Source organism: Leptospira ainazelensis (genome assembly GCF_016918785.1).
In the GTDB taxonomy this organism is placed as follows: domain Bacteria; phylum Spirochaetota; class Leptospiria; order Leptospirales; family Leptospiraceae; genus Leptospira; species Leptospira ainazelensis.
Genome location: NZ_JAFFPT010000004.1, coordinates 57,672 through 115,342, shown reverse-complemented (window position 1 = coordinate 115,342; position 57,671 = coordinate 57,672). Strand labels below are relative to the sequence as shown.

Here is a 57,671-nt window from a genome sequence, read left to right as displayed (position 1 = left end):
AGATACAAGGCCATCTGGAGTTTTGTGTCCAAAATCCGTCCTCGTTTTCTTACGGTACCGCCGGAAATTCTTCTAAGAATTCCTTCCGGCAGTCTTAATATCCATCGAAGAAGAAATCGTTCAAACTTTTGCAAGGACACGCGTTTTCTTTTTCACACCGTGTTTGTTTGAGCCGACTCCGTTTTTAGAAACTTGTTTGTGTTCGGCGATTGCATCCACGTTAACTTTGTTTCCATTCTTCTTGGCTCTCTGAGTTCCTTTTTTGAGTTCGCTTTTCATATCGTAGAGAAAATCCTCAAAGTCGACTTGCATCGTATGTCTTGTCGATGCCACATAACGTTTTTTCCTTTGTGACTCGTATTTTTCGATCGTTTGATTCATTTCTTCGGCGGTCGGAAGTTGATAATTTCCCGTCAGATATTCGGAAATCCACTTACCTTGAAATTCCGCCAAAGGCATAATGGCTCCCAAAGGTTGGTATAAACCGACAAAAAACAGATTCTTAAACTCAGGTTTGATCATACGATGAAATAAAGGCAAATGATTGTCTTTAGCGGCGATTAGGTGCTCATCGAAAAACGGAAACTTAACGTTGTATCCGGTGCAGTAGATAACCGCGTCGACTTCTTCTTCACTTCCATCCACAAAGCGAACTTTGTTCCCATTGTAAGATTCTATGTTCGGTTTTGGAGTTACGTCTCCTCTTCCTAATCTTACTAGAATATCCTGTGAAATCGTAGGATGCGCCGCACCCGGTTTGTGATCCGGTTTTTGTAAACCGAAGTCTTCTACCTTTCCAACTCCAAAACGTAGAACCAATCCCATTATAAAACTCTTAAGCCAGAACGGAGTGTGAACCGGAATCATCTCCGTTGATTTATCCAACGGTTTTCCAAAAAGATAATTTGGAATGATGTAGGCTCCTCTTCTTGCAGCGAGAAAAACTTTAGAGGCCACACCCGGTCTGCAAAGTTCGACGGTGATATCCATCGCGCTATTGCCCATTCCTAAAACTACTACTCTTTTCCCCGTGAGTTTAATCGGATTATCAGGATCTACATAAGAATGGGAATGGATAATCTTTCCCGTAAACTTGCCCGGAAATGGAGGATCGGGCCATCTCTGCGACCAGTGATGTCCGTTAGAAACTACTAATGCATCGTAGAATTTCTGTTTTCCATCTCCCGTCGTGATCAACCAAGTTCCGTCGTCTTGATAATCCGCGTTCACGACCGGGTTTTTAAAATGAATGTTTTTTCGAAGTCCGAAATGATTTACATAATCGATAAAATATTCTAAGATTTTTTGATGTCCCGGATAATCGGCGTAACTCTTGGGCATAGGATAGTCTCTATATTCCATTCTATCTCTATGAGTATTGATATGAAGAGACTTATAGATATTGCTCATCTTGTTGTCGTTGTTGAATCTCCAGTTCCCTCCGACTTCGCTTCCCGCCTCATAACAATCAAAAGGAATTCCTTTATCTTTGAGAGCTTTACAAACCGTGATTCCACTGGAACCAGCTCCTATCACACAAACACGAGGCAATGAAGACATATCCTTCTCCTATTTATTTAGACAATACGTTAGGAATTATGATACGGCTTTAAAATATGAGACAGTCAATTAAAAAAAGTTTTGAATTTATAAATCATCCGATTATTACTGAATACTTATGGAACAAAAAAAGAGAACAAATGTTCACTATGATTACGACTACGTCATAGTAGGTAGCGGCTTCGGCGGAAGTGTGTCGGCAATGAGGTTGAGCCAGAAAGGATATTCCGTCGCCGTCTTGGAATCCGGCAAAAGATGGAGATCCGAAGACTTTCCAAAATCAAATTGGTCGCTTAACAAGTATCTCTGGATGCCGAGAATCGGGTTTTATGGAATTCAAAGATTGAATCTTTTAAAAGATTTTTTTCTCGTGAGCGGCGCGGGTGTTGGCGGCGGAAGTCTTGTATATGCAAATACTCTTTATGTTCCGGGGGAAAAAGTTCTCAATTCTCCCACCTTTAAGAAGTTAGGTGGTAAGGATAAGATTCTTCCATTTTATTCGGTCGCGTCAAAAATGCTCGGTGTAACTCAGAACCCGCAATTGTATGAGTCGGATTTTATTCTTAAGGAAATTGCGGAAGAGATGGGAAGAGGAGAAACCTTTCGTCCAACGCCGGTTGGAGTTTATTTCGGAGAAAAACCCGGTAAGCCTGCGAAGGATCCTTACTTTTTAGGAGAAGGTCCGGATCGGGTTTCCTGCAATCACTGCGGCGGTTGTATGGTCGGTTGCAGATTCAATTCTAAGAATACATTGGATAAGAATTATCTTTTTTTCGCCGAGAAGATGGGGACGAAAATTTTTCCGGAGACGAAAGTTGTATCTCTAATTCCTATCAATGAACAAGGAAAAGCCGATTCTTTAGCGACCGGCGAATTCGGTTATCAAATTCAAACACGATCTACGACCGGTTTCTTCGGATTTCCAAAAAGAACATTCTATGCAAAAAACGTAATTCTTTCCGCGGCCGTAATGGGTACGGTCGGACTTCTTTTGAGAATGCAACAAAAAGGAAAGATGACGAGGCTTTCTCCGGCTCTTGGAGATAACGTTCGTACGAACAGTGAAACCGTTTTGGCGATCACAAACTTTACGAAAGAAGTCGATTATTCCCGTGGAGTAGCGATTACATCTTCCATTCATCCTGATGAACACACTCACATGGAACCGGTTCGTTATCCGAAAGGCTCCGATTTTTTTGGAACTATCGCTTCGGTTCTTACGGACGGCGGCGGTAAATTTCCGAGGCCTCTCAAATACTTTTTTACTTTATTCACAAATCCTATATATTTTTTCAAAGCCTCTTGGCCTTTTGGATTCGCTCAAAAATCCTTGATTCTTCTGGTGATGCAAACCTTGGACAATAAGATTCGTTTGGTTCGCACCAGAAGATTTGTTTGGCCTTTTGAAAAGAGTATGAGTTCCACGCTTACGGAAGGGGAAAGAACTCCGGCCTATATTCCCATCGCAAACGAAACAGCAAGAAGGATCGCGAAAAAAACCGGCGGCGTTCCGAGAAGTTCCATCAACGACGTTCTATTAAACGCGCCGATTACGGGTCATATTATGGGCGGTTGTATCATGGGAGATTCTCCCAAAGAAGGAGTGATCGACTTTGAAAATCGCGTCTTCGGTTATCAAAATCTGAGGGTTTGTGATAGTTCGATGATAACTGTGAATCTTGGAGTGAACCCGAGTCTTTCGATCACGGCGCTTACGGAAAGAGCGATGTCTCTGATTCCTTCTAAGAAGGGATTTAAACCGATACAATTTCGCTTTGAGAATAAGTTCGGAATCACACCTTTATTGAACGTCGAAGCCGTAGTTCAAAATTCTACATTGAAAAAAAAATCTAATGTGAAACCGGCTTTCACGAAAAAATCAAAGGTTCGTAAATAACGGCGGCCTGTAAGAAATTCTAAAACTCGAATTTGTTTTTCAAAAAGGATTTTATTCGGAACTCCTCTTAGGATTCGATTGAATAAAAATGGGTAAGGAAAGAGATTCTTCTTTCCTTTCTTTCTTTTGGAATCATAAAAGGGAACGAGGTTTTCCATTGAGTTTAGAACTTCTTCAAAGAAAGGAATTATTCAAACAAGAAGCGTTTTGGGGCGGCGCCTGGAAGAAAGGAAATTCCGATCTCAAAATCGAAGTCGTCAATCCGGCGACTTTAGAAGTTCTCGGCGACGTTCCTTCTTTAGGCAAAAGCGAAACGTTAGAGGCGATTCAAACTTCTCTGGACGCCTTTCAAGACTGGTCCAGAAGAACCGCAAAAGAACGTTCGAATTTAATCCGAACTTGGGCCGATCTGATGAAAAAGAATCGGGAGGACCTCGCGATTCTTATGACCTTAGAACAAGGAAAACCTCTGGTCGAATCGAGAGGAGAAATCGATTACGCGGCTTCTTTTTTGGAATGGTTTGCGGAGGAAGGTAAAAGAGTTTACGGAGATATCATCCCGAGTCATAGAAAGGATACTAAAATCGAAGTGATCAAACAACCCGTGGGAGTTTGCGGAATTTTAACTCCTTGGAATTTTCCTTCTTCCATGATCACCCGTAAAGCGGGAGCCGCGTTAGCCGCCGGTTGCACCGTTATCAGCAAACCTTCCGAACTCACTCCATTCTCAGCGTTAGCGTTAGCCGTTCTTGCGCAAGAGGCCGGAATTCCGGAAGGGGTCTTTCAGGTTCTAACGGGATATCCGGAAGAAATCGCCAATACTCTTATGGATCACTCCGAAGTAAGGAAGATCAGTTTTACAGGTTCTACTCGAGTCGGTAAGTTGATTATGGAGAGAAGCTCGAAAACCTTGAAGAAACTTTCCCTCGAACTCGGAGGAAACGCGCCGTTTTTGGTTTTCGACGACGCCGATCTGGAAGCCGCGGTCAAAGGCGCGATTCTTTCTAAATTTCGAAACGCCGGACAAACCTGCGTTTGTGCGAATCGGTTTTTAGTTCAGAAAGGAATTTATAATGATTTTGTAAGTTTATTTTCGGAATCGGCGCTAAAATTGAAAATCGGCGACGGTTTGGAAAACGATACGACCATAGGTCCGTTGATAAACGAAGCTGCGGTTCGGAAAGTGGAAGGTCACGTCCAGGACGCTCTGAATAAAGGAGGCAAACTCCAATTAGGCGGAAAAAGATTGGAATCGGGAAAATTATTTTTTTCTCCGACTATAATTTCGGAGACGCCGAAAAATTCCCTTTCGATGCAGGAGGAAGTTTTCGGCCCCGTCGCTCCCGTTTATCGATTCGATTTTATGGAAGAAGCGATAGAAGTTGCGAATTCTACACCTTCCGGTTTAGCATCATATGCGTTTACGGAAGATTATCGTAAAATGAGGTTTCTTGCCGATAATATAAGTGCGGGGATGTTGGGAATCAACGAGGGGTTGATATCGACGGAACAAGTCCCTTTTGGCGGTATCAAAGAATCCGGATTCGGAAGGGAAGGATCTAAATACGGGATTCAGGAATATCTTAACGTCAAATATGTCTGCATTGGTGGTTTTTAAGTAGCAAACAATCACGGTTAGGTTACGGCAATCCCCGGAAGACGGGCAACATTCGATTTTTATGAAACCCTTTTGTTTTTTTCGGAAATCGAATCTTGTTTCAAACTAAATAATAACAAGCGATACGAGTCGTCGAAATTCCTTTTTGCTTGACGATATAAATTTTAAGAAGTTATTAGAGTGCCTGCCATGGATCTTATCTATTTAAATTATTTCTCTTTGGCTTCGTTAATCGGAGTCCTTTTTATCGGGTTTACCGTATTCTTTTTCTTTTCGATTCAGGAAAAAGCGTCCGGCACGATTTATCTCTGTATCGGATTGTTCAGCCTCGGGATCTTTCACCTTGGTTATATGGTCGGATTTCCGTTTTACGGACCTTGGTCCGTCTTTCACAGATGGATCGTCATTCCGTCTCCGTTTTTAGGATTTCTTTTTCTCATCATGTTCTTTCTTCACTATCCGGAACCGGTCTCGAAAAAAATAGTTTGGCCGATTTTTTTCAGTGCGCTCGCGGGTGTGATCGTTATCTTCACTTGGTATTTTTACGAGTCCTTAACCGCAAAAAGAGTTTTTTATTTTTCAGGTCATTACTGGGATTTTCAGATCAACCTCTTTTATAAAATCTATTCGGTCATAGTCATTCTTTATACGGTCATTTTTATGGGGATCGGAATATGGAGAATGTTCAAACTCAAAGGAAAAGAAAGAATTATCACCGGGATCATATTGATTCCTTTAACGCTGATTACTCTTGTTCCCGGAATCCTGAACGCGATGAGTCGGGACGGAGCGGTTTCAAGAGAATTGTATCAGACCGTTTTGGATATAGCTCTCGTCATCGGATTGTTCGTAATCCTTGTAGGTTATATCAATTATACAAGCGAGAAAACCTCGATTCTATCTAGGATTTCCGGAATCACACTCGCGACTTTTTTTCTCGTATTGCAGATCGTAAGTTTATTTATCTTCAATGAATACGAAGATTCTTATGATCTGATTAAAAGAAAAGAAGTTAGACTTTCGGTTTCGGGTTTAGACGTATCGAGGGACGCGGAATACGTTTTTGAATACGACCCTGAATCGGATTCAGCGCGTCCTTACGCTTCGCACAGTTCTCTGCAACCCAATGAAACGGTCCTCAGGGAATTTAGATTTTTTAAAATTTCGCATAGTTTGTTCGAACTTCCGGAACTTCCGAACAAGGACTTCGGCGAAAGAGTAGAATCGATTTTGAAAAATTCTCCTGCGGGTTTCGAAGCGTATCGAGCCGGCATCAGAGAATATTTCGCTTCTCCCAAAGAAGCTAAATATTCCGGAAAAGACGTTGAATTCTTCTTTGATAATTTGGAAAAGAAGTTAGTCGTTCTTAGAAACAAGTATTTTCATTTACCTCCAAAGGAAAAAAACGATCCTGTCGCGCTGGAAAAACTCTTTCAATCCGATAAACCCGGAATTTCCGCTTTTTTAAAGGAATTAAGAAAGACCGTTTTGGCTGAGAACCTAACCGATCCTGTTAAAAGAGAAAAGACGATTCATAACCTTCTCACTCAAGTTCGTAAACAAGATGAAAGGACTTATAAAGGAGAAAGAATTTACGAACTCGGCGGGCCGGTTCCAAAACATTACATCGCATATTTTTACGTATCTCCTTCCAACGGAAAAATTTACGACGTAGGCTTTCGATACGAGTCTCTAAGAGAATATCTGCATCCGACGGGGCAGATCCTTTACATCTCAGCCATTTGTATCATTTTACTCGTACTTTTAGGATTCAGATTTTTCTTTCAAGGAGCTCTGCTCAATCCTCTGGAAGAAGTTGTGATCGGTTTGAGGGAGGCCAATTCCGGAAACTTAGATTATAGACTTCAAGTAAAAGTCGAAGACGAAATCGGATTTATAGCTCGTTCGTTTAATAGAATGGCGCGTTCCATCCAGGCTGCAAGAAAACGTCTTCAACAGTATGCGGAAGAATTGGAAGAAAAAGTGCAGGAGCGTACGAAAGAACTCCAACAGACTTTGGAAGAAGTACAGGAACTGAAACAACAACAGGACGGGGATTATTTCCTAACCTCCCTTTTAATCAAGCCGCTCGGATCCAATAAGGCGCGTCAGGAAAACGTCAAAGTCGATTTTCTAATCGAACAGAAAAAGAAATTCTCCTTCCGAAGATTTAACGACGAGATCGGAGGCGATATCAATATTTCCAATTTTATCGATCTGCAAGATCGTTATTATACCGTGTTTTTAAACGCTGACGCGATGGGAAAATCGATGCAAGGAGCCGGTGGAGCGTTGGTTTTAGGAGCGGTTTTCGAATCGATTATCGAAAGAACAAGAATGGCTACGACGATGAAGGAACAATCTCCGGAACGTTGGTTGAAAAACGCATTCTTGGAATTGCATAAAGTATTTGAAAGTTTCGACGGTTCCATGCTCGTTTCACTTGTGTTAGGCGTTGTAGACGACGAAGCCGGTCTTTTGTACTTTATCAATGCCGAACATCCTTGGACCGTTTTATACAGGGACGGAATCGCGAGTTTTATCGAAGACGATTTGATGTTCCGTAAACTGGGAACTACCGGAATGGAAGGAACCGTATTTATCAAGACATTCCAAATGGAGCCGGGAGATATTATCATCGCGGGTTCCGACGGAAGAGACGATATCTTGCTCGGAATGGATCGCGAGGGCGGAAGAATCATCAACGACGATGAAAAACAGTTTTTAAGAAAAGTAGAAGAAGCGCGCGGAGAATTGCAGGGAATCTACGAAGGGATTCATAATCACGGAGCTCTAACCGACGACCTTTCTTTGGTCCGAGTTTCGTTTAAAGAAAATCTGAGCGAGTCCAAGATCGCGCTCGCTCACGAGAAAGAGCAGATTCGCGAACTCTTAAAAAAAGCAAAAGAAGGCGCAAGCAATAAGGAAATTGAAGAAGCGATTTCTTTTCTAGAACAAGCGGAAACTCTGAACAATCAAATTCCCGAAGTTAAAAAATTGTTCGTAAGTCTTTTTCTCAAAAAGAAAGACTATCGAAACGCCGCGCTTTACGCTGAAGACTATCTGAATCTAAAACCGGTGGATAAAGAAATTCTCTATATTGCTTCCACTGCCGCGCGGAAATCCGGAAGTTTTCAAAAAGCGTTGGACTTCGGGGAAAGACTCAAACTTCGCGAACCGACCCACATTAAAAATTTGGTCAACCTTGCCCAAATCTATATAGCTTTGAAAAACTATAAACGCGCCATGGAAATGGTGGACATCGCTTTGACCGTGGATCCGCATCACGAGGTTATATTGAAGATTCAAGAGATCTTGAGAAAGTATTCGCACAACCTTGCGGAAAGCGAGACTTAAAAACTCCTCTCCGTTAAGAATGGATTGTTACTTCGCTTTTTACGGAATTGGAAACAAAACAATTCCTATGGGCTTTTTCATGAAGTTCGGCTAAAACTTCCTGATCCGGAATTTTCTCTCCTTCGAATGTTACCTTAGGGTGGAGGTCGATCTTTGTGACCACCATCTTACCCTCGGCGTTTTTTTCAAGAATGGCGATCGCCTTATCTTCGTAAGAGGAAACGATATAGCGACTTTTCGCGGCCACAGCAAGAAAAGTGAGAAAATGGCAACTACAAACCGCGGAGGCCAGCAACTCTTCCGGATTTGCGTGTTCCGACTTTCCGAAGGTTTCCGTTGTGGAAGAGCCGTTTAACTTTTGTCCCCCCGCATACTGAATGGTGTGAGTTCGATCGTAAGAATCATATTTGAATTCTTCCGGACCCTTTTTCCAATATAAGCCAATTGTGTGTTCAGACATGTTTAAACCTTCTTATTTATAAAAAAAAGACCAAATCTAACCTGAATTCAAGAAAAAATTTTCCCGAAGAATTTGATTCCATTCTTTGGATTCCTTATCTGCAATAGGAATAAGAATACGTTCGACCGCTTTTCACTAATCGCAGAAATTGAAATATTAGCAAAGTTAAGAATACAAAGTGAGTATTGTTTAAAATACGATTCCCTCGATTCGAAGAATATTGAACTTCGTCGTTTATAAATTATAAATAGCAGTTTTTAGAAAAACCATTGATTTTCAAAGTAAATTCTCGTCATTAGTAACATGTCCTCGAAGCAAGTACCGAAAAGAAAAACAGACGAAGAAATCATTGCCTCCGGTCCGGCTTATATCAATTGGATTCGTCTTGGTTTAATTTTACTTTATTATTCCTCGATTGCGATTGGTTGGAAGAGAACCAATGCGGTTCAGAATACGTTGTATTTGGTCGGAACAACGGCGATGCTTTTCTACTTTCTATACAGTTTTATTAAAATTAGGACAACCGGAAGTATATCCCATACCTTGAGTAAGGTTTTCGTAGTTGCGGACGTCTCGGTTTTGTTTCTCGTAATGGTTGGGGCGGCGATGGACCTTCCGGAATACACTTCCGGAATGGTGAAAAGTCCGGTGTTGTACGGGATCAGTTATCTTTATATCATCTCATCCGGTCTTCTTCTCGCACCGAATTTTATTCTATTGATCGGCGGCCTTTCGGTATTCTCCAATATATTTGTCGTTTCAACGGCGACAAGATACGGACTCATTCTGACCGAAGATACTAAACTCGCAAATTCCTTGGGATATGTTTCAGTTTCGGAACAGGTAACAAAAATTCTCTTTATCATGGCCTGCGCTTTGATCGTAAGAACCCTCGTAAAACTTTTTATGAGTTTAAGAGAGAATTCCGAATACAGACAAAAGGAACTGGAAGAATCTCACAAAATGATCGCGGAAAGAAGCAATAAGATGAGAGAATCCGCGATGTATCTCAAGGATTCCTCAAAAAATCTAAAAGAATTTATGTCCGATTTTTCTCTTCTTGTTTCCACTCACGCTTCTTCTTTTGAAGAGATCAGTTCAACGATGGAAGAATTCCAATCGCAAACGGAGAGTTCCGCGGATAACGTAAAAAATCAATTTAGCAATATTGAAACCTTGATCGATCACAGCTCTAATTTGAAATCAATCATAGAAAGAATTTCCTTATTCAACCAGACCTTGGATCAAAGTTTGGAAAAGGTTCGAAAGTCCGGCTCGATGGTGACCGGATTTGTGGAAGAACTTTCCAAGTCGCTTTCTTCCTTAGGAGATTCTTTTAGAAGCGTGGGAGAAGTGAACCGGATCATGTCCGAAGTCGCGGATCGGACCAATTTACTTTCTCTCAACGCTTCAATCGAAGCGGCAAGAGCGGGCGAGGCGGGAAAAGGTTTTGCGGTGGTGGCGCAAGAGGTTTCGAAACTTGCCGAGAGCAGCGCCGGAAATGCTGACTTGATTTCTAAGATTATTAAAGATTCCTCGAACCACGTCGTAACCGGTCAAAAATCGGCGGAAACGACCGCGGGTCACGTCAAAGAACAGGACACATTGTTTCAGGATTTATTCGCTCGATTCGATGAGTTTACAAAAATGTTCGAAGAGCAGAAAAGGATCAATTCCCAGTTTTTCTCGACCTTGGATCATCTTCGATCCTTATCTTCGGAAATCGAACTTTCCTCTTCGGAACAAAAACTAGGACTTCATGGAATTGTGGAGGCGATTTCTTCGCTTCAAACTTCGATGGAATCCTTGATGGAAAAGAGCGAGAATCTTTCCGAGATCGTAAAAGAACTCGAAGTTCAAGCCGATACACTTGCTAAATCGGAAACGCTTTGACCTTAGTCGGTCGATTCAAATTTTAAGAAGAATCCTTTGTTTGAAAACGAGTGAATTCTTCTTAAATGTCTTTGATTTTTAGCTTTCACGAAATCAATCCTGGTCGGCGAAATTCTTCTCCGCACATTCTTAAATTCTTATGATACATAATTTAAAAAATCGATTTTGAGATTTTGAAGTGAAAACGGCTTTCTTCCGTAAAATCGGAAGCGAGTACATTCCGTTTTGATTTTGTTTCCCGAAGGAAATTTATCTTTCTAAAAGAGGAAATTCGATTCTTACAAACTCTCTCTTTTGAAGAGAATACGTCTCTTTATTTCAGTTGTCATTCTACCCTTTTTCAAATGTTTAGTAAAAAGGAACACTCGAGGAAAGGGAAAATGGCAAATATTTATTACGACGCCGATTGTGATTTAAGTTCACTCAAAGGTAAAACCATTGCAGTGATCGGCTACGGAAGCCAGGGACACGCCCAGGCTCAAAACATGAAGGATTCCGGACTCAAAGTTATCATCGGTCTGAAAGAAGGATCCAAATCGGTACAAGACGCGAAAAACGCCGGTTTCGAAGTATATAGCGTCGCAGAAGCTTCCGAAAAAGCAGACATCATTCAAATTTTAGCGCCGGATACGATTCAGGCGGATCTTTACAAAAAAGATATCGAACCGAATCTGAAAAAAGGCGATGCGCTTGTTTTCTCTCACGGGTTTAACATTCATTACGATTTTATTCAACCTCCAAAAGACGTTGACGTTTATATGGTCGCTCCGAAAGGCCCGGGTCATCTTGTAAGAAGAGTTTACACCGAAGGCGGCGGGGTTCCTTGTCTGATCGCAATTTATCAAGATTCCACCGGTGAAGCTAAAAAAAGAGCGCTCGCTCATGCTGCAGGAGTCGGCGGAGGACGTGCGGGAATTTTGGAAACTTCTTTCCGTGAAGAAACGGAAACGGATCTTTTCGGAGAACAAGTAGTTCTTTGCGGCGGTCTTTCCAACCTGATCATGGCGGGTTTTGAAACTTTAACCGAGGCCGGTTACGATCCTGAGATCGCATACTTTGAATGTCTTCACGAAGTAAAACTGATCACCGATTTGATCTACGAAGGCGGCCTTGCGAGAATGAGATTCTCCATCTCCGATACTGCCGAATACGGCGACTATGTAAGCGGTCCGCGTGTAATCGACGCCGGCGTTAAACAAAGAATGAAAGAAGTTCTCAACGACATTCAAAAAGACAAAGGCGCAAAATTTGCTAACAACTGGATGGCGGAAACAAAAGCAGGTTATCCAAACTTTAAGAATATGAGAGAAAAAAATGCGGCTCATCCGATCGAATCGGTCGGTAAAAAACTGAGAAGTATGATGAAATGGTTATCTAAGTAACCGTTTCTCCTTTTACGTTTTCGCAAAAGACCCGGTAAGAGAAATCTTTCCGGGTCTTTTATTTTTATAAGAATCAAGACAGAATTCTCTGGAACAAACTGACTTGTCTTTCAAATCTGGCTACAAGATCGATCAGATAGATATTCAGAATTTCTTTTCTTTCCCGGATCAGGTCTAAGTAAGTTCTTATAAATCTTAGAATTCTCTCTGAACTCGAATCCTTTTTGAATCATCCGCTGACTTTTTAGCTTCAAAAAATACAGATCATTTATGCGTTTATGGCTTCGTTTCGTCGTTAGATGGAAAATATTTTCAGTTAAGGCAAAGTTAAAATCACAATTGTTTTAGATTATTAGCATATAATGATTATTTAATTTATTGTAAAAACTTAACAAAACGTCACCGAAAACTAATTTGTTTAAAACGTGTTTGACTTCGCTTATTAAATTAATAAGCAAAATCCGTAGTAAAATGGATTCTGTATAATATTTTTTTTGATAAAGCAATCGAGTAGGAGTATCTGAATGTTTCAAAATTTTATAAAAACCGGGATCGTATTTACTGCGATCTTCTTAACACAGAGCATAAGTGCAAAGTCATACGCCTTTGGTAGCTTTGGAATGCAGTTTGACTTGGGCCAGTTAACTGGAACGATCGAAAAGGACGGTTTAGACGCTACGAATTATTATCCCGTATCTGCGACTGAGGTACAACGGGTGTTGCGACTCGAAGAGTGGTAATCCCAGAAAATCGTCTTCAAACTCTGAAAAATACGACGGCCGGGATGATCAATGTAAAGCACTACGGAGCGATGTCCGGTCTTGTGTTTTCAGCCGGATACGGGTGTGATCTTGGAAAAGATTTCTTTATAAGAATCGCTGCAAACTATATGAGAAAAGTAATGGGTGGAGATACGGAAGCGAAGGCTCTCGGATTCAGATTCTATGATATCTTTTGGGATTACAATGCTGTTCAGATCCCCATAAATTTTGGAATCAAAGCTTCGGTTTGGAAGATACATCCGTTTATATCGGCGGCGGTTTTCATTGCTTCAAAGGTGGATGGCGTTTATCAGGTTCAAACAATTCCGGAACACTACACGATGGATTGGTGATGCTGGGAGTGCTCAAACGAGAATAACTGATAAAGGTATCGTTTTTATGGAAGCGGAAACTTTTTATTCTGAAAAACTGGGAACGGGATACACAATCCGCGGGAGGAATCGTAAGTTTTGGCCCCATCTCCTTCTTATCTGATTGTGTTAGGTGGAACTCAATATCGCGTCGGATACAAACACGAACTCTAAATCGCTTTCCTTTAATAAATCGGCCTTTTCGGGAAGGCCTTTCTTTTTTAAGAACTAATTATAGAAATGGAAATTAATAAGGAACCCTAAAAATCTTGAATGAATAATGAGAATCCTTTTTCTTCCATTTTGTCGAATTTTCTTCTTAAAATTTCCTGTTACGTCTTAGCTGTTCTAATTTCCGATGAACAAAAGTTTATTAGATTGCATTTTCGGTAATAAGATTCCACTGCCTTCGACTTTCGTTAGTCATTTTATAATCCTATAAAAACCCGTTTTTCATTGGAATGAATCCTTCCGGTTTACGTGAGATTTAATGCGTTCACATTATACCATGCTTAGCGTACGCATATAAATATAATAAAATATGATTCGAATTCGATCGGGAGAGTGTGCCGTGTAAGGTTATGATTACTCTGGATTCTACTGGACCCTATTATTCCGTTCGAAAGTAAAAAAGTAAGTTGAATTTAGCTAAGGAGAATCGAAATGTTTCGACATTTTTCAAAAATAGGAATCATGCTCAGCATGATTCTAATCGTTCAAAATTTAAGCGCGAAGTCGTATGCATTCGGAAGTTTGGGGATGCAGTTTGATTTAGGGCAGTTGGGCGGAACGATCACGAAGGACGGTTTAGAAGCGGCGAACTATTATCCCGTAACTGCAACGGATGGTACAACGGGTGTTGCGACGCGAAGGGCGGTGATCCCTGAAAATCGTCTGCAAACTTTGGAAAATACGACGGCAGGATTAATCAACGTAAAACAAAATGGGGCGATGTCCGGTCTTGTTTTTTCAGCGGGTTATGAACGCGATTTAGGGAAGAATTTATTCATTCGGGTTGCAGCAAATTATACTCGAAAGGTGATGGGAGGGGACACCGAAGCGAAAGCTCTTGGATTCAAATTTTATGATATTGTTTGGGACTACAATGCTGTTCAGATCCCGGTAAACTTTGGAATCAAAGCTTCGGTTTCGGAAGATACATCCGTTTATATCGGCGGAGGCTTTCACTACTTCAAAGGCGGATGGAGTTTATCAGGTTCTAATAATTCAGGAACATTACACGATGGTTTGGTACTTTTGGGCGCGTCTCCAACAATAACGAATTTAGTTTCCGATGGAACCTCTCCAGCAGCAATATGGGAGGATGTAAGATTCAGCGTTTCGGGATTGGCCCCAAACTGGTTGGTCGGTGCTCAAACCAGAGTAACGGATAAAGGTTTCATTTTTATGGAAGCGGAAACTCTTTATTCTGCAAAATTAGGATCGGGACATACGCAATCTTTAGGTGGTATGGCAAGCATTGCTCCCTCTCCGTCCTATCCGATCGTTTTAGGTGGAACCCAATATCGTATTGGATACAAACACGAACTCTAAAATTCACGATTTGATTTTTTGGAAAGGGTTTTTTAGAAAGGAGAACCCTTTCCTTTTTTTGATAGAGAAATCATGTAAATTCTGGATACTTCAGATCTATATGTTCTCTTTTCAAGATGATAGCGAGAAGCTACCTTCTGCGATAAAAAAGCTTTCCTAAAAGTATTCTTTTTCTTATAGAAACAGACAGAAAATTCTTCACATCTTAGAATTCTTTTCCGGTTTCTAAGAATTTAGCCTTCTTTTTTATACGGAAAATTCTTTCCTAAATTCTTTAGAACGAATTCTTTCCTTAAAAAAATAATGACAAAAGGAATTCTTTTGTTACCCTGATTCCATTCTCAATCATCCCAGGAGGCCAGGTTTGAAATCCAAGCTATCGGCAATCAGCGTCTGTTTGATTTTATTTTTTGCAACGGATGCATTTGCACAAAAAAGATACGGGCTCATTTTCGGTTCGAACTATACCGGTAATAAAGCAGGAATTCCGGAACTCAATCTTTGCGAAGCGGACGCAAAGTATTTGAATGATGAAATACGAAGAGTCGGAAATTTCGACGAAGTAAAAATTATCCTAGGAAAAGACGTTACAAAGGATAATATTGAAAAAGAGATCAAAGCCTTAGGAAAAAAAGCGGGTGATGAAGACACTGTTCTTCTTTATTTCTCCGGTCATGGCGCGTTTCAAAGAGACGCATCGGCAAAAAACGGAATGAGGAATTTGATCATCTGCTACGATCGACCGCACCTCCAAGACGACGAGTTAAACAAATACTTAGAAAAAGTAAAATCCCCTAAAACGGTGTTTATCTTCGACTGTTGTTTTTCCGGAGGAATCGCTAAGAAAGGAAAAGCAACCAGAGGTTCTGCGGACGTTCCGATTCCCGATGGAAGCGACGGGACCGTAAAACAAGATTCCGAAGACTTTTTCTTTCAAGATAAAACGATCATCTCTTCGGCAGACGATAACCAGACTGCGATCGAAGTGGGTGGAAGTATCAATCACGGAATTTTTACTTACAACTTCGGTAGAGCTCTGAGCACCGCCGACTTAAACAAAGACAACGTTGTCACAGCCTTAGAAGCTTTTTTCAAATCGAAAGACGAAACCGTTCAGATGGCGAAGAAGTTTCAGCACGAACAGGTTCCGCAAATTTCCGGAAACGCATCCGGGATTTTTCTTTCCGGTAAGAAGAATCCGGAACCTCCGAAACCGATCGATCCTCCAAAACCTCCGCCTCCATCCGTAGAACCGGATACGGATCCGGTGAAACCCGATCCAGTGCAACCAGTCGTGACTCCGGAAGAACCTCCCGTGGTTCCTACGAATGAAAGAGGGGATTTGGTTTTAAAAACAACGATCATTCAGGATCGCGCATACGGACTTTCCGATCTTCCGCCGGACGTTTTGATCTTTGCTAAAAAGAAAAGAAAGGGCAATCGGAACGTAAAAGTTTTTATCGACGATCAGGAATTTACATCTTCGGTTTCAGCGTCTCCTTCTAAATTCTGGGGAGCGGTTAAGAGACAAGGACAATTGATTCCGGGAAATATTTATACGATTTCTTTGAGCAAAGTTCCTGCCGGAGTTCACAAGATTACGATCAAGGCCGACGATTATCCTGAGATCCAAGAAACTTTTGCCGTTCTTCCGAATAAGAAGAATGAACTCGCGGTCAATGCCTCTATGAGCGGTTTTGGGGCGATTCAGGGAAAAGTTTTTTACAAGACCTTGGACAATCCTGTGATCAACCAGCCGATTTTTATGCCGACGATTTCCAGCGTTACCGGGATTCAGAAATTGAATACTGACAACGAAGGAAATTTTTGGTTCACAAATCTCAAACCGGGAGATTACGAAATCAAAGCTTCTTTTGCGGAAGATCTCAATCTTAACAATTCGATGATCAACGTAAGAGAGGGCGATGTCACAAAGGTAGATGTAATCCTCAATGTGAAGATGCCTTCTACCAAAACGAAATACTAAACAAGGATTTCGTGTCAAAAAAAGCCTGCTAATTTAGCAGGCTTTTTTGTTTTAAAATCTTTTCTAAAAAACTTCAGATTGGATCGCTAAAACCTGGATTCAAATTCGGAAATAGAATCCGATTTTAAGAATTCTTCGAAAACGGGCTTTTGTGAAAAGTTTGAAAACGGACTCAAAGTTCGAATCGGAACCGATTTCAAGGAAAGTCATGTTTCGAATCTTTCCTCAAAATCGAATTTTTTTCCCGATCTTGTTTGTCTCGGTGCTCGATATTTGGAATCGTTTCGAGCTCAAAAATCAGTCTTTTAAAAAATTCTTCCATTCGCTGGATTGAAACCTGCGTTTACGGATTTCTTTTAACTTTTCCATTTGAGCGGAATTCAGCAGGTTTCCGGCCTTTAATCCGGATTGAGGGAGAATTGTGTTGTTTACGAGATTTGCGGTGGTTTTGCTGATCGAAAGAAAGGAACTTTTCAGTTCGGGATCCATTTCCGGGTAGAACATTTTTGCGCCTCCATGCGACTTTCTGGTTTGGTTCGAGTTTTCTATATTAGGAGTTTCCTGATTCTCATCCTTGAGAAAGCAATTGACTCCCTAAACAACATATCGCTGAAAATGGAAAATACTTGAGTATTTTTTTTCTTGTACGATTTTTCGCAAAACGGTAAAATTGCAAAAAAATGCAGATTCGGCTGATCAACAACACTGGTAAAAGAACAGGAAGATTCGTCGCCTACGAATACGGCACGGATTTGTTCGGATACGTCTATGTGGATAAGATCAAAGGCAAGGACCGGGGAAAACTCGTTTCCCGCTGGGTAATGCCCGACCTCGGATCATTGGTTCGTTTGTTGGATTTTGAGATTTATAAACGCGAAAACGAACACTATGAAAATATCAATTCTCTTACAGGATGACTTCTTCCTCTAAGATCGCATTGCTCGAACGTAGAAGCGGAAAATTAAAACGACTTCACGATCGAGTTTCCAAACTTCTCGCAAAACTTTCCCTATTTCGTCTAATATTTTTCTCCACTTTTGTTCTCTGGATTTCAGTCTTTTATTATCTCAGATCGGAATCGGTTTTTTATCTTCCCTCCTTACTTCTTCTTTTTGTCTTTTTCTTTTTCGTAAGAAGATACAAGAAAACACTTTCTTCCAAAGAACGGATTCGTCTCTGGCAATCCGTTTTAGAAAGAGAAGTTGGAAGAATCAAAATCAAAGGTTTTGGAAAAAAACACGGCACTCGTGTTTCATTGGAAAATATTTCCCCTTTAGCGAGAGATTTGGATCTTTTCCGAGAAACGGGTTTGTTTCCTTGGTTGGATACTACGTTTACTACGAACGCGGAGCAAAAATTAATTTCCTTATTGGATCCGAACGAATCTGCTTCCGATTTTCAAAGGGAGAACGTTCTACAAAGACAATCGATCGTAAAATCGATATCCGAAAAAACATTAGCGATTCCTAAAATACTTAGATTGGCTTCTTATCTGAGGGAGAATCGGGATTCTTCCGAGTCGCTTCGGAAAACGAGCCCGAAGCTCATTCAATCGGATTTATCCTCGAATCTTTGGAATCGATATCCTTGGCTTTCTAAAATTTATAAGCCGGTTACGATTCTTGTTTTGGCGTTGATTCCGGCAAATATTCTCTTAGGAGTTCCTTTTCCTGCATCGGTTCTATTCCTAAATCTCATTTTGTTTGGGCTTTATCGTTCTCTTTCGTTAGAGGTATTTCAAGAATACTACTCGCTTTCGGGAAGTATCAACGGACTTCAAAAGATTCTAATTTATCTAAAGGGTTTGAGAATTCAGGATAAGAACGGAAAATTCCTTTTACAAGAAACTTCAAAAGAAGAATTAAGATCAGCTTATGAAGATCTTGATCGAATTCTAAAACGAGTCGCGTTGACGGAGGCCCCTCTTCTTCATCTGATTCTTAATAACCTACTTTTATACGATCTTTGGATCTTACAGAGAATTTTGAAGTGGAGAAAAAAACACTCGATTCTTTTGGAGAAGTCCATGGAAGATTTGATCCTTTTCGATTCCCTTGTTTCATTCGCGAATCTAAAATGGATGTTTCCCGATTATTGCTTTCCGACTATACTTCCTGATAATTCTACGACTTCGATTCAAGGACAAAATATTCACCATCCTCTGATCCCTTTCGATTTTAAAGTAGCTAACGTTCTTGACTCAGTAAAAGAAAAGGATGTAGTCTTGATCACCGGTTCCAATATGTCCGGAAAAACTACTTATCTTCGTACGATCGGTGTTGCTTCGATCCTTGCTCTTGCGGGAGGCCCGACTCCCGCTTCCGAATTCTCTCTTCCCGTTTTGAAAATTCACACGAGTATGAGGAATGAAGATAATTTAGAAGAGGGCATTTCTTTCTTTTATGCGGAAGTAAGAAGACTTTCCGAAATCGTCCGTAAAATTAAAGATCCTGCCATACCCCATCTTGTTCTGCTCGATGAAATTCTAAAAGGAACGAATACCAGAGAGCGTTCCCTTGCTTGCAAAGGAATTCTGAAAGAACTTAAGAAGAATCGAGTGATGGGTTTAGTTACAAGTCACGACTTGGAACTCGCGAGAGTGGAAGGTGTGATCTTAAAACACTTTCAGGAAGAAATTGTGAACGGAGCAATGCACTTCGATTATAAAATTCGAGACGGACTTGTGGAAACAAGCAATGCCCTGAGAATTTTGATTCAGGAAGGAATGGATCTCGATTTCACTTAGGCTTCTCTCTAAGCGTAAATGTCTTGATCTGCTTTTTAACATTCTTTTTTCAAAAGGATGATCTTCCTCAAATCTTACCTAAACGGCTCGAAGTCCGTTTTTCTTTTTCGAAAAGCTGCTTATTGGCATTGAGGTCGGAAATATTGAAGGAACGGATTCTGCAAGGATTCTTCGTCCTTGTCACTAAAAAGATATTTTTCGAAGACGAGGCTTATTCTTTTGGAAAAAGGAAAACGCTTTTCCCATTCTCCCGATTTCTGATCGAAAAAACAAAAACGATCGGTCAATCGTAAGATTCTTTTCTTAAGAGAAAGATGCAGGCTAAAATGCATAAGGCTCCTAAACAGGAGACAATAGTGGGGGCCGGAAAAAAATAAATAAAACCCGTGATCGAAAAGCAAAATACGCAGAAAAAAACCGGAATCAAAAGTTTAAAAACCACCTTTGGATTCGTACTAACAAGATTGGATAAAAACCAAAGCAAAACCGCTAAACAAAATAGAGTGATGCTCAGGTTTAAACTCATACCGGAATAGAATTGATCGTATGTTTTATCCACACCTTCCATCGGAATTTTAGTCATTTGCATCGAGGTGATCGTATGGACCGCTCGAATATCCGCCGTATTGTATCGAGTAAAATGACCGAAAGAATGACCTAAGGTAAAGATTAACATCAGGATGGAAGCGATTCGAATCAAAATTTTAGGTATCATTAGATTTCCTTAATTTATTTGTTTTTCTTTTCTTCTTTCGAAGAAAAGAGTCCTTTAAATCCTTCCCATGCGTCTCTTACGTATTCCGAAACGACGGAGCCGGCGATTCCTCCTCCATACGGACCTCCAAGAGGCGTGAAAAACGGGGCGAGGATCGTACTTCCCGCAAATACCGAACCCAACCAAATCGGATCTACATAAGGAATCGATTGTTTAAATACACCTTTATAGATAATCGGAATTTTTAATGCCCTTCCGACGATGTTCCCACCCAATCGTAAATTGATTAATACGTCCACGTTCTTTTCAAAGCTGACATTTCCCTTTCCATCGGCTTCGAGACCGGCGCCCTGTAATTTCAGATTCTGAAAATAGAATCGATTGTTCTCGATTTTAAAGTCCGATTTTAAAGAAGAGAATTCTACCTTACGTCCGTCGATCCCGCTGAAGGACATGATCTTTCCGAGCGTATTTAGAACCGGAACCATGAAGTTTGCATACCCCAAAAGTTCTCCGTTGAGAACCTGAAAATTTCCGGACCCTTCCATATTTCGAAAAAAATCCGCCGAGAAATCGGAGGTATAAGGTCCGACCTCGGTTACAAAATTAAATTTGCTGAATAAATTTCCGTTGATGATTCTTTCGCTTACGTACGGCATTAAAATCCTATCCAAAAGTACGCGGTAGGCCTCTCCTTGTATCTCAAACTTGGATTGAAACGGATTTACTTTAGCTTTTCCTAATATTTCTCCGTTGTATATATATGCGTGAAAGCTGGAAACGACGACCCAAGGATAGTTATATTTTACGTCAGCTTTCAAAGCGGGAAATCTATGTTTTAACGCGTAGACGTTCCTGAGATCGGCCGTAAAATAAAAGACTCCATCCGGTCTTTTAGGATCGTTAAACGCGGTCGTAAGTTCGAAAAGTTTTGCTAAACGGAATACACTTTGATAATCGAGGTAGTTGGTCGTGATCTGAAAAGAGGCGTTTGTTTTTTGATTCCATAGGACTGAACCTTTGGCCGTCCCTTCCGCGACTCCGGGCCAGGTCATTGATATATAAGGAAATTCTAATTTCTTATTCGGAATGTCTAATTTTAAACCGAGGTTTACTTTAATATCGCCGAACGGATTTCCTCCTTTGTAAGCGAAGTTTTTTGCCTGTGCGGTGATGTTAAAATTGATAGTTTCATAGACGGATTTTTTGATCTGGACGGTTCCATTAAAAACGGTTTTTGAAAAATCAGCTTTCGGAAAAATAAAAAATAAATCCCGAAAAATGGACAGGGAACAATTATCAAAGATGATCGTAGTCTGGAATTGTAGTTTTTCCAAAGTGGTCGGAAATTCATCCAAGTCGGCGCTTCCGTAAATTTGAAAACTTTGCCCGTCTAGTTTTCCAACCAGGCTTAGATCGAAGGTATTTCCGTAAAAAGAAACTTCGAAAGAAGACTTCCAAAGATAAATCCCGTAATTTCGGGTATGAGTATCGTTTTGGTAGTTGATATAGAAATTTTCGATGTGAACATTTTTAAGTCCGATCTTGAGTATTTCTTTCGGATTGATGGGCGCGGAATTTCCAGTCGACATCGGATCGAAGATCCGAATCGAATTTACTTTCTGGGAATCATCCGTTTCTTTTTTTCCATTCTGCAAATACTCGATCAGGTCAATCGAGCCTTCTTTCGATTTATGGAGGTTAATACTTCCTCCGGAGATATAGATATCTCGAATTTCAACTTTTTGTCCTAATAAACCGAACCAGGAGATATCAATTTTAATCTGGTCGCTGATACCTACTATCACATCGCCCTTTCTGACGAGAACCGAATTCAATTCGATACCGGGGAATGGAAACAGAGTTAGGTCCGATTGATCGACTTGGATTTCTAAACCCGTTGATTTTTCAATTTCAGTAAGAATAAAATCCTTATAAAAATCCTGACGGGAAAGAATCGGAAGAATCGTAAAAAGCGCGAGAAGCAGAATTTGAAAAAGAAGAATCGCGAGAAACTTGATTCGATTATTATAAAGGAAATGTTTAAGGCGCTGAAAGAATTTCATTTTCCCCGGTCCAAAGGAAAGTGGCACAGCACCTTTTGATCTGTTTCTTTATTTTTCCAACTCGGGAATTCGGATTTACAGATTTCTTGGGCGATCGGGCAACGAGTGTGAAAATGACAACCGGGAGGTTTGTTTACAGTACTCGGGATTTCTCCTTTGAGAGGTGTTCTTACTTTTTTACGGTCATATACGTCGAAAGTGGACTGGAAGAGCGCTTTTGTATATGGATGCGCCGGAGATAAGATGATATCCTTGGTTTTGCCGATCTCTACGATTTTTCCCAGATACATAACAGCGATCCGATCCGAAATAGATTTTACCACACCCAGATCGTGAGAGATAAACAAATATGATAATCCGAACTCGTTTTTTAATTCGACAAGGAGTTTTAGAACTTGAGTTCCCGTGGAAACATCCAGCGCGGAAACGGATTCGTCGCAGATGAGAAATTTCGGTTTTAGAATCAGCGCCCTTGCGATCGCGATTCTTTGCCTTTGTCCTCCGGAGAATTCATGAGGAAAACGAGTGAGGATGTCCGAAGACAAATTGACTCGTTCTAAGATTTCTTTGATTTTATTCTCCTCTTCTTCCTCCGTAAGTTTTTCGTGGATCTCCAATCCTTCTTTCAAAATTTCCGAAATCGTCATTCTAGGATTTAGGGAAGAATACGGATCTTGAAAGATGATCTGAATATTTTTTCTAAAAGGAAAAAATTCCGATGAGGAGAGCGAGGTGATTTCCTCATCCTCAAAATAGATTTTTCCGGATTCGGGTTGTAAGAGTTTAACGAGACCTCTTCCTAAGGTGGATTTTCCACAACCGGATTCTCCCACAAGACCTAAGATCTCATTTTTTTCGATCTCTAAGTTGATTGCGTCGACGGCCGCGATTCGATTCTTCTTAAAACCGAATCCCGACTTGGAGTAAAAGCTGATTGTTAGATCTTGGATACGAATCATAGGATGTTCTTAATTTGAATCCTGCTTTTTGGAAAGAAAACAAGCGGATTGATGCGATTCTCCCTTCGCTATTGAAAACAATTCAGGTTTGTTTTCTTTGCATAGATGAAATACCGATCCGCATCGCGTGGAATAATGACAACCGTGAGGGTATTGATCCGGCGATGGAACGATTCCTTGGATCGGAAGAAGATCATGGACCGATTTTGCGAGAGACGGTATAGACCGAAGTAAGTCGATCGTATAAGGATGATTTGGCGAATCGATCACCGAATCCGTATCTCCGACTTCCGCGATTCTTCCCGCATACATGACGGCGATTCTGTGAGCTATGGTTCCGACAAGTCCAAAGTCGTGAGAAATAAAGAGAATGGACATTTGATTCTGCTTTTGTAAATTCAAAAGTAATTCTACTAATTGCGCTTGGATGGTTACGTCGATCGCACTCGTGGGTTCGTCCGCGACGAGAAGGGAGGGATCGCACATGAGAGCCATCGCGATGCTGATCCTCTGCAAAATTCCACCGCTCATCTGATTCGGATAAGAATAAAGTCTTTGTTTGATATCGGTGATCCCCACCGAGGAAAGAAGATGTTCAGCTTTTTCGATGGCCTCTTTTCGATTGGATGAAATGTGCATTAGATAAGCTTCGATCATCTGATCTTCGATCTTCATCAACGGATTCAATGCCGCGAACGGTTCTTGAAAGACGTAAGAAATTTCCTTTCCTCGGACCTTTCTCAATTCTTCCGATGAAAGTTTTAGAAGGTCTTTTCCCTGGTATAAAATTTCTCCGGACTTCACTCTGGAAATATTGGAGGGAATGAGTCTTGTAAGCGCAAGTGCGGTCAGAGATTTCCCACAACCCGATTCTCCGATCAAGGAAAGAATTTCTCCCTGTTTTACATCGAATGTCAAATTTTGAAGAACCGGGAGCCATCGATTTTCGGAGAAAAGATCGAGCGAAAAATTCTTCACTTGTAAGAGAACCGAAGAGCTCATTCGTAGACCGCCCTTTCCCTTGAATCAAAGGAATCGCGCAAACCCTCTCCGATAAAGGAAGTCAGAAGAATCGTCAGAAAAAGAGCCGTCGATGGAAACGTGATCAACCACCAGGCGCTCAATCGTTCTCTTCCTTGTCCGATCATTTCTCCCCAGGAAGGATTTGGCGCCGGAATTCCATAACCCAAAAAGTCGAGAGCGCTCAGGATAGAAATGGATCCGATCAAAGTGAACGGTAAAAAGGTGACTAACGGGGTGATCGCGTTCGGAAGAATATGTCTTACCATGATTCGAAACGAACTCACGCCGAGAGCTTTCGCGGAATCCACATAAGTCAATTGTTTGAGTTTGTAAAATTCGCCGCGCATATAATAGGAAATTCCGATCCAACTCAAAGCGCCGTACGTGATGAGAAGGACGGTGAATCCTCTCCCGAAAAAAGCTCCTACGATGAGAATCAAATATAAGAACGGAATCGCCGAAAGGATTTCAATGATTCTTTGCATTAGAATATCCAGCTTTCCGCCGAAGTATCCTTGCATTCCACCGATCAAGGTTCCCATCGCCAGTTCTAAAAATACGAGAATGAGTCCGAAACTAAGAGCGTTGCGGTATGCGTAGAAAACTCTTGTGAAAACGTCTCTTCCCCGATCGTCGGTACCGAGCCAATGTCTTGCATTCGGCGAGGATGGCGGTGTCTCTCCTTCCTCCAAACTTTCCAAATTATCCTCGTTGTATCCGTATGGAACGGGAGCAAAAAGAATCCAGTTTGGTCCGGAATGAAAGTCCTCTCTGAGCGCGAGTTTTTTGTAGTTCGGAGGAGTTAGATTTTCCCCTCCGAACTGAGATTCGGGATAAAAAGAAAAAACGGGATAACTCCATTTTCCCTGATAACTTACGATCAGGGGCTGATTGGTTGCGATCAAAGGAGCAAACAAGGAAATCGCATAAGAAATCAATAATGTATTTAAGGCGTACCAGGCTCTTCGGTTTGCTCTAAACTTCGAAAATCTTTTTTTTAGAATCGGACTTAGGATCATTCGAATTGAATCCTCGGATCGATCAGGACATAGCAAAAATCGGAAAGAATGTTTCCGATCAGAGAAAGAAAACTCTGCACCAATAAAAGGCCCATCATCAGTTCCGTATCTCTTTCCGTAACGGCTTGAAAACTCATCAGTCCCATTCCGTCGATATTGAATACGAGTTCGATGATGATGGAACCCGCGAGTACAAGACTGAGATTGTTCCCGAAACCGGTTGCGATCGGGATCAAAGAATTTCGGAACGCGTGTTTAAAAATTGCGTCCTTAAAACTGAATCCTTTGGAAAGCGCAGTTCGAACGTATTCTTTTGAAATCTGATCCAGAAGGGAATTTTTCATCAAAAGAGTCAGCACGGCGAAAGAGCCGGAAACGTAACAGATCACCGGAAGAAACATGTGTTGGATTCTATCCTGGATCTTTTCCCAAGTTGAAAAAGATTCGTATTCGTCGGAGACTTCGTGTCCGAGCGGAAAAAGGGAAAGAAGTTCTCCCGAGGCGAACGTATAAAGAAGAAGAACTGCAAACGCAAAAGCCGGAATGGAATAGATGATTAAGATGATACCGCTCGTGGTTACATCGAACTTTTCTCCGTTCCGAAGCGCTTTAGAAATTCCCAAAGGAATACAAATCAGATACGAAAGTAAAAATCCGGAAAGACCGAACGTGAGCGATACCGGTAATTTTTCTAAAATCAGATCGGTGACTTGACGACTGTGAAGTCTCGATTCTCCCAAATTGAAAGTAAGAATTTCTTTGAGCCAATAGAGATAGGCGATTCCGACCGGTTTATCCAGATGAAGCCTTTTTTTTATGATGTCGATTTCTTCCTCTGAAATCGTTTTTGCGCTTCCGCCTTGGGCGTTTGCATAACCTCGAATTTTTGCAATCTCCGTTTCAAGCGGTCCGCCGGGCGCGAAATGAGAGATTAAAAAAACGATAAAGGTCATTCCCAATAACGTTGGAATGACGAGAAGAAATCGTTTTAGGAAATATTTTTTCATTTCATTTCCGTGTCCCGGATAAACAGTTTCGAGGAAACAGATCCCAAGACAAAGTCTTTTTCAAAAAAAGAAATTCAATTGTTGGTAATGGAAATCTTTGAATTTCCGTTTTTGTACTAATTTTGATTTCCTTTGAGTTCGAGATACCCGGTTCCTTTGACTTTTTTTCCGTTTCGAGTTCCTAAAATTTTCACCGCACCTTCCCAATAACTAAAACCGGTCGTCGGTCTTGAATCGAATTCCTGGTCCTCAAAAACGGGTTCGATTTTTAGATCGAGTAAGGCTTCTTTCTCGGAGGAACGAGTCGTCAAATTCCAAAAAAGCGGATACTCCTTTTGTGTTCCTGGACTTTTCCATTTTGAAGAATGGGGAGAAAAAGAAACTTCTCCTTCTTGATTCAAGCCGACTTTTTTTCCGGAGTTTAGTTTGACCGTCGCAAAGGATTCCGATTTTGAATTCGGCGATTCTCTAAAATTGAAAGCCATAATTTTTGTTCCGTCTTCGAGTTGAATGCAGATCCAATCCCAGGAATTGGATGGATCCGAAAGTTTTGAGTTTGGGGGAGAATCGAACGGACTACTCCATTCGTGATCCATCCAAGAATCTCCGCTTACGATTCGGATTTTTTTTTCTCCGATCGTAAGTTCTCCCGTCGTAAAAAGTCCGGGGATACTGTAATAATAAGAATAGAAATTCGGATTTTTTCGGCTTTTGATCGATTTGCCGTTGTCTCCGTGTAAAAGAAGATCGGAAATTTTCGAGTTCAATTTTAAATCCAGAGAAATGGAAGAATTTCCTCTGTCTTTTGCAATCAAACGGAAATCAGTTTTTCCGAGAATCCGCATCGTGTAATCCCCGCTAAAAATTTGCCCAACGTCGTAACCGGCCATTCCGCCTAACTTACGTTCTATGGTCTGCGTGATATGGTGTTTTTGATTTTCGAAATCGGAGATAGCGAAATGAACGGGAAAAACCTCTTGATTCTTCCCGAATATTCCTTTGAAAAAACTCAGCTCGTATCCGTATTCTTTTCCTTCAGCGGATTTTAAAACTCCGACGAAATAACACCATTCTACTTTGTATCGGGAATGAAAGGAATGATCTTTGGGAAACACAAAGGGACGATCGTCGGCGAGGAGTGGGGAAAAAAAGAAGAATAAAAGAAAGATTCCGATTCGACTTTTGACCGAGAGTGGGAAGAAGTTGTATGGATTCCTTTTCATCATGATGCGATTCTCCGAGATTCTTCGATTTCCAAAACTTCTAACCATTGGATTTTTTCTTCCACAGTGCGTCATTTTAGGAATCTATTTCCGGAAACTCTATTTTAAATTTCTTACCTTTTGTCCCAATCAAAACTTTTTGACCTGGGATCCGGATGCAAGGTTGGTCACTTCCATACGATTTGCCGAGGCCTTTCGCTCCTTCGATCTTTGGACCGTACTGAGATTGACTTTTGATTCTCCGACTTGGCCGGTGTTTCGAAATTTTCCGGAAGCCGCGCTTGTTTTCTTTTTCGGTCCCGGAGGAACTCCGGTTTCTTTGTTTACGTTTGCGGAATTGATTTTGATGTTTTTTATCGTTCCTTGGATTCTCTTTCGATTTGCTGAAAAACGATCTTGGATCGCGACTGCGTTTTTGTTTCCGTTTGTTTGGGGCGGTTTGTTGCAGAATCCCGGATGGATGCATTACACGTTTTCGGGAATGCTCGAGATCCAAGGAGGGTTGTTTTATCTTCCCGCGATCCTTGCCCTCTGGGAATTAGAAACATATTTTTCTTCGGAAGAAAACTCGAATGACAAAAAGGATCCGGAAACGAATCGAGAGAAAGCGCATAACGCGGATTCGTATTCTCCGTGGTTTTTATTTTTCAGCGCGAACGTTTTGTTTCATACAAAGTATCCTTACGGTTATATCTTTGTCTTTTTCGGGGTTTTGTATTTATCCTTTTTTAGATTTGCCGAAACAAAAGATCTTATTTTTCAAATTTTGAATTCGTATCGAAAAAATTTAAAAAATGCGATTCCAATCTTGATCGGTTTTCTTTTGATCCTTGTTTCCGTTCTTCTTTCCAAAGAAATTCTTCCCGGAAAAACGAAGGGACTTTTGCGTTATACGGGAGTTCTCATCCTTTGGATCAGCGTGAGTCATTCTCTTTGGAAAGAATTCTATCCTTCTTTCAAAAGGAAAAAAGGAGAATCGTCGCTTTTTAAAGAGTTTTCGCCGGTATGGAAATACTTTTGGACCTATTGTATTTTTCCGATTGGATGCTGGGTTTTACTCCATCCGGATCGATTTTCGAGTTCGAGCAGCACGATCGGTCACGTGCAAGGCGCCGGTTTATTGCCGGGACAAAGCGACGGTTCCGTTTTTTCCCTTACGTATTTTCAAGAGATCTTGGAGAATTCGTTTTACGCTCCTTACGGCGGTGCGCTTCTTTTATTCGGTTTGTTTTTGGGACTTTGTTTCGGAATTTTTAATTACAAAAAAGAAAAACGGATCGGCGCTTCTTTTTTTCTCATTCTTTCGATTTTGGTTTCGATTCTCGGTTTAACTTTGATGACTCCGAATCATCAACCCCGACATATCTATCACTTGTATCCCGCGATGTTCGTCTCGATCGGAATGTTCTGTTATGAAATGTTTTTTTCCGAAAAATTAAAATTCTTTTCAACCTTGATATATTCTGTTTTTTTAATGTTTACGACTGGTTATTCGATCTACAATCATTTCAACGTATGGGAAAGAACCAATCTTTGTTTTTCCGGAGTGGATCCGAGTCTGTTTTATACGGCGGCCGATGCGGAAGAGGTTTTTAAGAAGAATCTAAACAGGCCTTCCGTTTTTTGGAACCGACTTCCTCTGGAACACCACAATCGTCCGGATCTGACCCTTTCTTTTTATCGTGCGGGTTTTATCCATCGTCAAGATGTGAGAGAAAAACGCAAAAAGGAAGAATTCGACTGGGAGAAAAATCTTTTGGAAAAGCCGGATTGGTTTATCGCCGCGAAGTCCTGCGAAGAGATCGAAGGAAATCTTCGGCCTTCCGGCAGTGAACTCAAGTTTTCAAAAGAGGTGGAACAATTTCCGATTCGCGGGGCTTGTATCGTAAAAGTGAATGGAATCCGATGACTTTTAAGAATCTTATCAGGACATTTGAAAGTTGGCGCTTGTCCCAAAACCCTGAAAGAAATCGTTTACAAAAACTCGATAAGTTGTAGTAAAAATGCGGGAGTTCTCACGGATTATTCCCCGAACCGCTTATGAACTTTCTAAAGGATTTACCGAAGTTCAATTTTGATTGGAGTTCCTACAGTTTTAGTTTTTGAACGAATTCTTGGATGTTACTTGAATCAATACCGATTCGAAACGAATGAACAGTTTTTTTCTTTAGAACCGACTTCCTTTTTTCTCAAAATGGATAGGAATCTGTTTTAGAAAAATTTCGATATAAAGTCGAGTCTATCTTTTTTACGAGTTTCGCTCGCGACAGGGATCGAAATGGAAATCCTGCAATGCGCTATCGTTTATCGTAAGTTCTAATTTTTCGAAATCGTTTGGATGGCGCTTTGCAGATTGGAATGAAGAGCCCGGTCCTGCGCCAAATCGTTGTTCCGCTTCTTCTTTATAAATGAATCGCGCAGGAGTCGCCCGAAAATTTAAAGAAGTTTTTCCCAAACATAAATGCCGGTAAAAAATTCCATTCCCGCGGCAAGTGCGATGTGCGCGTAAAGTCCGCCCCGAATCGAATGGGTTCGAATGCTCAAAGCTCCCATCAACAATCCTCCGAAAAAGGAACTCAAAATTTCACCGTTCGGTTTTTGAAAGTGCACCAGACCGTAAATGAGCGCACTCATCCCGACCGCGTGATATCTTCCCGCTCCGGAAAGATATCGTATGAGAAATTTCCTAAAAAAGAATTCCGTAAAGAAAAAAGTCGCAAGATAGACGATTTCAAAAATGAAAGTCGTGATCCAAGTCGCGTGATAGAAGAATTGTTCCGAACTCAAAGGGGCTCTCGGATAAAATTCCTTAAATCCGGGTATAAAAGATCCGATCGCTGAAAGCGCAATTCCAAGAAGCAAGATCGGATAATAGGAAACGTTTTTCTTTTTTTCAAAGGGAATCGGATTCGTTCCGTTTCTATAAAAATCATAAAACAAGGGTAGTAAAAGCAGAGGAAACAATTGAACCATTTGTTTGAGAACCTTCCAAGACCAAAACATATATTCTCTCGGTAAATGGATGAGAATCTTTTCAAACGGAAGATTCAAAAGTTCGAGACCGATCAGACAGATCCAAAAGGTAAGAAGAAAACCGACGGCTCCTTTTTTTTGTAAAAGGCTTCTTCTTTTTTGCGAAAGATTCCAATAGAAAAAGAAGATTAGAATTCCGTAAACTACCACTGCGCTGATCGCCTTTGTAGGAAAGTGTTTTGAGGTGAGAAGGGGAAATCCGAATTCTTCATTCAGAAAGAGGATGAGAAAGGCCGAGCCGTAAAGTCCAAAAAGAAGAAGGTAGATCTTCGGTTTTTTTCGAAAAAAACCTCTTAGGATCGAAATTATTTCCATTTGGAACTGATTGGAGTTTGTCGAATCAAATTTTCCAATACTTTCTTTAGGAGTTCCTACAAATGGGCAGATGTCTTTTTCGTTGCAAAGGAACCTCACTTTGTGATAGGGAGAAATTTCGGAATTTTTCCCACGAGCCACCACCTCCAAACCCAATCCGCATAACCTAACCCAAAAGTGGATTGAATCTCAAGAAGAATCTGTCGGAACTCCGACGTTCCTCCGTGAAAGTCGCGCGCCCCGCCCTATTTTTGCATATCCTTACCCACAAAGTGGACTGAATCTTAAGAAAAAACTGTCGTAACAACGACAGTCCTCCGTAAAACAAAAGCCCCGCCCTGTTTTTGGGTGGCGGGGCGGGTGGTGGAAAACTCGGACGACTTTGCTCTATCAGAAAATCATTATTTTGCAAGGAATATTCTCTCTCAGAGCTTTTGTAGGAACTCCTACAAAAAATTTTGATTGGGATCGCCTGATTCAAAATCGCTTTTCCAACTTGTGGGTAAGGATATGAACCCAATCAGAGTGGCGCGCGCTATTTGACGGGAGAAATCGGAGTTCCGACAAAATTCCTATTTTTGTTTCCGAAATTTCCAGTAAGACTGAGAAAATGTCTCTTTCAAAGACTCGATATCAAATATAGTTTACAAAAAATCCAATATATAGGACTTTGGTAAATAAATAGCTCCACTTTCTCTTAAATCTGGACTATTTCTTGGATAAATAATAAAATCAAGCTGGATGCCTAAGCCTCCAATTCGAGACTTTGATTATCACGAACATGAAACCGCAAGAGTTGGAACAAAAACTTGCGCCTTTGAATCTGGAAGACGCATTAGAATGGATCAGCAATGAGTACGGTGATTCCGCAGCCTTCTCTACGAGTTTAGGCCTTGAGGATCAGGTAATTACTCACGTAATCTTTTCCCGAAACTTAAAAATCCGAGTTTTTACTTTGGACACGGGACGCCTTTTTAACGAAACCTACGATCTTCACAAACTTACAAACGCGAGTTACGGCAAAAAGATCGAAACCTTTTTTCCCGATACGGCGGCCGTTCAAAATCTGATCAATACAAAAGGCCCGGATAGCTTTTACGACTCCGTTGAAAACAGAAAAGAATGTTGTTATATTCGGAAAGTCGAACCGCTCAATCGCGCTCTGAAAGAAACAAAACTCTGGATCACCGGAATTCGTTCCGAACAATCGGACTCCAGAGGATCTCTCACAAAAGTGGAATTGGATTCTTCCCGTAATATTCTAAAATATCACCCGATCCTCGATTGGAGTTTGGAAAAAACTCAAGACTTTATCGCGACTTATCGTATTCCCGTAAACGTTCTCCATAGCAAAGGTTTTCCTTCGATCGGCTGCGCGCCTTGTACACGCGCGGTTGCGCCCGGAGAAGATATTCGCTCCGGAAGATGGTGGTGGGAAGAAGACAATCAAGAATGCGGACTTCACGTTGTGGACGGTAAGTTAGTCCGTCAGAAATCCGGTCCTAAAAGAGCAATATGAATTCAACTATGAACAGATCCAGACTTACACATCTCGAACAACTCGAAGCGGAATCGATTTATATTCTTCGAGAGACCGCTTCCCAATTTGAAAGACCCGCTCTTTTGTTTTCCGGCGGAAAAGATTCCATCACGTTAGTCCACCTTGCCCTCAAGGCCTTTCGTCCGGGAAAATTTCCCTTCCCCTTGGTGCATATCGATACCGGCCATAATTTTCAAGAAGCCCTCGACTTCAGGGACGAACTCGCAAACAAGATCGGCGAGAAGCTGATCGTTCGTTATGTTCAAGACTCCATCGATCAAGGAAAAGCCGTAGAAGAAAAGGGTAAATTCCCAAGCCGCAACGGAATTCAAACGGTTACACTTCTCGACACGATCGCGGAATTCAAATTCGACGCTTGTATCGGCGGCGCTCGGAGAGACGAGGAAAAAGCCAGAGCCAAAGAACGAGTTTTTTCAGTTCGAGACGAGTTCGGTCAGTGGGATCCGAAACTCCAAAGACCCGAACTCTGGAATATCTACAACGGCAAAATCAGTCCCGGTGAAAACGTTCGTGTTTTTCCCATTTCCAATTGGACCGAGCTGGACGTTTGGGAATACATTCGTAAGGAAAAAATCGATCTTCCTTCTTTATACTTTTCTCATACTCGTCAGATCATTTATCGCGAGAATCTTCTCTTCCCCGTTTCCAAGTTTATCACGATCGACTCGAACGATCGCGTGGAAGACAAAGTCGTTCGTTTTCGCACGGTAGGCGATATGACTTGCACTGCCGCGGTGGATTCTCAAGCGGATAATATCGACGATATCATCCTCGAGATTCAGGCGACTCGAACCACGGAACGCGGTTCCAGACTGGACGACAAACGTTCCGAGGCCGCCATGGAAGACAGAAAAAGAGGAGGATACTTCTGATGGATTTATTACGTTTTATTACCGCAGGAAGCGTGGACGACGGTAAGTCCACTTTGATAGGAAGACTTCTTTACGACAGCAAGTCCATCTTTGAGGACCAACTCGAAGCGATCGAGAAGACGGGAAGAGGAAACAACGGTCAGATCAACCTGGCTCTCCTTACGGACGGACTCAAAGCCGAAAGAGAACAGGGTATTACGATCGACGTCGCTTATAAATATTTTTCCACTCCGAAGAGAAAGTTCATCATCGCAGACGCGCCCGGTCACGTTCAATATACGAGAAATATGGTCACGGGCGCTTCCAATTCTAATCTTGCGATCATTTTGATCGACGCGAGAAAGGGCGTGATCGAACAGACCTATCGCCATTCTTATATCGCTTCTATGTTGAGAATTCCCCATCTCGTCGTTTGTATCAACAAGATGGATCTTGTGGAATTTTCTCAGGCAAGATACGAAGAAATCAAAGCTGAATATCTCGATTTCGCGGCTCGTTTAGATATTAAAGATATTGAATTTATTCCGATCAGCGCGCTCAACGGAGACAACGTTGTCGATAAGTCCGAAAATCTTTCCTGGTATGAAGGTAGAACCCTTCTTTCTCATCTCGAAGAAGTTTATATAGAGAGCGATGAGAATTTCGAAGACGCGCGTTTTCCAGTGCAATACGTCATTCGTCCTCTTTCCGACGAACACCACGATTACAGAGGTTACGCGGGACAAGTACGCAGCGGAATCTTTAAAAAAGGCGATGCGATCACCGTTCTACCGAGCGGTTTTACAAGCACGATCGAAGCCATCGATACTTACGCTGGAGAAGTCGACGAAGCGTTTCCTCCGATGTCAGTTACGATTCGTCTCAAAGACGAGATCGACATTTCTCGAGGCGATATGATCGTAAAATCGGACAATCTTCCTGTCGTTTCTCAAGACATCGAAGCCAATATCTGTTGGATGGATTCTAAATCACTTTTGGCTGGGAATAAATACCTTCTTCGCCAAACGACGAACGCGGTAAAGGCGATCGTGAAAGAAATCGAGTTCAAAGTTGCTCCGGATACTCACGAAAAACAGGACGCCGATAAAGGTCTCACGTTAAACGAAATAGGTAAGATTAAAATTAGAACCGCGAAGCCGATGAGTTTTGACGAATACAGAATCAATCGTACGACGGGAAGTTTTATTCTTGTGGATGAAGGGACCAATTCCACTGTCGGCGCGGGTATGATCACCGGGGTCGGAGCATAAGTTCATGACGACCTCCGATTCCAATTCCGATCTGCAAAAGCCGGGAAAGGTTTTTCTCGTGGGAGGCGGTCCCGGAAATCCGGAAGACCTCACTCTTCGAGCGTATCGGATTCTTACAAAGGCCGAAGTCATTTTGTATGACGCGCTTCTGGATCCTTCTTTTCTCGAAATTTTTCCGAAGGATGCGCTTGTTCACTACGTTGGAAAACGTTCGGGCGCTCATTCGGCCACTCAAGAAGAGATCAATCAGCTTCTTCTTTCTTACGCACTTTCCGGAAAAAATGTGGTTCGTCTCAAAGGCGGAGATCCATTCGTTTTCGGCAGAGGCGGCGAAGAATTAATTACATTAATTAATCATAATATAGAATACGAAATCGTCCCCGGCGTGAGTTCTCTCAACGCGGGTTCTTCATTCGCCGGATTTCCGTTAACACATAGAGGGCTCTCTCGTCAGGTTTTGATCATGGACGGACATACCGTTCTCAATGAAGAAACGGATTGGGAATGGTTTGCAAAATTTAAGGGAACGATCGCTCTTTTTATGGGAACAACTTCGCTTCCTAAAATTGCAAAGTTACTCTTGGATCACGGAAGTTCCGAAGAACTCCCCGTCGCGCTCGTGGAAAACGCGTCTTTGCAAAATTGTAAGATTCAAACTTGTACTCTCGGTGAAGCGGCCGATTCTTATTTGGAAAAAAGGACAAAGGGGCCCGGCATCGTTTACATCGGAAAGGTGGTTCAGTTTTTACAAAAAAAAGAATCCGCGGCATTCTTTTCGCAAATTTCGGAGGAAAAGAATGAGTCGTAAATATCCCGCGTTTCTTAATTTAGAAAATAAGAATATACTTTTGGTCGGCGGCGGCAAGGTCGCCCTTGAAAAACTTCCTCATCTCATCGATTGTAGAGCGAAGATCACCGTAATCACTCTCGAAGCCTGTAGAGAAGTCGTTGCGATCTTGGATCAACATCCCGAGATCAAGATCGAATATAGATCCGTGGATTTTTCCGATCTCCAAGGCCGTGCGCTTGTTTTCTCCGCAACGAACGATTCAGAGCTGAATCGTAGACTTTGCGAATACGCGCATTCTTGGAAGATTTGGATCAACTGTGCGGACGATCCTTCCAATTGCGATTTTTACTCCGCAGCGGTTTTGGATCGCGGGCCCTTGAGAATTGCGATTTCCACAGAAGGAAATTTTGCCGGTTTGTCGGGCGTGGTCAAGTCCGCTTTGGACGAACTCATCCCGAACGATCACGAGGAAGATTTTCAAGAGTTGATCGAATTTAGAAAGGAACTTAAATCGATCCTGCCCGACGTGGATCGAAGAAAAAGAGTTTTAAAGAATCTTTTACAAACTCTCAAAGAAGAATATTTCAGCTCTTCCGCGAATCAAAAATAATAGAACGAAATCATAAACCCGAAAAAGGAAAAATCTAAATCATGTCAGAAACAAAAGAACTATCCCCGGTTGAAGAAATTAAACTGAACTCGAATAATCTGAGAGGAAAAATCGCCGAGGGTATCGATCAGAACATCGATTCTTATGAAGAAGATGAAAAACAATTACTGAAGTTTCACGGACTCTATCAACAAAAAGACAGAGATCGTAAAAAAGACGAAAACGGAAACGATATCGAAGTTCCTACAAGCTTTATGATTCGCGGAAGAATTCCCGGCGGAAGATTGACGGCGGAACAGTATTTGGTCTGGGACGCGCTTGGAGACAAATTCGGCGGAGGAGCGATTCGTCTAACGACGAGACAATCGGTTCAACTTCATACTCTGAGAATTTTTCATCTCCGCGACGTGATGCAAGAGATCAACAAGATCAATCTTTCCAGTATGGGAGCTTGCGGGGACGTCGTCAGAAACGTAACTCAGGCGGTTAACCCGCACGGAAAAAAAAGTCTTCAACTTTTGGACGGAGTCGCTCAGCTTTTATCCGATCATTTTAAATTTAAGACAAACGCTTACGCAGAAGTATGGTTAGGCGATAAACAGATCAATAAAGACGAAGAAGATCCGATCTACGGAAAGACCTACCTTCCTCGAAAATTCAAAATCGCGGTTACGCTCGCGGGAAACAACACCGTCGATATTTACGCGAACGACATGGGATTCGCGGCGACTTTGAACGCCGACGGAAGTAAGATCGAAGGTTATTTTGTTTTTGCCGGCGGCGGTTTCGGAATGACTCATAACAAACCGGAAACTTTCGCTCGTGCTGCGAGCCTTTTGGGATGGATTCCTGAAAACGCGTTAGTCGCCGTTGCTGAGGCGATCGTCACTGCACATAGAGATTTCGGAGATCGAACCAATCGTAAACACGCCCGTTTAAAATACGTTCTCGCGGACAAAGGTGTGGAATGGTTTAGAGGTGAAGTCGAATCCCGTTCTAAAATTCAGTTTGATCAAAACAAAACACTTCCTGCATGGGAAACTCCTTCCTATTTGGGATGGACGGAAAGAGAAGACGGAACTCTTTCTCTCGGTTTTCATACGCTCGCAGGAAGAATCAAAGACTTTCCCGGGAAACCTCTGAAATCCGCTCTGAAAGAAATTATCGGAAACTATAAACTCGGCGTTCAAATTACCGCGGATCAAGACTTGATTTTGATCGGAGTTCAAAAAGCAGATCAAACGAAGATCGAAAAAAGATTAGAAGAATTAAATGTAAGTCCGAAAAGTCCGCATCCTCTTTTCGATCGAGCTCTTGCTTGTCCTGCGCTTCCGACTTGCAGTCTTGCGCTTACGGAATCGGAGAGAACCTTTCCAGAGCTGTTAAACGGAATTCAAAAAGTTTTGGAAAAACACGGACTGAGCGATCGTGCTCCCGTCGTCAGAATGACCGGATGTCCGAACGGCTGTGCCAGACCTTATTCCGCTGAAGTCGGAATCGTTGGTCAACAAGCCGGTGGAAAGTATTCCTTATTTTTCGGAGCCGACTCTGAAGGAACCAAAGTGGGAGAATACGTCGCAAAGAAGGTGCCTTTTTCCGATATCCCGGCTCAACTCGAAAAGGCTTTTATTCTTTGGAAAGAGGAAGGAACTCCCGGCGAAAAATTCGGCGATTTCGTAAACCGCTTCCCTCTTGAAAGATTTAGAGAAGTTTTAGGATCGATGTAAGAATATTAGAAAAAACGAATTTCTTCGACGACGGGTTTCATCTTTGCGATTTTTCCCTGAGTCGAAGAAACCAAATAAATATTTCCTGCGTGATTTAGAACCGCAGTGATTCCGTGAATCGAAGTTCCGGAAAAATCCTGATAGTTTGCGGTAATGTCTCCGAATTCATTCATCGCGATCACAAACCCCCTCGGCGAATTTCTCGCATAAAAAATTCTCGGAAGTCCCGCCAAAAGATTTTTGATCTCGGGGTATTCTTGCGTTTTATCTAAAATTTCATTTCGATAATACGGAACCCCGATCCAAAACGATCCGGCGTTACTCGATATCAGACCGGGAATTCCCGGCATGTTTGTAAGGAAGAATTTTTCGATTCCCCGCTTGGGTCCGAAAAGCGGAACCGATGAGACCCTGTGACGAAAAGGTTCGGTAACTAAGAGAAAACTCTCATTCGCGGACAAGGCGATTCCGGTCGGGTAGTACAATTCTTCATTCAATATTTCTAATGAGATTAGATTCTTATCCGCCGTAAGAATCATCCCGTTCGGAAGCGAGGCCAATTCCTCCAAAAAAGAGTCTTTGAAAGAATGGGCTTTGCTGGAAACGGTGAAGTAGATTCTCCCGTCTCGGGCAACTTCGATCGCATGAGGAAAACGTAAAGGACTTCCATCCGGGAGTTTTGAGATAAGAATTTTTTGGGATCCGTCCTTAGAAATGGAAACGATTCCCACTTCTTCCACGCAGAGTAAAAGATTTCCTTGGCGATCGAAACTCATTCCTAAAGGTCTTCCATCTAACGTCGCAAAAACTTCCACCTTTTCGTTTGTCCGAATTCGGATTATTTTTTTGTCTTTAGTGCCGGTATAAATAAAACCCGAACTATCCACTGCGATTCCGTAAGGCTGTTCTAAAACGTCCTTATGAATCCACTCCGCTTCCAGAAGATGGTTGTTCTTTTCCGTATCAAAAGGAGAATCGGGAAGATAACTTTCCGTGGAGATCTTTCCGGGGCGAAAGAATAAAATGCCTAGGAAAGTAAGGGAGGTTAGAATTAAGACGAATAGGAATAGAGTGATTTTTTTAAGCATGATCTCTGAAAACGGGTCTTTGTCTTTGGTTGAATCTTCTCACTTCAAAGTGCAGATGATTTCCGGTAGCTCTTCCCGTTTGACCTACTTCCCCGATCTTTTGACCCTTTCGGACTTTTTCTCCCGGACGTACTGTGATGGAACTCAAATGACCGTATAACGTTTCATAGCCGAGTCGATGATTCAAAACGATTAAATTGCCGTAACCGCCTTTTTTATCGGAGAATGAAACTTCTCCGTCCGCCGAAGCGAAAACGGGAGTGCCTTCGTCCGCGGCGATGTCCATTCCTCCGTGAAAGGTTTCCTTTCTTGTAAACGGGTCTTTTCTTTTTCCAAATCTGGAAGATATAATTCCCTCGTCTCCGAGCGGGCGGAAAAAAGCCATTCCGTAAAAAAAAGACCTCTCTTCTTTCGGAAGTCCTTTTCCGGGAATAAACCACATTCCTTTACTTTCATCGTAATTCACAAACTTCTCGGCGAGGTTGTATTTTTTTGAAAGTTTTCTCTGAACCGACGCGGAGTTTTCCTTTTCATCCAAATCGTAGATTCCTCGCATATTCGGAATCGTCAGTTCCATGCCGGGATAAATGTCATACGGTGAAGAAAGGCTATTTACCGAAGAAAGCGTGTCTATATCCATTCCTGTTCGCGCCATGATCTTGAAGAAATTATCTTCTTTCTTCACGACATATCGATAGAATTCAAGAGACGTCAGTTCCGATCTTTCTAAATTGGAAACCGAGATTCTAAGATTGTTCTTCACGTCCTCTCGAAGGCGTTTGATGGACTGGTTATTATAGTCAAGATTTCGAAGAAGCTCCGATTTTTGACGGGAGTGAATCGGATTCTCGAAAAAAATAACCGCGAGGATCACGGTTATCATTCCGATTGGATACTTGAGAGATCGTATCATGGTCTTATACTTGTAGAATCGGCTGATTCTAAAAAAACAATGACGCAAAAAAAGAGACAGAAATGCTTGTAACCGAGACTCCCGATCCAATGGAATCCTTAGAAACTACCGGTAACCCGAAAAATAAACCGTTTGAACCGGTATTTATCGCATTTCAGCAGCTTCTTGTTTTAATCCTCGGGACTTACGTGCTCCTTCCGTTGATCGCCACTTCGATCGTACTCACGGTGTTGATTTCCAAAGAATTACCAAGTGATTTCCCTTATTTGGACGCGGAGACGCGGGCAGAGATTTATAAGGAAACCACTGAGAAATTTCAAAAGGAAATTCAGACTGATACTAAACAGATCTATCAACGTTATATCGAAGTGATGGTAAAGGAAAAACCTTGGCTTCTGATTGTGGACAGATTGATCTGGGCCTTATGTTTTATACTTCCTGCATATTTTATTTTAGTTCGTTTTTTCAAAGCGGAATACTCCAACCTGGGCGATCCGTTTACTCTAAAGACGATGTTTACAGGCGCCGGACTCGGAGCTTTAGTTTTTCTTTTTGTCATAGTATTCGGATTCTTTCTTACCAAAATTTTTGGGAAACAAACACCGAATGAATTTCAAGAAGTTCTTTTCCGAGAGATGAAAGGGAACCGGTCCTTGTTGCTCTGGTCCTTATACAGCGTGGGATTGATTACGGGAATTGTGGAGGAAATTTTCTTTAGAGGATTTTGCCTCAAACAATTTCAGGCGAAAGGTTTGGAGATGCCTGGTTTATTATTTACCTCCGTCGTATTCGGGCTGGTCCATTATAGCGGGCAATCTTCGATTAGCGTTCCTATCTTACTGAGTTTCGTCGGAATGTTCTTCGGACTTTTTTATCTAAGAACCGGAAATATCTGGTACTCGATCTCCGCACACGTTAGTTATAATTCCATCATGTTATTGATCGCCTTTATCAAAGGGGGAGATATTCAGTGAATCGTTTTTATTTTCTTTCTATCTTATTCTTTTTTGCCGCGATTCCTACGTTCGCTTCCGAAGTCATCGAGATCGAAGGAAAGATCGAGGACAATAATATGAGAGTTTTTACGGCTTTGAGTAAATTTGCGGAAGGTTCCGTTAAACTCAGTAAAAAGACAAAAGGTTTTAAATACCATTATACAAATCCATGGTATTCAAGATATGCGTTTAACGTTTATTTGGGAGAATTTGCGAAGCGCGATAACGTAAGTATCATGCGAATCGAAGCGCCTAAGGCCGGAATGGAAAAAGCGTTTCGAAATTATTTTCAGGAAGAATTACAAAGAAAGGATGCCAACGGAATCGGCTCTGTAACGGGAGCGTCTCCAGCGGGTGAAGAGCGTTTCGAAAAATTGGAAAAAAAATCTCATCTCATCTCCCAGGGATTAAATTTGGTTTCACCCGCATTTTCAGTAATGTATAACGCTCGTAAGTCGCCCGTTTATACTTCGGGGGACGCGTTTTCCAGGTCTTCCTTTTATCTACTTACCGATCTACTGATAGGCGGACTCGCTTACTATTTCGTAATGAGCAATAACGATAAAAAGAGCGCTGTCGACAATCTTCTCAACAAACCCGGCCCGAGCGGAAATATCTTCGATGCAAAATACAGCGGAATTTTTATCGCCGCAGTTGCCATTCCTCGATTGTATCGTGCGACGGGTGCGATGGAAGATACCACGACTCACAATCGTCTGTTCGAATTGTCTTATTCTTTTAAATATTGAAGTTAGAGAATTTCTTTTTCAAAGGGTCGGTCTTCGTATTAACGGGGCCGATCGTATTCGGCAACGAAAATGAAAAAAGCAAAACAACCCTTATTTAGAATCAGTGGAAGAAGATCTTTATACTTTTATTGTATCCTTACCGGAATTGTATCCGGATTGGGGGCATATCTTTTTTCAAGAATTCTCGCCGTATCCGAATATTTATTCTTGGACCGCGCGGCCGGTTTAGCTCTCCCACACGCCTCCGGAGAATTTCTTATCGAACCGAAAGACACAGTGAACTGGGGAATTCCTTTTTCAGATGAATACCGTCCATGGTTAGTTTTTTTGTTACCCATCTTCGGCGGACTATTGACCGGTTGGATTGTGAATCGTTTTTCACCGGAATCCGGCGGAACCGGGTCGGATGCAATGATCGATTCCTTTCACAATCAAGAAGGAAAGATGAATCCGGTCGTGTCGCTTATCAAATCTGTGGCCACGGTTTTTACCCTTGCAAGCGGTGGAAGTGGAGGAAAGGAAGGTCCCATCTCTCAAATCGGAGCTGGATTTGGATCCTTACTTGCAACACTTTTGAAAGCGGGGGCGAGAGCAAGGCGTACGTTACTCCTAGCGGGAACTGCCGGCGGTTTAGGCGCTATCTTTCACGCTCCCTTAGGAGGAGCTCTGACATCGGTGGAGATGATTTACAGAGAGGATATTGAAAGTGATTCTTTGATTCCTTGTATCATTTCTTCCGTCTCTGCGTATTTGGTTTACTCGAGCCTCAACGGTTTTAGAACCGTCTATCGAGTCGCCGATAACGAATTCTTTCGTTATACCGATCTTATTTTTTATTTAGGATTGGGCGTTCTTTGTTTTTTATGCGGCGATATCTTTATAAGAATTTTTAGAAAGGTTCAAACGTTTTCCGGCGCTCTCAAAATTTCCCCTATCATCAAACCGGCATTAGGCGGTCTTTTTGTGGGAACCGTTGGATTATTTTTACCGGAAACTATCGGAACCGGTGCGGGGATTCTACAAGTAGCCTTGGACGGAAAGGACCCGATCGGAACTCAAGGCTTGTTTTCTTCCGTTTATCAAGGAACCGGTCTTTGGCTCGTCGTCTTGTTTTTTATATTAGCGGGAATGAAAATTCTTACAACTTCGTTTACGATAGGCACCGGAGGTTCGGCCGGAATGTTCGGACCTTCCCTTTTTATCGGCGGTATGTTAGGAGGAGGAGTGGGAACGCTTGCGAAAGTTCTAATGTATCCCGATCTTTCCGTGACTTCTTTTATTTTGGTTGGAATGGGCGCTTTCTACGCGGGAGTCGCAAGCGCGCCGATCGCGGGTATGATCATGATCTGCGAGATGATAGGAAGTTATACCCTTCTCCCTCCATTGATGGTCGTATCGATTTTGACTTTTGTATTAAGTCATAAATTGAGTTTATACAAGGCACAAAAGGAAACTCGATTTCAATCGCCCGCACATTTTTGGGATATGAACCGAGACTTCCTGGAAGAGATTCAGGTAAAAACGTGGAAGAATCGTCTGAGGACTCTGGCAGTGACAAGAGATCATTTTCTGCTTTCCGAGTTGGAAGAGGAAGCTCTAAAAATCCAAGCGAGCGATTACGTTGTTTTAGATAAAGAAGATCGATATTTAGGAATTCTTTCCCTTCGAAAAGTAAGGCACACTCTGGAATCGAGGAATGTCGCGGGAAATCTTATTACCGTCGGAGATGTAACGGATTCATCGGCCCCCTTTGGAAACCCCGAAGATTCTCTGGCAAGTCTTCTGAGGCTTTTGATAGATCAGGATTTGGATAAAATTGCGATTATAGATCAGGAGCATTTTATAGGATATTTACGTTTTGCGGATCTTATGAAGATATATTTCGAAAATACATTCCCTAAAAGCTCAAAATCAGTGAAATCCTCTTCTGAAAAAGGAACATAAACTGGTTCTTGTAGCGTACGCTCTAATTTTTTAGATATTTTTCTCGACTTTTTCGCCCTTCCTTTATAAAATAATCCGAACTTTTTAAAAATAACTGATATTTAATAATAATATCAGTAGCTCGTAGAAGTTAGAGAGTATCTTTCCTTCATCGATTCGGTTGGAAAGAGGGTAGGCGAAATTGAAAATTTTTAAGTTAAAAAGAACGATAGGGATAACTTTATTGATAGGCCTCGGCTTTCGAGAGAGTCTTTACGCGGGAAGTTACGGCGATATTTACGGTGCGCACCCCGCGGCGGCAGGGATGGGGAGCGCGGTTACTTCGATTGTGAACAATTCGTCCGCAGTCTTTTACAATCCCGCCGGTTTAGGAAGACTTTCGGAAGGCGATTTAATTCTTGCTGCGATCGAAAAAGAAGCTAGGACCAATAATCCGGAAAATCCCAATCCGGAAAAAAAAGACACCCCTCCTGCAATTCCGCCTAACGTAGATCCGAATGATCCGGCAAATCAGCAACCGGCGCCGGCAGTAGTCGGTCCTTGGTACAAAAGATACTGGGCCGATACGAAAGAAGGTTTTACAAAAGACGTTTTTAAATATAAACCCGCAAACCGTCCTGAAAGAAGTATACACGAAGTTTCCTTTCAATATATGTATGCGAATCCGACTTCACATACAACCGCGCCTCGAAATCAAAATTTAGACAAGATCCGCGATAGTTTTGTAGGTTTGGGTCTAACCCTAAACTTGAACGATATGTTCGATATGAGCAGAGGTTTTCGTTTTGGAATCAATGCAATCGTTCCGGGAAGCGGAAATCTTCTTACGCTCAACGATCAAAACCCTACGGTCCCACGTTATCTGCAACAGGGTGTCAGCAATGAAAGACCTACCATCATGGGCGGTCTCGGACTTGAGATTTGGAAGGATCGTCTATTTGCAGGAGTCGGTTTTACGGCGCTTGCGGGCGGAACCGGAAGCATTTTAATGAAGGACGTTCCAATTTCTCCCGATCCGGTCACTGCGAATTCACAGGTAATTCTTACCGTTAAACCTCTTATCAATCCGACCTATGGCCTGCAATTTTCCTACGGCAAATTCAGTTTAGGCGCCTCTTACAAAAGGGAAACCATGATGCAGGTGGATCCGGTTCCGGCGAGAGCGCAAACAACTCTTTTGGGAATTCAGTTGGACTTTGATCTTGCGATTTTGGACGGATTTAATCCGAGAGTATTCTCTTACGGTCTAGGATTTCGACCTAACAGCCGTTTGGTGTTAAGTTTCGATGTGAATCGGGAAATTTGGAGCCAATTCAAGCTGTCTAGAATCAAAGAAAAATATTCGGAACCATTATATCTTCACGATACAACGAACTTTCGGATCGGTGCGGAATACGCTCTTTTTAAATTCCTAAAAGCGCGACTTGGATTCGCGACAAAACCGACGCCTCTTCCTTCTATGCCGGGAACAAATAATTGGATGGATTCGGATCGTAATATTTATAGTTTAGGGTTTTCTTATGTATTCAGTCCAACTACTTTTAAATTTATGAATCGCCTAAGAAAACCTCTTATCTTTGATATCGTGATCGAAAATCACCAGTTAAAAGCAAATGAAGTAAACAAATACACTCCAACGGAACGAAATCCGAATTATTCCTACGGAGGATACATTTGGACGGTCGGCGTTTCGATGACGATTTTCTTTTAAACAATACTTAGGTGGTCAAAAGTTCTAAAATCTGAGACCTATTTAGAACGGATGTTATTTTAATTGAGCGCTCTATATTTCCTTTGATTCCCTTTTTTGTTGACAGAGCGTTCGTTACAAAGTCAATTTTGAAAGAAGGTCTGTTTTACAATCGCCTCATATCGATTAAGCGGATCCTTTTATAAGAAGAGAATAGGAAGCGAACCGACAATGGAAAAAAATCTTATCGAATTGATTACACCCGTTTTTTTCGTTCTACTCGTCGTTGAACTGATTACAGGATATGCGATCAAAAAGCCGGTCTATCGATTTAAGGATTCCGTAAGCAATCTTACCGCCGGGATCTATATGCAGGTTTTTACGGTTTTTGTTACCGTAGCCTTACTTTCTTTTTACGCCTGGGTGTATAAGAATTTTGGAATTTTTAGAATCTCAGAAACATCCGTCTTAGGTTGGATCGTATGCTATGTGTTAGCTGATTTTTGCTATTACTGGTATCATCGACTCGGACACGAAATCAATATTTTCTGGGCTTCGCACGTCGCTCATCACCAAAGCGAGGATTATAATTATACGGTTGCTTTGAGACAAGGGATGTTTCAAAACCTTTTTTCCCTGCCGTTCTATCTTCCTCTCGCGATCATAGGATTTTCACCGTTGATGTTTGTGATCTGTATTCAAGTGAATTTCGCTTATCAATTTTGGATCCACACTCGATTGATCGGAAAGCTTGGAATTTTCGAATATATTTTTAATACACCTTCTCAGCACCGAGTTCACCACGCCAGAAACCCGAAATATATCGATAAAAACTATGCGGGGACCTTTTGTATTTGGGATAGAATGTTCGGAACATATATAGAAGAAGAAGACGAGCCGATTTATGGAATCGTAAAACCTCTTCAAACGTGGAGCCCGATTCATGCTCAAATTCACCATTTCGAAGACTTGGCGAAAATTTCATGGAAGACAAAAAGTTGGAAAGATAAGATTCTAATTTGGTTTAAACCTCCCGGTTGGATGCCTGCGGACATAGGTAAATTTATTTCGCCGCCTGAAATCGACAAAAAAACTTACAAAAAGTTTAATACTGAAATTCCAGCGACTCTGATGACCTATTCCGCGGTTCAGTTTGCGTTTGGAATCGGAGCTTCGATGATCTATATAGAATTTAAAAAGGAACTTCCTCTTTTTGAGATGTTGGTTCTGGGATTTTATGTTCTTTGGACGTTTTGGAATATCAGCGCGATTTTTGAAACCAAAACCAGCGGTATGATCTCCGAGATCGTAAGAATGGGTTCGATCGTCGCAATTTCTTTCCTATTTCCGATGGATTTTACAGGCGTTGAAAAACTCGGGATGGTCCTGAGTCATGAATGGATCTTGGCTTTGCCGAGAATTCTTCAGATTGGATCGATCGTTTCTTTGGCGGTATTGGGTAGTTTTTTAATCAGTCAGAAACGATTCTTCAGCGTGGAAGGTCAAAAATCTCACCCACAAAGCACATTCTGAAACTCGAGATCCGAAACCAAAGGGAAAACGGTTGACCCAAGCTGATGATCGGAGTTTCTTTTCGTGGAGAAGAAACTCTGGTTTCCTGGAGAAAACCGTATGCAAAAATCCCTTCCGCAGTTACGGACTAACAATAAATTATTTCTTAATTTACTCCTTATTTTTCTTATCCTGACGACCTCGACGCAGGGACAGGATGAGAACGGCGAAGAATCGGAACGGCCTTCCGGTGAGCGGCTTGCCGTATCCTCCGAAAAGCCGGATCCTTCCCGGATTCAATCCGTAGTCTTGTATTCGAGTTTCGGCTACGTTACGAGAAATCTTCGTGCAAAGATTAAGGCGGGTAGTTCGGAGATTTATCTCGGAGAAATTCCGTATCAGGTTTCTGAAAGAACGATTTCGGTTCGTTTTCCGGATTCTTCACGTAAAGTAAAGATACGCGGAATTCGAGGGAAGATCAAAGTTGAAAGAAGAGCTCGGACAAAAGAGATCGCCTCTCTTCTCAAAAGGCAGGAAACGATCAATGATCAGATCGAATTGTTAAGTTCGGAAATTCAAGAATTAATCGACGAAGAAAAAACTATAGTAAGAATTTCTCCGGTTTTAAGAGGAGATCACGCTCTCCAAGAGGAAGTTGCAGATCCTGAATTCTTAGCTGCGTTTCAAAAACAATATCAAGAACATCTCAATCAACTTTCCTCGCTCAGACAAAAAAAATTAGAATCCCTGGATCAAGTTCGGGAAGAAGGACTTGTTGTAGACGCTCGTCTCGATCACTTAGGAAGACTCGAAGCAAAACAGAGAAAAGAACTCTATCTCGAAACGGAAACGGCTGAAGACACGGAAGCTTTGATCGAATATAAATATCTGATTCCGGGCGCGAGTTGGTTTCCGAGATATTCTTTGCAGCTGACCGACGAATCGAGAAGCGGAGATCTCAGTTGGTTTGCCTTGGTTAGAAATGACACCGGAGAAGATTGGGATAAGGTAAAATTATTTTTTACGGCTTCGAATCCTGATCTCGACATCGATCTTCCGGTCGTCCGCGAATGGAGAATCCAAACTCAATCGACAACGGAAGAGATCAAACAACAAGACGAAGAAGCGATTTACCCAAATCAGGATTCTCCTCCTATGAGCGGAGGGATTGTAAAAGAGAAAAAAGAAGAATCCAAAAAAAGAAACAAACGTATGCCTTCGAATTCCAAAGCGGACGGTTATGCTCAGGAAAAAAGTTCTGGAAAACCGGTTCCTGCTCCGATGGAACAATCTCGTCAGATCATCGAACAAAATTATTCCAATCGAGCGAACTCTCTGAGAACCGAAGACAATCTCAATCAGTTAAAGACCGATTTAGCGAATCAGCAATACAACTTTAAGAACGGTCAGTATGATCAAGCGAATTATTACGGACAAGAAGCTCTAAAGAAATTCTCCAAGTTATCCGATTTTTCGCGAAAGGAATTGAATTCGATCGAAACTTACACAGAGGATTTACTTCGTAAAGGAAGTCTGATTCTTTCATCGCAAAAGATTCCCGGTGGATTGATCCCACCTTCGCCGTTAGAAGGTTTTGATTATCAATACTCTTCGGGAATTCAGGAGACGATTCCTTCCGATCGATCTCTGAATAAGGTATTTTTAAAAAAGAAATCTCTTTCGCTTGTACCGGGTTATGCGACTTCTCCTATCGCCGGTCCGGGAGCGTATCTGACCGTAGAAGCCTCGAATTCGGAAGGAGAGCCTTTGCTCGCTGGACCAATGGAGGTCTTTTCGGGAAACACACTTCTTGGCAACACGATCCTGAGCGTCAGTAAACCGGGAGAAGCGATTCGAATGGAACTCGGCCAGGATCGGGATATTCTTGTAAATCGAAGAGAAACTTCTTTCGAACAAAAAGAAGGTGTGATCTCTTCAAGAACAAAAATCAAATACAAGGTTAGTATCGAAGTTAAAAATCGCAAAAAAAGAACGAGTATGATTACGTTGATCGATCGAATTCCGTATACGGTCGACGATAGCGTCGACATCAAGTTCGAACCCGGAAAAGATATTCCTGAAAAAAATGTGGAGGGAATTTTAACTTACAAGATCGAGTTGCCGGCCGGCGGAAAAAAGATTATAGAATTTGAATATTCCGTAAGCCACCCCGCCGAAAATCGTCTGATCAGAACCCCTGGATTGGGAGGATATTGAAATGAAACGTTTACAATTAAGAATGTTGTCCTCTTTAAAACAAAATAGATTCTATTTTACTATTTCGCGATTTTGGGCTGTTCTTTTATTCGGAATCATTCTACGGAGTTTTTCCTTAGAAGCGAGAGAAATCGAACTGAAAGTTCAAGACGTAACCTTGTATGAATCCTCGGCAGGGGTTTTACGGAGCGGAAAAATCCAATTGGAACCCGGAGTGAACGAACTTCTCATTCGAAATCTTCCAGTTCAAATTCAAGACGAATCTCTTGTAGCTTCCGTCGATGCATCGGGCGCTTCGGTCGTCGGTTCGAGTACTTGGATTGAAACCGGAGCAATCATTCACAACGAAGAGGCTTTGGATCTGCAAAAACGAATTCGCGCTCTGGAAAAAGAAATCGAAGCCTATGAAGGAAAAGATTCAAACTTAAAAAATCTGAAAAAGATTCTTACCGATACAAGATTAAAAATCGCCGAATTGGTTTCCAAAAATCTGTTTTACAAAAAGAACGAGGCGGAATCTAAAAAATGGTTTTTGTCGCTTAACAATAATCGGCAGGCGATTCAAATTGCGCTGAATTCAAACCAGGAAGTAAATCGTTCGATCAAGGATCTTCGCAAAAAACTTTCCGATTTGAGGGATAAGCTGAGTATAATTCTTTCCCTTTCCGAAAAGGCGGCCCGAATCACAAAAGTTCTAGTGAGTTATAACGGCGCCGAAAAAAAAGAAGCTACGTTAAACCTCACCTATCAATCCGGAGGAGTTTCGTGGAAGCCGTTTTATTCGGTTCGTATGGAAGGGAGAGAAAAAATCGAACTCGAATATCTCGCTGAAATCGTTCAAGAGAGCGGAGAAGATTGGAACAATATCAATCTTTTATTGTCTACTTCCAGTCCCGACGTGAGCGGAAGAAGACCTCGGCTTTCCAGTCAGAAATTATACGATCAGAAACGCCAAACAAATAAGGACAACCTGATTACATTTCAAAGTCAAAGTACCGCGGGGGAAGCGGGTGCGGCTCCCGAGGTCGAAACCCCGGAAGCAAATACCGAACCGACGACTGGAAGCAGCGAAGAATCCGGAAGCGGATTTCTATTTCGTTACTCAAAACCGGTCACCCTTCTTTCTCGAAAGGAATCAAAAAAATTATCGCTGGCTTCCTTTACGACGGAGGCGGCTTTTAGCGCGCTTTATGTCCCGAGTCTGAAACGTTATCCGCTCATTCGCGGAAGTTTTAAAAATTTATCGGGTTTTCCGATTCTTCCCGGAGGAGCTGCGGTTTTCCGTCAAGCGGGGATGGTTGGGACTTCCAGTTTCGGTTATATCAGCCCGGGCGAAAAAGCTGAAATTTCTTTCGGCTCGGAAAACGAGGTTCGAGCCATTTATCGTAAAGAATCCAATCAGACCAAAGAGGGACTTTTATCCGGAACCAAGGTTATTGAAAAATTGATTCGAGTGGAACTTGAAAATTTCGGAAAGGAATCCAGAACCATTTCGTTCCAAGAATCGATTCCGGTTTCGGGTGTGGAGAGTGTTCAGGTCACGATCGATTCTTCCACAACCCCGAACTATTCCGAGCTAAGAAAAGATTCAGGGATTTTAGAATGGAAGGTCGATATCAAACCGAACCAGAAACAAGAGATCAAACTGAAATACAAAGTAAGTTTTCCTTCCGAGTTCGATCTGAGCCTGTGACGTCTAACGGAGTTCCTCTTCTTTTGAAACGGCAAGAGGAGAAGGAACTTCGGTCATATCCCAGAGTTCCAAGGCGGCGTATAAAGAATTTTGTTTTGGAATTTCGATCGTAAATTTTCCCTGACCGGCGCTGAGATCAAAACATTCGCTCTTACTTAAGATCAAACTTTCAGGCGAAGAAATTCTTTTCGAACCTAAACTTGGATTCGAACGGATAGGAGCTTGTTTCAAATTAAAGACTACGCAGTTTTTAGGATTTTTTAACGTTTTGAAACCGAAGTCGATCGTATAAACGGTCTTTGAGTCCGATTCTTGATTTCGATGAATTTTTTCAAACCAAACCATCGTATCCGTTTGAGGTTTGGGTGTCGGGACGGAGACAGCGGAAGAAGGACGATTCTTGAGAGAATCCAAAGCGATGTGAAACGAAGAATCGTCTTCGACGCCGAAGTAAATACCGTCCCCCTCTTCGGTAAGAATTTTCATTTGTTGTTCTTCGTTGGGCTTTAAACCCAAACCGAGAACGTGAAATTTAAACGGAATTCCTTTTTGTTTTAATATCTGGAGTTCCTTCTTCGGATCTCCGTAACAACTTTCCACGCCGTCAGTGACTAAGATGATTTCTGTTTCCTTTTTTCTCTGAGCGATTACGTTTCCCGCGATCCGAATCGATTCCGCTAAAGGAGTGGCCCCCGCCGGAGTCAGACCGAACAAACGATTCTTAAACGTATCCGGATTTCCGGCTTCCAAAGGATGATAAAGTCTGGAGGAAGAACAACCCGGAACTCTGTTTCCATACGCTAAAAAACCTATATCCGTTTCAGGCGGAAGCGCCGATACATAGTGACTAACGTGCTTTTTTGCAAGGTGCATCTTTTGATAGATTCCAAGATATTCGTTCATCGAACCGGATGCGTCTATTATGAATAATTTTGACCGTTCTGGAATTTCGGATGCGCCCTGATCTTTGTTCAAAAGGAGCAAGAGACAAAGAATCCAGGTTGTTTTAAGATTGGAGCGCATACTAAACAATCTATCGGCCATTTCCAAAAAATCTATCGAGGGTAGAATCCGGATTTGTAAAAAAAAGAAACTTCTTTAGTAAAAAATGAATTCTAAAATCGAAACTCTATTTATTCGAAAAATTCTATTAACGATTCCAATAGACAACTTTGGAAAAAAATTCTGTCCCATTTTTCTCGATGGAAATCTTGCTGACGGAGCCGTAATCCAAGTCGAACCGAAATCCGCTTTCTAATGGAATAGAAGCTAGTTTGCATAAAAACGATCGAATCGCCCCCGCGTGTGTTACGATTCCGATTTTTGAGTTCAAAGGAGAGGTAGCAAGTATCGCTTCTAAAAAAACTGAAATTCGTTTTGAAAGATCGAGATAACTTTCTCCGTTCGGAGTCCTTTGGTTTACGAAGTCGTTCATCCAATATTCGGATTCGGTTTGCGGAATTTCCGTCCAGAGTTTTCCTTCCCAGGACCCGAAGTTCAGTTCCAAAAGCAGATCGGAAAATTCTAAGATTCCATTCGAATCCTTGGATAAAAACTCGGCTAATTCTTTGCAACGTCTGCTCGGACTCGAATAGAGTCGGTTCAACGGGTCTTTTAATTTGGAAAATATTTTTTCAAATTCTGTTTGGAAATCGGAAACGAGAGGGAGATCGGTTCTTCCGTAACACGTTCCCTTTGCAACGTTCGGAGTTGAATGTCGTATTAAAAAGAGTTCCAAGAAGTTAATATTCCAAGATAAAAAAGTAACTCGGTTACTTGTTGAGTAAATCCGAGACAATCTCCGGTAAAACCTTCGATCCATTTTTTAAAATAGTATCTTAGATAAGTTATCATAAGAAACACAAATCCAAAACCGAGAAGAATATGCAGGATTTGATCCGGATATTTCCGAGCGAAAAAGAACGCCGGAAAACATCCGAAAAAAGTGGAAATTATAAAGTCCGAAACGAATAATTTTTTAACGATCGGCTTTGACTTGGAAAGATCGTTATCCCTTGCATACGGGATCAACATCATCAAAACTAATGCGGACCATCTGCTCGCCGCGTGCGCGAACCAGGAGGTAAATAGAAAAATTAAAGATGAAAGTTTGAATAATTGAACGAGGAGAAAAAACTTTAATCCTAAGGATAGAATCAAACCGATCGAACCGAAGGTTCCGATTCGACTGTCTTTCATAATGTCTAAAATTTTTTCTTTGCTCCATCCTCCGCCAAACGCGTCGCAGACGTCCGCGAGACCGTCTTCGTGAAAACCTCCGGTGATCAAAACGCTTACGATCATTCCTAAAAGAATCGCGATTTCGATAGGGAGAATTTGCGCCAAACCATAACTCGCAAAAGACGCTCCTGCGGAAACGATCCAGCCCATAAAAGGAAAGTATCTGGACGAGCGCGATAGGGAGTCTTCCGAATAGACGTAGAAGGGAGGAACGGGAAGCCTCGTGTTAAACATCCACGAGGCGCAAAAACGATTCCATTCTTCCCTTAAAAAAGAAAAGATCAATTTTTTTGGTTTACCTTGGCCGATTCAAAGGAAGCCATCTCTTTCAAAAAAGTGATCGAGGAAAGTAGAATCGGATACGCGATCGCACAACCGGTTCCTTCTCCGAGCCTGAGCCCCAAATCCAGAAGGGGTTTTGCATTCCATTCTTCTAATATATAAACGTGGCCGGGTTCTACCGATTTGTGACAGAAGACCGCATTTTTGATTATGGAAGGTTCCATTCTTTGTGCGATTAAAAAAGCCGCACTCGCAATAAATCCGTCGATCAGAATGATCCTTCCCTTTTTTACGGAGTCGATCATAGCGCCTACGATCATTGCGATTTCAAATCCGCCGAAAATTCGAAGGATATCGGAAGGAGTTTTTAGGTCCGCCTTATATTTGCAAAGACATTCCTCTAAAATAACGATTTTCTTTTGATAACCTTGATCGTTTAAGCCGGTTCCTCGTCCTGTAACTTCTTTGAGATCCTTTTCTAAAACGGCGGCCGTGATCAAACTCGCCGAAGAAGTGTTTCCGATTCCCATTTCACCGAATCCGATTACATTACAATTTTTGGATACAGACTCGGTAGACACCCAAGCTCCTCTTTCAATCGCTTGTTTGCACTCTTCTTCGGTCATCGCCGGTTCCATCAAAATGTTTTTAGTTCCAAAACCGACTTTGGCACTGATAAAATCCGAATTTTTAGAGACCGAATCGTGAGGAAAAGAAAAGTCAACGCCGGCATCGATCACTTTCAGGCGAATCGAATTCTGTTTGCAGAAGGCGTTGATCGCGGCGCCTCCATTCAGAAAATTGAATACCATTTGATAGGTAACTTCTTTTGGATACGCGCTTACCCCGGAATTCGCAAGGCCGTGGTCTCCGGCAAAAACCAAAAGATGCGGCTCTTTTAGTTCCGGAGAATCGGTATTTTGAATCAACCCGATCTGAAGCGCAAGTGATTCTAAGATTCCCAAGGAACCGGGAGGTTTTGTTTTTAGATCGATTTTACTTTGTATTCTGGAGTGTAGCTCGTTTAAATTCAAACAGAGAGTTCCTTTTTTGTTAGGTTTTCAGGAATCGAAATTCTTCCCTTTATCTTTAATTCCACCCGGTCTAAAATACCGAACAATACGGAAGTGTAAAGCAAATCACCTAACAATGTGCCTGCGAAATAAGGAATTGCAGCTAAATAACAAGTCAATAATCCGTCCCAGGTTTTCGCGTAAAAAGAAGAAAAGGCCCAGACGGAAAAATTAGAAATAATAAAAAATTGTATGCTCGCGAGGAGCGCTATCCCGGAAACGAATATTAGTTTTGTTTGATTCTTTAGAAAGAATTTTCCGAGAAAAACGTTTATCATCAAAGAAAAATAAACGAGAAAAAATCCTTCGTAAAACATTTCGAAACCGTGGATCCGAGAAAGAATATAATCCGTGGTAAGGAGAATAAAGAGCGGAAATAAAAATGATTTCCAACCTTGGACCCGAGCGCCGGAATACACCGTCATGGCGCCGATCGAGGTAAAGTTGGAAGGATGCGGAAGGAAACGGGAAATTCCGGCAAGAATCACCGCTAAAGTCGAGACTCCTTCGTTCTGGTTAAAAGCGGTTTTCCATTTTTGAAGGACAAGATTGATTTTTTCCATTAGATTCTCCTAATTAAGGGCTGAGTTGTTTTCCGATTACGCCGTCTATGTCCGGATTCTCATTCGCGCCCGGGATCGGCAGGGTCGTCAAAATCGCTTTTGCGGAAGTAAGTTTGACGTAAAGAAATCCGTTGGTTTGCAGATTTACCGTTAAGGCTCCGTTGCAGCCGTTGCCTGAAGCTCCAAAGTTTGCATCGAGAAGATCAAACCCGTCGCCGCCGCCGGATGTAAAAAGTGTCGCTGAATCCATCGAATTCTTTTCTTGATTGAAATCCACATAACGAAGTCCGGCAAATCGAAGCCAGTTTGCGGGATTTGTGGAGAATGCACCGCCGCCGGTGTAATTCGGATTCCATCCGCACCAGTTAGTGAGGTCGTTTCCTACTTCTACGATTACAGGTTCTAAGAAAACATTTGTCGCATTGTTATTCTGTTGAAACGGATTTTCAAAAACGATAAAGTCGTTGCCCGTCGTATTTTGGACTTTTTTTCCATTCCATCCAAGCACTAGAGACGCACCCGCTCCGTTCGTATCCAAAGTAAAGACGTCCAGGGAGCCGTTAAAATTCCCAAGTCCTAAGATTCCGTCGGAAGCACAGGAAGAATCCTGAAACCCGGTTCCGGTATCGGCAGGAGCGCTTACAATTTGTTTGGCGTTATAAATTCCAACCTGATCGATTGCCGATCGGCTTCGACAAGGATTTTGGTAGGTGTTATTTGCGTTAGTCTGTGCAAGGAAAAGAAGAGCCGCAATGGAATCCGAATCTTCTTTTTCAGTTTCCTTACATCCGAAAAACAAAAAGAGAGGAATAAAAAAAAGAACAAGGATCCTTTTTCCGTTTAATTGTTTGTTTATCATAAGTTTAACCGAGATAAGTGGATTAAAAAATCAGCCCACTTATCTCATTCTTCAATTTACTTTGCTTCGAAACGATTCCAAACAAATCCGGTTCCAGGTGTGAACGTGTTATTCGTATAACAACCTGTGTTCATATTCGTTTTGTCGTTTACTTGAGTGCTTGCTTTGATAGCGTCTAACGTAGTTTTATTGCCGGTCAAATCGCCGCAGAGATAGAATTTATTGTCGGTGAAATAATTCCAATAGTATGCGGAAAATTTTCCGGCGGCGCCGAATGGATGTGCGGTAAATTGGACATACATAACCTGTTTGGTATTATCATACTCGAGGATCGTTCCTTCATAAGTGGAAGTGCCGCTTACTTGTTTGAAGGAAAAATTCGTCAAAGTATATTCTCCGGTCTTAACGGTTCCGGCGCTACTGAACGCATCGCCTGCATAAGACGCGGTTCCGTTGTATGCGCTCCAAGTCCCTGCGATTTGCAAATTCGTGACGTTAACAATGGTTAAGAGGGTTGCGATCTGATCGTTGTTGCTCTCTTCCTGCTTCGTCTCAAAACAGTTTACGGTTCCAAAAAGAAGAACGGCCGTTACTAAAAGGTTCCAAATTACGTTTCGTTTCATGGTTGTTTCCTACAAAAGTTGTCTTTTGTCGGGGTAGACAAGATTCTAAGTTTAGAATCGTATGAATTCAAATTAGAATCCGATCTAAACGAATGGATTGTAAAAGTTAGATTTTCCACTCGGGTCCCCCGACGTTCTCGTCTTTCGGGACCCCATCGCGGAAGCATGAAAATGCGTAGGCGAGTTTCGAACTGTCCCTACCTCGAGGACGGTGTTCGCGGGGAAGATCTGGCTTATCGATTCACTTTCGAAAATCGAAATCACAGTTGCGGGTCAGCGTGGGAATTACACCCAACTTCCTCCCTGAAAGCTTAGGGACAGAGGAAAATTCCGACTCTTTTCTTGCAAGGTATTTTCCGGACCGGAAATTCTCGCGGAATTCCGACCGTTTAGTCAAAATCTTTCCTTGGGAAGAAGTTCAATTGCCGAAAATTAGGAGTGGGAACAAATTCCCGAATTCAATTCGGACTTAACAATGGAAATTAGTAGATCAGAGTTTATCAAACTTGGAATTTTGACCGCTGCGGGCATTTCCGGCCTTCCTGGGATGAATTTACTTGCACAGGGAACTACCGGGACTCAAAAGACGGTGATCGTCCTTGGAGGCGGAATTTCCGGGCTTTACGCGGCTTATCTATTGGGAAAAACCGGAATTAAGGTAAAATTGATCGAAGCGACGGATCGTTTGGGAGGAAGAATCCGGACTGTCCCTGATTCGAGCGGAAATTTTTTGGACCTCGGAGCCGAATGGATCCAGGCCGAACATAAGACCGCAAGAAGTTTGGCTCGAGAATTGGGATTGAAAACCGCGGATTTTGAAGTCCAGTCGGATCTTTTTTTCGGTTCCTATCAGAAAGCGGGCACTTGGGAAATTTCTCCAAAGTCTCAGGAAATTCTAAATAAACTCGTTCAGATGAATTCAAAGATCAATTCCGTGCAGCAACAGGAACTGGATCGGATCAGCTTTTATAATTTTTCGATCTATCAGGGAATGACTCCGGACGATCTCGCGATTTTGAATTTTAAATATTCTTTATATTATGGGGATTCGCTTCGTTCGCTTTCCGCACAGAAAGTTTTGTCCGATTTGATCAACTTCCCGAAATACAACACAAGAATCGAAGGTGGAATGGAAGCTCTCGCAAAGGCTCTCGTTTTTTCTTTGGAAAACACGGAAACAATTTTTGCGGATCCGGTCGTATCCGTTTCTCAGGGAGAAGGAAAAGTTTCAGTGACTACCTCTTCCGGAAAAAAAATCGAAGGAAGCGCTTGTATTTCGACGATTCCGGCAAACCAACTAACTTCGATTCAATGGGATCCGGAATTGGACAAGGAGAAAAAACTTTCAGCGCTGAGAATCCGTTATTCTAGAATCTATAAGACTTTTCTAATGCTTAGAGAGGCGCCGTGGACAAGGGAAAACTTTTCGGCGTATTCGGATTCGGCCGCGGGTTTTCTTTACGATGCGGGAAC

At 41.9% G+C, this 57,671-nt stretch carries 46 protein-coding genes and 1 pseudogene (2 of these 47 cut by a window edge); 26 read left to right on the top strand and 21 right to left on the bottom strand.

Annotation, left to right across the window (positions count from 1 at the left end):
* On the bottom strand, positions 1-140 hold the beginning of the coding sequence (locus JWG44_RS00980; protein ID WP_205273097.1) for an alpha/beta hydrolase. The gene continues 898 nt to the left of window position 1, outside the view; the window shows 140 of its 1,038 coding nt (coding positions 1-140); the start codon lies at positions 138-140; its stop codon lies beyond the left edge, outside the window.
* Entirely contained in the window at positions 121-1,560 is a 1,440-nt protein-coding gene (locus tag JWG44_RS00975) for a flavin-containing monooxygenase (RefSeq protein ID WP_205273096.1), read from the bottom strand. The genes JWG44_RS00980 and JWG44_RS00975 overlap by 20 nt, the downstream gene beginning before the upstream one ends.
* 118 nt (positions 1,561-1,678) lie before the next feature.
* Here JWG44_RS00975 and JWG44_RS00970 point away from each other — a divergent pair, with 118 nt between their 5' ends.
* From JWG44_RS00970 to JWG44_RS00960, 3 genes are all read left to right on the top strand, one after another.
* Positions 1,679-3,457 carry a GMC family oxidoreductase gene (locus JWG44_RS00970; protein WP_205273095.1) on the top strand — a complete coding sequence of 593 codons (1,779 nt, stop codon included), beginning with the start codon at positions 1,679-1,681 and terminating at the stop codon, positions 3,455-3,457.
* Positions 3,458-3,614: 157 nt separating this feature from the next.
* Positions 3,615-5,075, top strand: coding sequence for an NAD-dependent succinate-semialdehyde dehydrogenase (locus JWG44_RS00965; RefSeq protein WP_232371415.1), 1,461 nt, complete (start codon positions 3,615-3,617; stop codon positions 5,073-5,075).
* Positions 5,076-5,264: 189 nt separating this feature from the next.
* On the top strand, positions 5,265-8,432 hold the full coding sequence (locus tag JWG44_RS00960) for a SpoIIE family protein phosphatase (protein WP_205273093.1): 3,168 nt from the start codon (positions 5,265-5,267) through the stop codon (positions 8,430-8,432).
* A gap of 13 nt (positions 8,433-8,445) precedes the next feature.
* Here the strand turns inward: JWG44_RS00960 and JWG44_RS00955 are convergent, their stop codons facing one another.
* A complete protein-coding gene (locus JWG44_RS00955) occupies positions 8,446-8,892 on the bottom strand; it encodes an OsmC family protein (protein ID WP_205273092.1) in 447 nt (148 codons plus the stop codon).
* Positions 8,893-9,195: 303 nt separating this feature from the next.
* Here JWG44_RS00955 and JWG44_RS00950 point away from each other — a divergent pair, with 303 nt between their 5' ends.
* From JWG44_RS00950 to JWG44_RS00930, 6 genes and pseudogenes are all read left to right on the top strand, one after another.
* Entirely contained in the window at positions 9,196-10,785 is a 1,590-nt protein-coding gene (locus tag JWG44_RS00950) for a methyl-accepting chemotaxis protein (protein ID WP_205273091.1), read from the top strand.
* A gap of 380 nt (positions 10,786-11,165) precedes the next feature.
* On the top strand, positions 11,166-12,167 hold the full coding sequence (gene ilvC, locus JWG44_RS00945; protein WP_205273090.1) for a ketol-acid reductoisomerase: 1,002 nt from the start codon (positions 11,166-11,168) through the stop codon (positions 12,165-12,167).
* A 524-nt stretch (positions 12,168-12,691) separates the two neighbouring features.
* Positions 12,692-12,874 (top strand): annotated as a pseudogene (locus JWG44_RS22190) (porin OmpL1); the annotation flags it as partial.
* Between the two features lie 26 nt (positions 12,875-12,900).
* The gene (locus tag JWG44_RS22185) at positions 12,901-13,281 is read left to right on the top strand and encodes a porin OmpL1 (protein ID WP_232371413.1); all 381 of its coding nucleotides are present in this window, start codon (positions 12,901-12,903) and stop codon (positions 13,279-13,281) included.
* Between the two features lie 681 nt (positions 13,282-13,962).
* Positions 13,963-14,853: a porin OmpL1 gene (locus JWG44_RS00935; protein ID WP_205273089.1), complete on the top strand. Its 891-nt coding sequence runs from the start codon at positions 13,963-13,965 to the stop codon at positions 14,851-14,853.
* Positions 14,854-15,217: 364 nt separating this feature from the next.
* Positions 15,218-16,840, top strand: coding sequence for a caspase family protein (locus JWG44_RS00930; protein ID WP_205273088.1), 1,623 nt, complete (start codon positions 15,218-15,220; stop codon positions 16,838-16,840).
* A 297-nt stretch (positions 16,841-17,137) separates the two neighbouring features.
* On the opposite strand, the gene JWG44_RS00925 is transcribed toward JWG44_RS00930, so the two are convergent.
* Positions 17,138-17,344 carry a hypothetical protein gene (locus JWG44_RS00925; RefSeq protein ID WP_205273087.1) on the bottom strand — a complete coding sequence of 69 codons (207 nt, stop codon included), beginning with the start codon at positions 17,342-17,344 and terminating at the stop codon, positions 17,138-17,140.
* 176 nt (positions 17,345-17,520) lie between these two features.
* Here JWG44_RS00925 and JWG44_RS00920 point away from each other — a divergent pair, with 176 nt between their 5' ends.
* On the top strand, positions 17,521-17,757 hold the full coding sequence (locus JWG44_RS00920) for a hypothetical protein (protein WP_205273086.1): 237 nt from the start codon (positions 17,521-17,523) through the stop codon (positions 17,755-17,757).
* On the top strand, positions 17,754-19,586 hold the full coding sequence (locus JWG44_RS00915; RefSeq protein ID WP_205273085.1) for a MutS family DNA mismatch repair protein: 1,833 nt from the start codon (positions 17,754-17,756) through the stop codon (positions 19,584-19,586). Before JWG44_RS00920 ends, JWG44_RS00915 begins: the two co-directional genes overlap by 4 nt.
* Before the next feature lie 283 nt (positions 19,587-19,869).
* On the opposite strand, the gene JWG44_RS00910 is transcribed toward JWG44_RS00915, so the two are convergent.
* The 7 genes from JWG44_RS00910 to JWG44_RS00880 all read right to left on the bottom strand — a co-directional run bounded on the left by JWG44_RS00910 (position 19,870) and on the right by JWG44_RS00880 (position 27,601).
* Positions 19,870-20,301 carry an LIC_13387 family protein gene (locus JWG44_RS00910; RefSeq protein WP_205273084.1) on the bottom strand — a complete coding sequence of 144 codons (432 nt, stop codon included), beginning with the start codon at positions 20,299-20,301 and terminating at the stop codon, positions 19,870-19,872.
* Positions 20,302-20,315: 14 nt separating this feature from the next.
* Positions 20,316-22,367: an AsmA family protein gene (locus tag JWG44_RS00905; RefSeq protein WP_205273083.1), complete on the bottom strand. Its 2,052-nt coding sequence runs from the start codon at positions 22,365-22,367 to the stop codon at positions 20,316-20,318.
* The gene (locus JWG44_RS00900; protein ID WP_205273082.1) at positions 22,364-23,326 is read right to left on the bottom strand and encodes an ABC transporter ATP-binding protein; all 963 of its coding nucleotides are present in this window, start codon (positions 23,324-23,326) and stop codon (positions 22,364-22,366) included. The genes JWG44_RS00905 and JWG44_RS00900 overlap by 4 nt, the downstream gene beginning before the upstream one ends.
* Positions 23,327-23,335: 9 nt before the next feature.
* Complete coding sequence (locus JWG44_RS00895) at positions 23,336-24,328, bottom strand: ABC transporter ATP-binding protein (protein ID WP_205273081.1); 993 nt, start codon at positions 24,326-24,328, stop codon at positions 23,336-23,338.
* Positions 24,325-25,368 (bottom strand): ABC transporter permease, encoded by a 1,044-nt coding sequence (locus JWG44_RS00890; protein WP_205273080.1) that lies wholly within the window; start codon positions 25,366-25,368, stop codon positions 24,325-24,327. Before JWG44_RS00890 ends, JWG44_RS00895 begins: the two co-directional genes overlap by 4 nt.
* The gene (locus JWG44_RS00885) at positions 25,365-26,375 is read right to left on the bottom strand and encodes an ABC transporter permease subunit (RefSeq protein ID WP_205273079.1); all 1,011 of its coding nucleotides are present in this window, start codon (positions 26,373-26,375) and stop codon (positions 25,365-25,367) included. Before JWG44_RS00885 ends, JWG44_RS00890 begins: the two co-directional genes overlap by 4 nt.
* 116 nt (positions 26,376-26,491) lie before the next feature.
* Positions 26,492-27,601, bottom strand: coding sequence for a lipocalin-like domain-containing protein (locus tag JWG44_RS00880; RefSeq protein ID WP_232371412.1), 1,110 nt, complete (start codon positions 27,599-27,601; stop codon positions 26,492-26,494).
* 1 nt (position 27,602) lies between these two features.
* Here JWG44_RS00880 and JWG44_RS00875 point away from each other — a divergent pair, with 1 nt between their 5' ends.
* The gene (locus tag JWG44_RS00875; RefSeq protein WP_205273121.1) at positions 27,603-29,507 is read left to right on the top strand and encodes a hypothetical protein; all 1,905 of its coding nucleotides are present in this window, start codon (positions 27,603-27,605) and stop codon (positions 29,505-29,507) included.
* Between the two features lie 527 nt (positions 29,508-30,034).
* Here the strand turns inward: JWG44_RS00875 and JWG44_RS00870 are convergent.
* Positions 30,035-30,946 (bottom strand): CPBP family glutamic-type intramembrane protease, encoded by a 912-nt coding sequence (locus JWG44_RS00870; RefSeq protein ID WP_205273078.1) that lies wholly within the window; start codon positions 30,944-30,946, stop codon positions 30,035-30,037.
* Between the two features lie 781 nt (positions 30,947-31,727).
* Here JWG44_RS00870 and JWG44_RS00865 point away from each other — a divergent pair.
* The 6 genes from JWG44_RS00865 to JWG44_RS00840 are packed head-to-tail and all read left to right on the top strand — an operon-like array spanning position 31,728 to position 37,756.
* Positions 31,728-32,465, top strand: a complete 738-nt coding sequence (locus JWG44_RS00865; RefSeq protein WP_205273077.1) for a phosphoadenylyl-sulfate reductase — start codon at positions 31,728-31,730, stop codon at positions 32,463-32,465.
* An 8-nt stretch (positions 32,466-32,473) separates the two neighbouring features.
* Positions 32,474-33,379, top strand: a complete 906-nt coding sequence (gene cysD, locus JWG44_RS00860; RefSeq protein ID WP_205273076.1) for a sulfate adenylyltransferase subunit CysD — start codon at positions 32,474-32,476, stop codon at positions 33,377-33,379.
* Positions 33,379-34,629: a sulfate adenylyltransferase subunit 1 gene (locus JWG44_RS00855; protein WP_205273075.1), complete on the top strand. Its 1,251-nt coding sequence runs from the start codon at positions 33,379-33,381 to the stop codon at positions 34,627-34,629. The genes cysD and JWG44_RS00855 overlap by 1 nt, the downstream gene beginning before the upstream one ends.
* A 4-nt stretch (positions 34,630-34,633) precedes the next feature.
* Complete coding sequence (gene cobA, locus JWG44_RS00850; RefSeq protein WP_205273074.1) at positions 34,634-35,437, top strand: uroporphyrinogen-III C-methyltransferase; 804 nt, start codon at positions 34,634-34,636, stop codon at positions 35,435-35,437.
* A complete protein-coding gene (locus JWG44_RS00845) occupies positions 35,427-36,029 on the top strand; it encodes a precorrin-2 dehydrogenase/sirohydrochlorin ferrochelatase family protein (RefSeq protein WP_205273073.1) in 603 nt (200 codons plus the stop codon). Before cobA ends, JWG44_RS00845 begins: the two co-directional genes overlap by 11 nt.
* A 41-nt stretch (positions 36,030-36,070) precedes the next feature.
* Positions 36,071-37,756: an NADPH-dependent assimilatory sulfite reductase hemoprotein subunit gene (locus tag JWG44_RS00840; RefSeq protein WP_205273072.1), complete on the top strand. Its 1,686-nt coding sequence runs from the start codon at positions 36,071-36,073 to the stop codon at positions 37,754-37,756.
* Positions 37,757-37,761: 5 nt separating this feature from the next.
* Here JWG44_RS00840 and JWG44_RS00835 read toward each other — a convergent pair whose 3' ends face one another.
* Together JWG44_RS00835 and JWG44_RS00830 are read right to left on the bottom strand one after the other, a co-directional pair.
* A complete protein-coding gene (locus JWG44_RS00835; protein WP_205273071.1) occupies positions 37,762-38,844 on the bottom strand; it encodes an SMP-30/gluconolactonase/LRE family protein in 1,083 nt (360 codons plus the stop codon).
* A complete protein-coding gene (locus JWG44_RS00830; protein ID WP_205273070.1) occupies positions 38,837-39,757 on the bottom strand; it encodes a LysM peptidoglycan-binding domain-containing M23 family metallopeptidase in 921 nt (306 codons plus the stop codon). Before JWG44_RS00830 ends, JWG44_RS00835 begins: the two co-directional genes overlap by 8 nt.
* Before the next feature lie 62 nt (positions 39,758-39,819).
* On the opposite strand from JWG44_RS00830, the gene JWG44_RS00825 reads away from it, so the two are divergent.
* The 7 genes from JWG44_RS00825 (at position 39,820) to JWG44_RS00795 (ending at position 50,557) form a co-directional block, all read left to right on the top strand.
* The gene (locus tag JWG44_RS00825; RefSeq protein ID WP_205273069.1) at positions 39,820-40,731 is read left to right on the top strand and encodes a CPBP family intramembrane glutamic endopeptidase; all 912 of its coding nucleotides are present in this window, start codon (positions 39,820-39,822) and stop codon (positions 40,729-40,731) included.
* Positions 40,728-41,501, top strand: coding sequence for a hypothetical protein (locus JWG44_RS00820; RefSeq protein WP_332460760.1), 774 nt, complete (start codon positions 40,728-40,730; stop codon positions 41,499-41,501). Before JWG44_RS00825 ends, JWG44_RS00820 begins: the two co-directional genes overlap by 4 nt.
* Positions 41,502-41,570: 69 nt before the next feature.
* Positions 41,571-43,445 (top strand): chloride channel protein, encoded by a 1,875-nt coding sequence (locus tag JWG44_RS00815; RefSeq protein ID WP_205273068.1) that lies wholly within the window; start codon positions 41,571-41,573, stop codon positions 43,443-43,445.
* A 223-nt stretch (positions 43,446-43,668) separates the two neighbouring features.
* Positions 43,669-45,156, top strand: a complete 1,488-nt coding sequence (locus tag JWG44_RS00810) for an OmpP1/FadL family transporter (protein ID WP_232371411.1) — start codon at positions 43,669-43,671, stop codon at positions 45,154-45,156.
* A 210-nt stretch (positions 45,157-45,366) separates the two neighbouring features.
* Positions 45,367-46,668, top strand: a complete 1,302-nt coding sequence (locus JWG44_RS00805; protein ID WP_205273066.1) for a sterol desaturase family protein — start codon at positions 45,367-45,369, stop codon at positions 46,666-46,668.
* A 99-nt stretch (positions 46,669-46,767) separates the two neighbouring features.
* Positions 46,768-48,864, top strand: a complete 2,097-nt coding sequence (locus JWG44_RS00800; RefSeq protein WP_205273065.1) for a DUF4139 domain-containing protein — start codon at positions 46,768-46,770, stop codon at positions 48,862-48,864.
* A 22-nt stretch (positions 48,865-48,886) separates the two neighbouring features.
* A complete protein-coding gene (locus JWG44_RS00795) occupies positions 48,887-50,557 on the top strand; it encodes a mucoidy inhibitor MuiA family protein (RefSeq protein WP_408611856.1) in 1,671 nt (556 codons plus the stop codon).
* A 3-nt stretch (positions 50,558-50,560) separates the two neighbouring features.
* Here JWG44_RS00795 and JWG44_RS00790 read toward each other — a convergent pair whose 3' ends face one another.
* The 7 genes from JWG44_RS00790 to JWG44_RS00760 form a co-directional block, all read right to left on the bottom strand.
* Positions 50,561-51,601 (bottom strand): vWA domain-containing protein, encoded by a 1,041-nt coding sequence (locus tag JWG44_RS00790; RefSeq protein WP_232371410.1) that lies wholly within the window; start codon positions 51,599-51,601, stop codon positions 50,561-50,563.
* A gap of 106 nt (positions 51,602-51,707) precedes the next feature.
* Positions 51,708-52,295, bottom strand: coding sequence for an alpha-ribazole phosphatase (gene cobC, locus JWG44_RS00785; RefSeq protein ID WP_205273063.1), 588 nt, complete (start codon positions 52,293-52,295; stop codon positions 51,708-51,710).
* Positions 52,280-53,032 (bottom strand): adenosylcobinamide-GDP ribazoletransferase, encoded by a 753-nt coding sequence (locus JWG44_RS00780; protein WP_205273117.1) that lies wholly within the window; start codon positions 53,030-53,032, stop codon positions 52,280-52,282. Before JWG44_RS00780 ends, cobC begins: the two co-directional genes overlap by 16 nt.
* A gap of 47 nt (positions 53,033-53,079) precedes the next feature.
* Positions 53,080-54,114, bottom strand: a complete 1,035-nt coding sequence (cobT, locus tag JWG44_RS00775; protein ID WP_205273062.1) for a nicotinate-nucleotide--dimethylbenzimidazole phosphoribosyltransferase — start codon at positions 54,112-54,114, stop codon at positions 53,080-53,082.
* Entirely contained in the window at positions 54,111-54,716 is a 606-nt protein-coding gene (locus JWG44_RS00770; RefSeq protein ID WP_205273061.1) for a DUF6580 family putative transport protein, read from the bottom strand. The genes cobT and JWG44_RS00770 overlap by 4 nt, the downstream gene beginning before the upstream one ends.
* Before the next feature lie 13 nt (positions 54,717-54,729).
* A complete protein-coding gene (locus tag JWG44_RS00765; RefSeq protein WP_205273060.1) occupies positions 54,730-55,575 on the bottom strand; it encodes an LIC_13355 family lipoprotein in 846 nt (281 codons plus the stop codon).
* 56 nt (positions 55,576-55,631) lie between these two features.
* Positions 55,632-56,198, bottom strand: a complete 567-nt coding sequence (locus JWG44_RS00760; RefSeq protein WP_205273059.1) for an LIC13354 family exoprotein — start codon at positions 56,196-56,198, stop codon at positions 55,632-55,634.
* 475 nt (positions 56,199-56,673) lie between these two features.
* Here JWG44_RS00760 and JWG44_RS00755 point away from each other — a divergent pair, with 475 nt between their 5' ends.
* Positions 56,674-57,671 carry the 5' portion of a flavin monoamine oxidase family protein gene (locus JWG44_RS00755; protein WP_205273058.1) on the top strand. Its footprint extends 349 nt past the window's final position, so the window shows 998 of its 1,347 coding nt (coding positions 1-998); the start codon lies at positions 56,674-56,676; its stop codon lies beyond the right edge, outside the window.

Coding starts and splice junctions, on each gene's coding strand:
- JWG44_RS00790 (WP_232371410.1), bottom strand. CDS start 51,601: ATGGCCGATAGATTGTTTAGTATGCGCTCCAATCTTAAAACAACCTGG.
- cysD (WP_205273076.1), top strand. CDS start 32,474: ATGAACAGATCCAGACTTACACATCTCGAACAACTCGAAGCGGAATCG.
- JWG44_RS00885 (WP_205273079.1), bottom strand. CDS start 26,375: ATGAAAAAATATTTCCTAAAACGATTTCTTCTCGTCATTCCAACGTTA.
- JWG44_RS00970 (WP_205273095.1), top strand. CDS start 1,679: ATGGAACAAAAAAAGAGAACAAATGTTCACTATGATTACGACTACGTC.
- JWG44_RS00780 (WP_205273117.1), bottom strand. CDS start 53,032: ATGTTTAACACGAGGCTTCCCGTTCCTCCCTTCTACGTCTATTCGGAA.
- JWG44_RS00935 (WP_205273089.1), top strand. CDS start 13,963: ATGTTTCGACATTTTTCAAAAATAGGAATCATGCTCAGCATGATTCTA.
- JWG44_RS00840 (WP_205273072.1), top strand. CDS start 36,071: ATGTCAGAAACAAAAGAACTATCCCCGGTTGAAGAAATTAAACTGAAC.
- JWG44_RS00830 (WP_205273070.1), bottom strand. CDS start 39,757: ATGATACGATCTCTCAAGTATCCAATCGGAATGATAACCGTGATCCTC.
- JWG44_RS00865 (WP_205273077.1), top strand. CDS start 31,728: ATGAAACCGCAAGAGTTGGAACAAAAACTTGCGCCTTTGAATCTGGAA.
- JWG44_RS00915 (WP_205273085.1), top strand. CDS start 17,754: ATGACTTCTTCCTCTAAGATCGCATTGCTCGAACGTAGAAGCGGAAAA.
- JWG44_RS00805 (WP_205273066.1), top strand. CDS start 45,367: ATGGAAAAAAATCTTATCGAATTGATTACACCCGTTTTTTTCGTTCTA.
- JWG44_RS00955 (WP_205273092.1), bottom strand. CDS start 8,892: ATGTCTGAACACACAATTGGCTTATATTGGAAAAAGGGTCCGGAAGAA.
- JWG44_RS00855 (WP_205273075.1), top strand. CDS start 33,379: ATGGATTTATTACGTTTTATTACCGCAGGAAGCGTGGACGACGGTAAG.
- JWG44_RS00765 (WP_205273060.1), bottom strand. CDS start 55,575: ATGATAAACAAACAATTAAACGGAAAAAGGATCCTTGTTCTTTTTTTT.
- JWG44_RS00925 (WP_205273087.1), bottom strand. CDS start 17,344: ATGTTCTACCCGGAAATGGATCCCGAACTGAAAAGTTCCTTTCTTTCG.
- JWG44_RS00880 (WP_232371412.1), bottom strand. CDS start 27,601: ATGATGAAAAGGAATCCATACAACTTCTTCCCACTCTCGGTCAAAAGT.
- JWG44_RS00960 (WP_205273093.1), top strand. CDS start 5,265: ATGGATCTTATCTATTTAAATTATTTCTCTTTGGCTTCGTTAATCGGA.
- JWG44_RS00890 (WP_205273080.1), bottom strand. CDS start 25,368: ATGATCCTAAGTCCGATTCTAAAAAAAAGATTTTCGAAGTTTAGAGCA.
- JWG44_RS00920 (WP_205273086.1), top strand. CDS start 17,521: ATGCAGATTCGGCTGATCAACAACACTGGTAAAAGAACAGGAAGATTC.
- JWG44_RS00795 (WP_408611856.1), top strand. CDS start 48,887: ATGTTGTCCTCTTTAAAACAAAATAGATTCTATTTTACTATTTCGCGA.
- cobA (WP_205273074.1), top strand. CDS start 34,634: ATGACGACCTCCGATTCCAATTCCGATCTGCAAAAGCCGGGAAAGGTT.
- JWG44_RS00815 (WP_205273068.1), top strand. CDS start 41,571: ATGAAAAAAGCAAAACAACCCTTATTTAGAATCAGTGGAAGAAGATCT.
- ilvC (WP_205273090.1), top strand. CDS start 11,166: ATGGCAAATATTTATTACGACGCCGATTGTGATTTAAGTTCACTCAAA.
- JWG44_RS00900 (WP_205273082.1), bottom strand. CDS start 23,326: ATGATTCGTATCCAAGATCTAACAATCAGCTTTTACTCCAAGTCGGGA.
- JWG44_RS00910 (WP_205273084.1), bottom strand. CDS start 20,301: ATGATACCTAAAATTTTGATTCGAATCGCTTCCATCCTGATGTTAATC.
- JWG44_RS00800 (WP_205273065.1), top strand. CDS start 46,768: ATGCAAAAATCCCTTCCGCAGTTACGGACTAACAATAAATTATTTCTT.
- JWG44_RS00895 (WP_205273081.1), bottom strand. CDS start 24,328: ATGAGCTCTTCGGTTCTCTTACAAGTGAAGAATTTTTCGCTCGATCTT.
- JWG44_RS00975 (WP_205273096.1), bottom strand. CDS start 1,560: ATGTCTTCATTGCCTCGTGTTTGTGTGATAGGAGCTGGTTCCAGTGGA.
- JWG44_RS00835 (WP_205273071.1), bottom strand. CDS start 38,844: ATGCTTAAAAAAATCACTCTATTCCTATTCGTCTTAATTCTAACCTCC.
- JWG44_RS00770 (WP_205273061.1), bottom strand. CDS start 54,716: ATGGAAAAAATCAATCTTGTCCTTCAAAAATGGAAAACCGCTTTTAAC.
- JWG44_RS00905 (WP_205273083.1), bottom strand. CDS start 22,367: ATGAAATTCTTTCAGCGCCTTAAACATTTCCTTTATAATAATCGAATC.
- JWG44_RS00825 (WP_205273069.1), top strand. CDS start 39,820: ATGCTTGTAACCGAGACTCCCGATCCAATGGAATCCTTAGAAACTACC.
- JWG44_RS00875 (WP_205273121.1), top strand. CDS start 27,603: ATGCGATTCTCCGAGATTCTTCGATTTCCAAAACTTCTAACCATTGGA.
- JWG44_RS00845 (WP_205273073.1), top strand. CDS start 35,427: ATGAGTCGTAAATATCCCGCGTTTCTTAATTTAGAAAATAAGAATATA.
- JWG44_RS00950 (WP_205273091.1), top strand. CDS start 9,196: ATGTCCTCGAAGCAAGTACCGAAAAGAAAAACAGACGAAGAAATCATT.
- JWG44_RS00870 (WP_205273078.1), bottom strand. CDS start 30,946: ATGGAAATAATTTCGATCCTAAGAGGTTTTTTTCGAAAAAAACCGAAG.
- JWG44_RS00760 (WP_205273059.1), bottom strand. CDS start 56,198: ATGAAACGAAACGTAATTTGGAACCTTTTAGTAACGGCCGTTCTTCTT.